The 56,445-nt window shown below is 66.0% G+C and carries 51 protein-coding genes (2 of these 51 running past the window's edge); 14 read left to right on the top strand and 37 right to left on the bottom strand.

All coding sequences use genetic code 11. The features are described 5' to 3' along the window. Both gshA and PSELUDRAFT_RS03965 read right to left on the bottom strand, forming a co-directional pair. Nucleotides 1-217 carry the beginning of a glutamate--cysteine ligase gene (gene gshA / locus PSELUDRAFT_RS03960; RefSeq protein ID WP_088965608.1) on the bottom strand. Its footprint begins 1,064 nt before the window's first position, so only the first 217 of its 1,281 coding nucleotides appear in the window; its start codon is at nt 215-217; its stop codon lies off the left edge, out of view. Between the two features lie 377 nt (nt 218-594). Next, on the bottom strand, nt 595-1,539 hold the full coding sequence (locus PSELUDRAFT_RS03965) for a carbohydrate kinase family protein (protein ID WP_088965609.1): 945 nt from the start codon (nt 1,537-1,539) through the stop codon (nt 595-597). A gap of 124 nt (nt 1,540-1,663) precedes the next feature. Between PSELUDRAFT_RS03965 and PSELUDRAFT_RS03970 the strand changes: the two genes are divergently transcribed. Beyond that, nucleotides 1,664-2,143, top strand: a complete 480-nt coding sequence (locus PSELUDRAFT_RS03970) for a TlpA disulfide reductase family protein (protein WP_088965610.1) — start codon at nt 1,664-1,666, stop codon at nt 2,141-2,143. 6 nt (nt 2,144-2,149) lie between these two features. Here the strand turns inward: PSELUDRAFT_RS03970 and PSELUDRAFT_RS03975 are convergent, their stop codons facing one another. The 25 genes from PSELUDRAFT_RS03975 to PSELUDRAFT_RS04095 all read right to left on the bottom strand — a co-directional run bounded on the left by PSELUDRAFT_RS03975 (nt 2,150) and on the right by PSELUDRAFT_RS04095 (nt 30,852). Further along, nucleotides 2,150-4,936 carry an EAL domain-containing protein gene (locus PSELUDRAFT_RS03975; RefSeq protein WP_088965611.1) on the bottom strand — a complete coding sequence of 929 codons (2,787 nt, stop codon included), beginning with the start codon at nt 4,934-4,936 and terminating at the stop codon, nt 2,150-2,152. A 446-nt stretch (nt 4,937-5,382) separates the two neighbouring features. Then, nucleotides 5,383-7,404, bottom strand: coding sequence for an NADPH-dependent 2,4-dienoyl-CoA reductase (locus PSELUDRAFT_RS03980; RefSeq protein ID WP_088968374.1), 2,022 nt, complete (start codon nt 7,402-7,404; stop codon nt 5,383-5,385). 182 nt (nt 7,405-7,586) lie between these two features. Continuing rightward, nucleotides 7,587-8,501, bottom strand: coding sequence for an alpha/beta fold hydrolase (locus PSELUDRAFT_RS03985; protein ID WP_088965612.1), 915 nt, complete (start codon nt 8,499-8,501; stop codon nt 7,587-7,589). 247 nt (nt 8,502-8,748) lie between these two features. Further along, a complete protein-coding gene (locus PSELUDRAFT_RS03990) occupies nt 8,749-9,330 on the bottom strand; it encodes a GNAT family N-acetyltransferase (RefSeq protein WP_088965613.1) in 582 nt (193 codons plus the stop codon). Nucleotides 9,331-9,476: 146 nt separating this feature from the next. Continuing rightward, nucleotides 9,477-10,343: a phosphoribosylaminoimidazolesuccinocarboxamide synthase gene (locus tag PSELUDRAFT_RS03995; protein ID WP_088965614.1), complete on the bottom strand. Its 867-nt coding sequence runs from the start codon at nt 10,341-10,343 to the stop codon at nt 9,477-9,479. A 54-nt stretch (nt 10,344-10,397) separates the two neighbouring features. Next, on the bottom strand, nt 10,398-11,528 hold the full coding sequence (locus PSELUDRAFT_RS04000) for a 5-(carboxyamino)imidazole ribonucleotide synthase (protein ID WP_088965615.1): 1,131 nt from the start codon (nt 11,526-11,528) through the stop codon (nt 10,398-10,400). Further along, nucleotides 11,528-12,016: a 5-(carboxyamino)imidazole ribonucleotide mutase gene (gene purE, locus PSELUDRAFT_RS04005; RefSeq protein ID WP_088965616.1), complete on the bottom strand. Its 489-nt coding sequence runs from the start codon at nt 12,014-12,016 to the stop codon at nt 11,528-11,530. Before purE ends, PSELUDRAFT_RS04000 begins: the two co-directional genes overlap by 1 nt. Before the next feature lie 127 nt (nt 12,017-12,143). Next, nucleotides 12,144-12,872: a YbgF trimerization domain-containing protein gene (locus PSELUDRAFT_RS04010; RefSeq protein ID WP_231895299.1), complete on the bottom strand. Its 729-nt coding sequence runs from the start codon at nt 12,870-12,872 to the stop codon at nt 12,144-12,146. Nucleotides 12,873-13,028: 156 nt separating this feature from the next. Then, entirely contained in the window at nt 13,029-13,559 is a 531-nt protein-coding gene (locus PSELUDRAFT_RS04015; RefSeq protein WP_088965618.1) for an OmpA family protein, read from the bottom strand. A gap of 113 nt (nt 13,560-13,672) precedes the next feature. Further along, nucleotides 13,673-14,944 carry a Tol-Pal system beta propeller repeat protein TolB gene (gene tolB / locus PSELUDRAFT_RS04020; RefSeq protein WP_197693932.1) on the bottom strand — a complete coding sequence of 424 codons (1,272 nt, stop codon included), beginning with the start codon at nt 14,942-14,944 and terminating at the stop codon, nt 13,673-13,675. A gap of 3 nt (nt 14,945-14,947) precedes the next feature. Then, nucleotides 14,948-15,814, bottom strand: a complete 867-nt coding sequence (locus tag PSELUDRAFT_RS04025; protein ID WP_088965619.1) for an energy transducer TonB — start codon at nt 15,812-15,814, stop codon at nt 14,948-14,950. A gap of 2 nt (nt 15,815-15,816) precedes the next feature. Beyond that, on the bottom strand, nt 15,817-16,224 hold the full coding sequence (locus PSELUDRAFT_RS04030; RefSeq protein ID WP_088965620.1) for an ExbD/TolR family protein: 408 nt from the start codon (nt 16,222-16,224) through the stop codon (nt 15,817-15,819). A 110-nt stretch (nt 16,225-16,334) separates the two neighbouring features. Next, a complete protein-coding gene (locus PSELUDRAFT_RS04035) occupies nt 16,335-17,000 on the bottom strand; it encodes a class I SAM-dependent methyltransferase (RefSeq protein WP_088968376.1) in 666 nt (221 codons plus the stop codon). A gap of 57 nt (nt 17,001-17,057) precedes the next feature. Beyond that, nucleotides 17,058-17,237 (bottom strand): DUF3460 family protein, encoded by a 180-nt coding sequence (locus tag PSELUDRAFT_RS04040; RefSeq protein WP_088965621.1) that lies wholly within the window; start codon nt 17,235-17,237, stop codon nt 17,058-17,060. Between the two features lie 75 nt (nt 17,238-17,312). Continuing rightward, nucleotides 17,313-18,197, bottom strand: a complete 885-nt coding sequence (locus PSELUDRAFT_RS04045; RefSeq protein WP_157725011.1) for a hypothetical protein — start codon at nt 18,195-18,197, stop codon at nt 17,313-17,315. Beyond that, nucleotides 18,194-19,894, bottom strand: a complete 1,701-nt coding sequence (locus PSELUDRAFT_RS04050; protein ID WP_088965623.1) for a tetratricopeptide repeat protein — start codon at nt 19,892-19,894, stop codon at nt 18,194-18,196. The genes PSELUDRAFT_RS04045 and PSELUDRAFT_RS04050 overlap by 4 nt, the downstream gene beginning before the upstream one ends. A 31-nt stretch (nt 19,895-19,925) precedes the next feature. Further along, complete coding sequence (locus PSELUDRAFT_RS04055) at nt 19,926-22,079, bottom strand: UvrD-helicase domain-containing protein (RefSeq protein ID WP_088965624.1); 2,154 nt, start codon at nt 22,077-22,079, stop codon at nt 19,926-19,928. Between the two features lie 77 nt (nt 22,080-22,156). After that, nucleotides 22,157-24,244: an acyltransferase family protein gene (locus PSELUDRAFT_RS04060; protein WP_088965625.1), complete on the bottom strand. Its 2,088-nt coding sequence runs from the start codon at nt 24,242-24,244 to the stop codon at nt 22,157-22,159. 102 nt (nt 24,245-24,346) lie between these two features. Further along, nucleotides 24,347-24,916: a cysteine hydrolase family protein gene (locus PSELUDRAFT_RS04065; protein ID WP_088965626.1), complete on the bottom strand. Its 570-nt coding sequence runs from the start codon at nt 24,914-24,916 to the stop codon at nt 24,347-24,349. A gap of 189 nt (nt 24,917-25,105) precedes the next feature. Continuing rightward, nucleotides 25,106-25,948: an isopenicillin N synthase family oxygenase gene (locus PSELUDRAFT_RS04070; RefSeq protein WP_088965627.1), complete on the bottom strand. Its 843-nt coding sequence runs from the start codon at nt 25,946-25,948 to the stop codon at nt 25,106-25,108. 335 nt (nt 25,949-26,283) lie between these two features. Beyond that, nucleotides 26,284-27,066 carry a serine O-acetyltransferase gene (cysE, locus tag PSELUDRAFT_RS04075; protein WP_088965628.1) on the bottom strand — a complete coding sequence of 261 codons (783 nt, stop codon included), beginning with the start codon at nt 27,064-27,066 and terminating at the stop codon, nt 26,284-26,286. 36 nt (nt 27,067-27,102) lie between these two features. Further along, nucleotides 27,103-27,807 carry a TIGR02117 family protein gene (locus PSELUDRAFT_RS04080; RefSeq protein WP_088965629.1) on the bottom strand — a complete coding sequence of 235 codons (705 nt, stop codon included), beginning with the start codon at nt 27,805-27,807 and terminating at the stop codon, nt 27,103-27,105. 8 nt (nt 27,808-27,815) lie between these two features. Continuing rightward, a complete protein-coding gene (rng, locus tag PSELUDRAFT_RS04085) occupies nt 27,816-29,312 on the bottom strand; it encodes a ribonuclease G (protein WP_088965630.1) in 1,497 nt (498 codons plus the stop codon). 23 nt (nt 29,313-29,335) lie between these two features. Continuing rightward, the gene (locus PSELUDRAFT_RS04090; RefSeq protein WP_088965631.1) at nt 29,336-29,932 is read right to left on the bottom strand and encodes a nucleoside triphosphate pyrophosphatase; all 597 of its coding nucleotides are present in this window, start codon (nt 29,930-29,932) and stop codon (nt 29,336-29,338) included. Nucleotides 29,933-30,069: 137 nt separating this feature from the next. Next, nucleotides 30,070-30,852 (bottom strand): 3-hydroxybutyrate dehydrogenase, encoded by a 783-nt coding sequence (locus tag PSELUDRAFT_RS04095; protein ID WP_088965632.1) that lies wholly within the window; start codon nt 30,850-30,852, stop codon nt 30,070-30,072. Nucleotides 30,853-31,016: 164 nt separating this feature from the next. On the opposite strand from PSELUDRAFT_RS04095, the gene PSELUDRAFT_RS04100 reads away from it, so the two are divergent. Together PSELUDRAFT_RS04100 and PSELUDRAFT_RS04105 are read left to right on the top strand one after the other, a co-directional pair. Beyond that, on the top strand, nt 31,017-32,651 hold the full coding sequence (locus tag PSELUDRAFT_RS04100; RefSeq protein WP_162291239.1) for a methyl-accepting chemotaxis protein: 1,635 nt from the start codon (nt 31,017-31,019) through the stop codon (nt 32,649-32,651). Nucleotides 32,652-32,690: 39 nt separating this feature from the next. Next, nucleotides 32,691-33,428 carry an ABC transporter substrate-binding protein gene (locus tag PSELUDRAFT_RS04105; RefSeq protein WP_088965634.1) on the top strand — a complete coding sequence of 246 codons (738 nt, stop codon included), beginning with the start codon at nt 32,691-32,693 and terminating at the stop codon, nt 33,426-33,428. A 154-nt stretch (nt 33,429-33,582) separates the two neighbouring features. Here the strand turns inward: PSELUDRAFT_RS04105 and tcdA are convergent, their stop codons facing one another. Beyond that, nucleotides 33,583-34,365 carry a tRNA cyclic N6-threonylcarbamoyladenosine(37) synthase TcdA gene (gene tcdA, locus PSELUDRAFT_RS04110; RefSeq protein WP_088968377.1) on the bottom strand — a complete coding sequence of 261 codons (783 nt, stop codon included), beginning with the start codon at nt 34,363-34,365 and terminating at the stop codon, nt 33,583-33,585. A gap of 187 nt (nt 34,366-34,552) precedes the next feature. Between tcdA and PSELUDRAFT_RS04115 the strand changes: the two genes are divergently transcribed. From PSELUDRAFT_RS04115 to PSELUDRAFT_RS04135, 5 genes are all read left to right on the top strand, one after another. Continuing rightward, entirely contained in the window at nt 34,553-35,161 is a 609-nt protein-coding gene (locus PSELUDRAFT_RS04115) for a hypothetical protein (RefSeq protein WP_088965635.1), read from the top strand. After that, complete coding sequence (locus PSELUDRAFT_RS04120; RefSeq protein WP_088965636.1) at nt 35,158-35,916, top strand: MBL fold metallo-hydrolase; 759 nt, start codon at nt 35,158-35,160, stop codon at nt 35,914-35,916. The genes PSELUDRAFT_RS04115 and PSELUDRAFT_RS04120 overlap by 4 nt, the downstream gene beginning before the upstream one ends. Before the next feature lie 96 nt (nt 35,917-36,012). After that, entirely contained in the window at nt 36,013-36,237 is a 225-nt protein-coding gene (locus PSELUDRAFT_RS04125) for a hypothetical protein (RefSeq protein ID WP_088965637.1), read from the top strand. Nucleotides 36,238-36,522: 285 nt separating this feature from the next. Then, nucleotides 36,523-37,551, top strand: coding sequence for a low-specificity L-threonine aldolase (gene ltaE / locus PSELUDRAFT_RS04130; protein ID WP_088965638.1), 1,029 nt, complete (start codon nt 36,523-36,525; stop codon nt 37,549-37,551). After that, a complete protein-coding gene (locus PSELUDRAFT_RS04135; RefSeq protein WP_088965639.1) occupies nt 37,548-38,306 on the top strand; it encodes a sulfite exporter TauE/SafE family protein in 759 nt (252 codons plus the stop codon). Before ltaE ends, PSELUDRAFT_RS04135 begins: the two co-directional genes overlap by 4 nt. Nucleotides 38,307-38,333: 27 nt before the next feature. On the opposite strand, the gene PSELUDRAFT_RS04140 is transcribed toward PSELUDRAFT_RS04135, so the two are convergent. Further along, on the bottom strand, nt 38,334-38,828 hold the full coding sequence (locus PSELUDRAFT_RS04140) for an Ivy family c-type lysozyme inhibitor (RefSeq protein WP_088965640.1): 495 nt from the start codon (nt 38,826-38,828) through the stop codon (nt 38,334-38,336). A gap of 149 nt (nt 38,829-38,977) precedes the next feature. Between PSELUDRAFT_RS04140 and PSELUDRAFT_RS04145 the strand changes: the two genes are divergently transcribed. The 3 genes from PSELUDRAFT_RS04145 (at nt 38,978) to PSELUDRAFT_RS04155 (ending at nt 43,660) form a co-directional block, all read left to right on the top strand. After that, on the top strand, nt 38,978-41,032 hold the full coding sequence (locus PSELUDRAFT_RS04145) for a prolyl oligopeptidase family protein (protein WP_088965641.1): 2,055 nt from the start codon (nt 38,978-38,980) through the stop codon (nt 41,030-41,032). Nucleotides 41,033-41,275: 243 nt separating this feature from the next. Further along, on the top strand, nt 41,276-43,156 hold the full coding sequence (locus PSELUDRAFT_RS04150; protein ID WP_088968378.1) for an MFS transporter: 1,881 nt from the start codon (nt 41,276-41,278) through the stop codon (nt 43,154-43,156). Nucleotides 43,157-43,279: 123 nt separating this feature from the next. Further along, complete coding sequence (locus PSELUDRAFT_RS04155; protein ID WP_088968379.1) at nt 43,280-43,660, top strand: cupin domain-containing protein; 381 nt, start codon at nt 43,280-43,282, stop codon at nt 43,658-43,660. A 207-nt stretch (nt 43,661-43,867) separates the two neighbouring features. On the opposite strand, the gene PSELUDRAFT_RS04160 is transcribed toward PSELUDRAFT_RS04155, so the two are convergent. Together PSELUDRAFT_RS04160 and PSELUDRAFT_RS04165 are read right to left on the bottom strand one after the other, a co-directional pair. Next, nucleotides 43,868-44,581 carry an RNA pseudouridine synthase gene (locus PSELUDRAFT_RS04160; RefSeq protein ID WP_088965642.1) on the bottom strand — a complete coding sequence of 238 codons (714 nt, stop codon included), beginning with the start codon at nt 44,579-44,581 and terminating at the stop codon, nt 43,868-43,870. Continuing rightward, a complete protein-coding gene (locus PSELUDRAFT_RS04165) occupies nt 44,578-45,213 on the bottom strand; it encodes a YceH family protein (RefSeq protein WP_088965643.1) in 636 nt (211 codons plus the stop codon). The genes PSELUDRAFT_RS04160 and PSELUDRAFT_RS04165 overlap by 4 nt, the downstream gene beginning before the upstream one ends. A gap of 110 nt (nt 45,214-45,323) precedes the next feature. On the opposite strand from PSELUDRAFT_RS04165, the gene PSELUDRAFT_RS04170 reads away from it, so the two are divergent. After that, nucleotides 45,324-46,073 (top strand): TlyA family RNA methyltransferase, encoded by a 750-nt coding sequence (locus PSELUDRAFT_RS04170; protein ID WP_088965644.1) that lies wholly within the window; start codon nt 45,324-45,326, stop codon nt 46,071-46,073. A 66-nt stretch (nt 46,074-46,139) separates the two neighbouring features. Here PSELUDRAFT_RS04170 and PSELUDRAFT_RS04175 read toward each other — a convergent pair whose 3' ends face one another. The 4 genes from PSELUDRAFT_RS04175 to PSELUDRAFT_RS04190 form a co-directional block, all read right to left on the bottom strand. Beyond that, complete coding sequence (locus PSELUDRAFT_RS04175; RefSeq protein WP_088965645.1) at nt 46,140-46,628, bottom strand: universal stress protein; 489 nt, start codon at nt 46,626-46,628, stop codon at nt 46,140-46,142. Between the two features lie 422 nt (nt 46,629-47,050). Beyond that, nucleotides 47,051-48,406, bottom strand: coding sequence for a glutamine synthetase family protein (locus PSELUDRAFT_RS04180; protein ID WP_088965646.1), 1,356 nt, complete (start codon nt 48,404-48,406; stop codon nt 47,051-47,053). Nucleotides 48,407-48,575: 169 nt separating this feature from the next. Further along, on the bottom strand, nt 48,576-49,775 hold the full coding sequence (locus PSELUDRAFT_RS04185) for a GGDEF domain-containing protein (RefSeq protein ID WP_157725012.1): 1,200 nt from the start codon (nt 49,773-49,775) through the stop codon (nt 48,576-48,578). Nucleotides 49,776-49,869: 94 nt separating this feature from the next. After that, a complete protein-coding gene (locus PSELUDRAFT_RS04190) occupies nt 49,870-51,129 on the bottom strand; it encodes a glutamate-5-semialdehyde dehydrogenase (RefSeq protein WP_088968380.1) in 1,260 nt (419 codons plus the stop codon). Between the two features lie 232 nt (nt 51,130-51,361). On the opposite strand from PSELUDRAFT_RS04190, the gene PSELUDRAFT_RS04195 reads away from it, so the two are divergent. Next, entirely contained in the window at nt 51,362-53,311 is a 1,950-nt protein-coding gene (locus PSELUDRAFT_RS04195) for a propionate--CoA ligase (protein WP_255374072.1), read from the top strand. Between the two features lie 224 nt (nt 53,312-53,535). Here the strand turns inward: PSELUDRAFT_RS04195 and PSELUDRAFT_RS04200 are convergent, their stop codons facing one another. Then, complete coding sequence (locus PSELUDRAFT_RS04200) at nt 53,536-54,819, bottom strand: DUF3422 family protein (protein ID WP_088965648.1); 1,284 nt, start codon at nt 54,817-54,819, stop codon at nt 53,536-53,538. Nucleotides 54,820-54,998: 179 nt separating this feature from the next. Beyond that, on the bottom strand, nt 54,999-55,424 hold the full coding sequence (locus tag PSELUDRAFT_RS04205) for a DciA family protein (RefSeq protein WP_157725013.1): 426 nt from the start codon (nt 55,422-55,424) through the stop codon (nt 54,999-55,001). Nucleotides 55,425-55,631: 207 nt separating this feature from the next. On the opposite strand from PSELUDRAFT_RS04205, the gene secA reads away from it, so the two are divergent. Next, nucleotides 55,632-56,445 carry the beginning of a preprotein translocase subunit SecA gene (secA, locus tag PSELUDRAFT_RS04210; protein ID WP_088965650.1) on the top strand. It continues 1,895 nt past the right edge of the window, so only the first 814 of its 2,709 coding nucleotides appear in the window; the start codon lies at nt 55,632-55,634; its stop codon lies off the right edge, out of view.

The raw sequence follows: 56,445 nt of genomic DNA on the forward strand, positions 1-56,445 counted from the left end.
GGTTCAGGTTGTTATGCCCGCCCGGAAACAGGTTCATGTCCACCGGTGCCAGCTTGAAGCCGCTGTTGCGCAGGTCCACCGAGCCGTAGAACGGCACGGCATGGTTGTGCCACTGGCTGCGGAACCAGTGTTCGATATGCGGCTGCGCAGCCAGGATGCGGCTTTCCAGCTCGCGTAGCGGGCCGGTCAGTGCGGTGGTGAGATGCGGTACGGTCATGTTGCCCTTTCTGCCGAGGGAATTCGCAATCCATGCATGGTGGGGACGCTCCCGGCCAGATTCAAGCCTGCGGCCAACATGGAAATAGAACAGCGTGTTTCTTGCAAGATTAGCAAACCACGCCTTGCCTGGCTGCAACAGTAATCAGACGACGACAAGCAGCATACGTTCGACCTTTGACCGTGCAGGCAGCCACAAAAAAACCCGGCCGGTGCCGGGTTTTTTCATGCAGTGGTTCAGCGCGTGCTCACGATCTAGCGAGCTAGGGCGAGACAAGGCGAAAACGGCTAAGGAAGCGGAATTGACATGAAGTCAATGAGCATTCCGAAGACGTTTTCAACGCCGTATCGCCGACGCGCAGCAGATCGTGAAAGCGCTTACAGCGGCCACGGCTCGCCATAGGCTTCCTGATACAGCTGGCGCAGCCGCGTCCAGTCGAAAAAGTGGTTCTGGCAGCCGTGGGTGGCTACCTTGATGGCACCGATCACATTGGCCAGGCGGCCGGTGACTTTCCAGTCCAGGCCGTACTTGATGCCGTACAGCAAGCCGGCGCGGAAGGCATCGCCACAGCCCATCGGGTCCACCGGCTTCACCGGCATCTGCACGCGCGGAATCAGGTGGATGCTGTCGCCGACGTAGATCTCGGCGCCCTTGGAGCCACGGGTCACCACCAGCGCCTTTACCTGGCTGCGCAGATCGTCGATGGTCAGCCCGGCGCGCTCGCGCATCAGCTCGCTTTCGTAGTCGTTGATCGCCACGTAGTCGGCCAGTGCCACGATTTCGTGGATTTCCTCGCGCGACAGCAGCGGCAACTCCTGGCCCGGGTCGAAAATGAAGGGGATGCCGGCAGCGTGCAGTTCGCGCGAGTGCTGCAGAAAGGCCTGATGGCCGCCCGGCGACAGAATCGCCAGCTCGATGGCGTCCGGGATATCGGCAATGTGGTTTTCGGTGGCAAAATCCATCGCCCCCGGGTGGAAGGCCATCAGCTGGTTGCCGTCCTTGTCCGAGATGCCGAAGCACTGCGAGGTGTACTGGCCGGGAACGGTGCGGATGAAGCGGTCATCCACGTTGTTGCGCTTCAGGTGCTGGCGGTAGGGCTCGAAATCCTCGCCCACCACGCCCATCACCATCGGACGCTCGCCCAGCAGGCTCAGGCTGTAGGCAATATTGCCGGCCATGCCGCCGAATTCGCGGCGCATGGAGGGCGCGAGGAAGGTAGTGGAAATCTTGTGCAGCTGATCCGGCAGGATCTGGCTGTCAAAACGGCCCTTGAAGCCAAACAGGGTATCGTAGGCTAGCGCCCCGCAAACCAGAATCGACATGACTCGCACGAAAACTAAAAGGCAATCGGCTAGTCTATCATGAAGCTTGCGTGACAGTCAGCCGCGAACTGCGGCCAACATGCAGATATCTAACGGCTTTTTGTATATTACTACGGAATAAATCATGACCTTGCACCGCCAGGCCGCCACTGCGCTGCTCGCCCTGCTGCTCCCCGTGCTGGCCCACGCCGACACCACGCTGGGCACCATCCCGCTGAACACACCGGAAGGCAAACCGGCGCAGTTTTCGCGGCTGCAGGGCAAGCTGACGGTGGTGAATTTCTGGGCCACCTGGTGCGCGCCGTGCCGCGTCGAAATGCCGATGCTGTCGGCGGAGGCGAAAAGGTTGGCCGCACGCGGCGTACGCTTCGTCGGCATTGCACTGGACCAGCCGCAGCAGGTGCAGGGCTTCCTGAAGCAGACGCCGGTGAGCTACCCCATCGTGCTGGCCGACGGCGACGGCATCGAACTGATGCGCAACCTGGGCAACAAGGCTGGCGGCCTGCCGTTCACCGTGATCCTGAACGAGCACGGCCAGCCGGTGAAACAGGTTCTGGGCGTGCTGGACCAGAAGTCGCTGATGCAGGCGCTGCCGCTACACTGAGTGACCTTACAGGTCGAAGTGTTCATTGCGCAGGGTGCTGACGTTGTGTCCCGGCAGCAGGCTGCGCACGGTGTCGGTGAGCGTATCGCGCATGCGCAGCAACTCCGGCACCTTGGCGGCCACCTCGGCTGCATCCTGCTGCTGCAGCGCCTGCCACAGGTGGAAGCTGTCGCTGCCGATGCCCTGCAGTAACTCCCCCAGTTCGCGGTAGCTCGGGTGCTGGCCGTAGCCGCGCTGCCCCTCTTCCAGGTACCAGCCGGCGAACTCGGCATAGCTGGCGGCATCCCAGTCACCTGGCTTGCCGTCGCCGGCGGCCAGTTCCAGCAGCCGGCTCAGCGTGGCACGGTAGGCCAGCTCCAGGCGGAACAAGGCGATATCCGGCTGCGTCCAGCGCTGTCGTGCCGCGAACTCCCACTGCGGGTTGCCCTGCCAGCGGCGCACCCAGTCGAAGAAATTCTCCGCCGGCATCGGCCGCGCAATGCCGTAGCCCTGCGCCACCTCGCAGCCCAGGTACAGCAGCAGCTTGCCGTGCTCCTCGGTTTCCACGCCTTCCGCCACCAGGTGGCGGTTGAAGGCGCCGGACAGGCCGATAATACCCTGCACAATGGCCAGGTCGTCGGTGTCCTCATGCATATTGCGGATGAAGGACTGGTCGATTTTCAGCTTGTCCGCCGGCAGGCGCTTGAGATACAGCAGCGAGGAATAGCCGGTGCCGAAGTCGTCCAGCGCGAAGCGCACGCCCAGCGCCTGGCAGTCGCGCATCAGGCTGATCACCCGCTCCAGGTCCGACAGCGCGGTGCTTTCCAGCACTTCGATCTCCAGCATGTCGCGCGGCACTTCCGGGTATTCCTGCAGCAGCACCGCCATGCGCTGCGCGAAGTCCGGCTGCTGCAGGTGGAAGGCGGAGATATTGACGCTGATGCCCAGCAGCAGGCCGCGCGCGCGCCATTCCTGCATCTGCGCCAGCGCGGTGCGAATCACCCACTCGCCCAGCGGGATGTCCAGCTCGCTGTCCTCGATGTCGGCCAGGAAGGCGCCCGGCGCCAGCACGCCGTGCTGCGGGTGGTGCCAGCGCAGCAGCGCCTCGGCGCCCACCACCTTGCCATTGCGCATGTTCACCTTGGGCTGGTAGTACAGCCGCAGCTCGCCCTGCTGCAGGGCCTGTTGCAGCCTGGCCAGGCTTTCCTTGCGGCTGCGGCGGCGCTTGTCGTGCTCGGCATCGAACAGGCGGTAGCCGTTGCGGCCCTGTTCCTTGACCTGGTACATGGCCTGGTCGGCATGGCGCAGCAGGGTATCCGGGTCGTGCTCGTCCTGCGGGTACAGTGCCACGCCGATGCTGGCGGTGAGCTGCAGCGGTATGCCGGACAGCTCGTACGGCTGGGCGATGATATCCAACAGGCGCTGCAGGCTGCTGTGGCAGGCTTCCAGGTCCGGCAGGTCGGTCAGCACCAGCGCGAACTCGTCGCCGCCGAGACGCGCCACGGTATCGCTGCCGCGCAGCGCATCGCGCAGCCGGCCCGCTACCTGGATCAGCAGCTGGTCGCCGTACTGGTGGCCGTAGCGGTCGTTGATGCGCTTGAAGCCGTCCAGGTCCAGCACGCACACCGCCAGGAACAGGCCGTTGGCATTGGCGCGGGCAATGCTCTGCTGCATGCGTGCGGCCAACTGTCCGCGGTTGGGCAGCTGCGTCAGCGCGTCGTGGTGCGCCATGCGGTCCAGCCGCTGCTCCTGCTCCTTGAGTATGCTGATGTCGGTGAAGATGGCGATGTAGTTGCGCAGCGTGCCGGCGTCATCCAGCACGCTGGTGATCGACAGCAGCACCGGGTAGTGGCTGCCGTCCTGGCGCCGGGTCCACACTTCGCCCTGCCAGTAGCCCTCCGCCACCAGCTGCTGCAGCAGCTGCTCGTAGAACCCGGCATCGTGCCGTGCCGAGCAGAACTCCTTCAGCCGTGTTGCCTGCAGCTGCTCGCGCTCGTAGCCGCTCATCTGGCACAGCGCGCGGTTGGCATCCAGGAAGCGGCCGCGCGCATCGGTGACGGCGATGCCTTCGCGCGAGTGCTTGAACACTCCGGCCAGCAGCCGCAGCTGGTTCTCGGCGCTGCGCAGCTCGCTGATATCGTTCCAGGCACCGATGATGCCGGCCACCTTGCCGTCGTCGCCGTAAAACACGTTCTTGGAAAAGCTCACCTGCCGCCGCTGGCCGTACTGGTCGCGCAGCTCGCCGTAGTAGTCCTGGCGCACCGCACCCTGCAGCAGCGCGTCATCGTGCTGTTGATGCACCTTTGCCAGCTGCCGCCCCCACAACTCTTCCGCGCTCTTGCCGCGAATGGCGTGCCGCGACTGGCCGATGATGTGGGCGAAGGCTTCGTTGCAGCCCAGGTAGCGCCCTTGCAGATCCTTGTAGAACACCGGCATCGGCATGGCTTGCAGCAGCATGTCGGCAAAGTGGCGGCCGTGATTCTCCCCCTGGCGCGCCATCTGCAGCTGCGCGGTCAGCGCATTGCAGGCCTGCGCCAGCTGGCCCAGCGCATCGTTGCCGCCCACTGCCAGGCGCTCGGCCAGGCTGCCTTCCGCCTGCGCGCCCGCGCGGCGCGACAGCTGCCGCAAGCGCCAGTCGTGGCTGTGGAACAGTATGGCCAGCCAGGCGGTGACCAGCAGCAGCAAGGCAAACGGCAGCAGCTGGCCATGCGGCCAACCCTGCCATGGCAGCCATAGCAGTGCCGCCAGCTGCAGCCAAAGCAGCAGCGGCGCCAGCCGCCACGACAACAGGTAAGCGCTCAGGGTGCGAATCATGATTTCGTGTTTCCAGCAGGCGTGCCATGGCCAGCGCCAGTGCGCGGCCACGCCCGGTGTGTACCCTTTTCTGATGTTGACCGGCGCGCGCCGCTGCGCCGTGGTCGATGATGGTCATGCAGCAGGCATGAATATTCGGTGTTGTTGCGCATGCCGCCGCGCGCAGCAAGGCTGCCATCAACTTGCCTGCCCTGCCAGCCACTAAACGATAAACTGCAGCCCACTGTATCGTTTCGATAAACGTGGTTTATGACAAAACGCAAACAAACGCCGAGTAATGACGGCTTTTCCCTGCGCTGTAGCAAGTGGGCTACAAGCAAATGATATGTCATCTCCCGTTATTTTTTTCGATAATTGTTACCTGTAGAAGCAGCACAAACCACGGGCTGCCAGCAAACAAAAACGGCCGGGGGAACCCGGCCGTTTTTGCTGCATCGCGTACTGGCCTAGATGCCAGCAGCCAGTCGCGCGCCCTGATCGATGGCGCGCTTGGCATCCAGCTCCGCCGCCACGTCGGCACCGCCGATCAGGTGCACCGGCTTGCCGGCCGCCAGCAAGGGCTGCTGCAGTTCGCGCAGCGGCTCCTGCCCGGCGCAGAGGATGATGTTGTCCACCGCCAGTACCTGCGGCTCGCCCTTGATCACCACATGCAGCCCGGCATCGTCGATGCGCTCGTAGCTCACGCCCGGAATCATCTTCACCTGCTTCATCAGCAGGCTGCTGCGGTGGATCCAGCCGGTAGTCTTGCCCAGGCCCTCGCCCACCTTGCTGCTCTTGCGCTGCAGCAGGTAGACCTCGCGCGGGCTGGGGTGCGGCTGCGGGCCGCTGGCGGCCAGGCCGCCTGCGGTGGCGACATCCATGTCCACGCCCCACTCGCGCATGAAGGCTGCCACGTCCAGCGACGGCGACTTGCCTTCGTGGGTGAGGAACTCCGCGGTATCGAAGCCGATGCCGCCGGCACCGATGATGGCCACCTTGCGGCCAACCTGCTTGCCGTGTTTCAGCACATCCAGGTAGTTCAGCACCTTGGGGTGGTCCACGCCCGGAATGTCCGGTGTGCGCGGCGCGATGCCGGTAGCCAGTACCACCTCGTCAAAGCCCGCCAGCTCGGCCGCCGTCACGCGGGTGTTCAGCCGCAGCGCTACGCCGGTAGTCTCGATGCGGCGCGCGAAGTAGCGCAGCGTCTCGTGGAATTCCTCCTTGCCCGGAATGCGCTTGGCCACGTTGAACTGGCCGCCTACTTCGGCGGCGGCGTCGAACAGGGTGACATCGTGGCCGCGTTCGGCGGCAATGGTGGCGAACGCCATGCCGGCCGGGCCGGCGCCGACTACCGCCAGTTTCTTGCGCGTGGCAGCCGGGGGGTAATTGAGTTCGGTCTCGCGGCAGGCACGCGGGTTCACCAGGCAGCTGGTGAGCTTGCCCTGGAAGATGTGATCCAGACAGGCCTGGTTGCAGCCGATGCAGGTGTTGATCTCGTCGCCGCGGCCGGCGGCGGCCTTGTTCACGAACTCGGCGTCGGCCAGGAAGGGACGCGCCATCGACACCATGTCGGCACAGCCGTCGGCCAGGATCTGCTCACCCACTTCCGGGGTGTTGATGCGGTTGGTGGTGATCAGCGGAATGCTCACCTTGCCCATCAGCTTTTTGGTCACCCAGGCAAAGCCGCCGCGCGGCACGCTGGTGGCGATGGTGGGCACCCGCGCCTCGTGCCAGCCGATGCCGGTGTTGATGATGGTGGCGCCGGCCAGCTCCACTTCCTTCGCCAGGGCCACCACTTCGTCGAAATTGCTGCCGTCCTGCACCAGGTCCAGCATCGACAGCCGGTAGATGATGATGAACTCGCGGCCCACCGCGGCACGCACCGCGCGCAGCACTTCCAGCGCGAAGCGGATGCGGTTCTCGAAGCTGCCACCCCAGCGGTCGCTGCGCTTGTTGGTGTGGCGGGCAATGAACTGGTTGATCAGGTAGCCTTCCGAGCCCATCACTTCCACTCCGTCGTAGCCGGCCTGCTGCGCCAGTTTCGCGCAACGGGCGAAATCGGCGATGGTGCGCTGGATATCGTCTTCCGACATTTCGCGCGGGCGGTAGAAGTTGATCGGCGCGCAGATCGGCGATGCCGACACCAGCTGCTCCTGGAAGCTGTAGCGGCCAGTGTGCAGGATCTGCATGGCGATCTTGCCGCCGGCGGCGTGTACCGCGTCGGTAACGATGCGGTGCTGCGGCACCTCGTGCTCGTCCGCCAGCATGGAGGCGCCCTCGGCCACGCGGCCTTCCTCGTTCGGGCCCACGCCGCCGGTGACGATCAGCCCCACCCCGCCGCGCGCGCGCTCGGCGTAGAAGGCGGCCATTTTCTCGAAGCCGCCCGGTGCTTCTTCCAGCCCGGTGTGCATCGAGCCCATCAGCACGCGGTTCTTCAGGGTGGTGAAGCCCAGGTCCAGTGGCGCCAGCAGGTGCGGGTAAGCCGTCATGATGTTCATCCTCGTGTCGGGTTGCTCGTGCAAGCCCTTGATTATCGGTATGGCACAGCCTGCCGGCGACGATACTTACTGGTTAGTAAGTTGTCAAACAGTCGTTTTAAAAATAGGGCGGCGCACGCCAAAACGACAACGCCCGCCAGAATGGCGGGCGTTGCATGGCGGCGAAGGTGCGCTCAGCGGCTGGTGACGCGATTCAGCCAGGCCAGCAGGTCGGCCTCGAACTCGCCGCGGTTGGTTTCGTTATGCATCTCGTGGCGGCCGCCGCGGTACACCGTTACCGTCACATCGCGCAGGCCGGCGCGACGATAGCGTGCGGCCAACTGTCCCAGCCCCAGCTTGCCCAGGCTCACCGGGTCGCGGCTGCCGGCCTGCAGCCACACCGGGCAAGCCGCCGGCAGCGACTTGCCGTCGGCCTCGCCCGCCTCCATGACGATGATGCCGCCGAACAGGTCCTGCCACAGTTGCGGCGTGGGGTGATGCCCGCACAGCGGGTCGGCGATATAGGCATCCACCGCCGCCGCATCGCGGCTGAGCCAGTCAAGCCGGGTGCGCGCCGGCACGAAGCCCAGGTTGAAGCTGCCGAACACCAGCGAGGTCATGAACGGGCTGGGGCTGGTGGCGCCGCCCAGCCGGCCGGCCAGCCGGGCCACCTGGCGCATCAGGCGCGCCAGCCAGTGCTGGCGGTAGCCGGTGGCGGACAGCACCAGGCCATCCAGCCGCTGGCCGTAGCGCAGCAGGAAGCTGCGGGCGATGAAGCTGCCCATGCTGTGGCCATACAGCACCAGCGGGCAGTCGTGCTGGCTGCGGGCGTAATCCACCACGCAGCGCACATCGTCCACCACCAGCTCCCAGCCGCCACGGGCGGCGAACCAGCCTGGCACTGGCGCGTAGCGGCCATGGCCACGATGATCGTGCGCGTAGACGGCATAGCCGGCGGCGGCCAGGCTTGCTGCCAGCGGCGCATAGCGCTCGGCGTACTCGCTCATGCCGTGGCTGATCACCACCACGCCGCGCGGCGCGCCCTCCGGCAACCAGCGCAGGCCATGGATGGTGCTATCGTCCCCGGCTTCCAGCGTGAATGTCTGCATGCATTCTTCCCCATGGCAAAAAAAGACAGCCATTGATGACCAATGGCTGCATGATGACTACAGTTTGGCAGATTATGCCAATAGATAGAAGGGTGCCTCGAAAAACCCCGATTTTCAAGCGAGACAAGGCGCGAACGAAAAATCCCGACGCCGCATAGGGTTGCCATGCAAGGCGGGACAATCGTGAGCAACGCCGTATCGCAACGAAAGCAGGAGGTTTTCGAAGTGCCCGGAAGCGCCGCGCGGCTCAGGCCTGCAGCGGCTTGCTGTCGTAATTGGGGTTGGTGCGTGCGGTCAGCACGTGATCGCGCCAGGCGCCGTTGAGGAACAGGTAGTCCTTGGCATGCCCTTCGATCTGGAAGCCCAGCCGCTTGAGCAGCGCCGCGCTGCGGATATTGTGCGGCTGGTAGTTGGCCTGCACCCGGTGCAGGCGCAGGTTGATGAAGGCGAACTGCACCACCGCCTCCAGCGCCTCGCTCATCAGGCCCTGGCCTTCGCAATCCTTGTCCAGGCCGTAGCCGACATGGCAGGCCTGCAGCACGCCACGCACGATATTGCTGATGGTGATCATGCCGATCACCCGCCCCGGCTCCTTGTCGCGCATCAGCAGGAAGGTGGCGCCGCGGCCCTCGCGCCAGTCTTCCTCGCGCTGGCGCATGCGCATCGACCAGAAGAATTCGGAGAAGAACATGCCGCCCGGAGTAGGCTCCCACTGCGCGAAATGCTCGCGGTTGCGTTGCTGGTAATCGAGCACGGCGCGCGCCCAGGCGGACTCGGCCGGCAGCAGTTGCAGACGATCGGTAGACAGGGGGGGCTGCGATGTCGCCATCGGGGAACTCCGGTGTACAGCGGAAAGGCGCAAGTATGCCATCAAGCGACTGTTCGCGGTTTGATTCCGGCCAGGGCGGCGGCCGGCGAGCATGAAAAAACCCGCGCCGGCGGCACGGGTTCAGGCGATGCGGCTTGCGGCCAACCTTAGTTGCCGGTCAGGCGCTCCAGCGCTTCGCGGTACTTGGCGGCGGTCTTCTCGCGCACGTCCAGCGGCACGGCCGGGGCCGGCGGCTGCTTGTTCCAGCCGGAAGCTTCCAGCCAGTCGCGCACGAACTGCTTGTCGAAGGACGGCGGGGTAGTGCCTTCGGCATAGCTGTCCGCCGGCCAGAAGCGGCTGGAGTCCGGGGTCAGCGCCTCGTCCATCAGCACCAGGGTGCCGTCTTCGTCCAGGCCGAACTCGAACTTGGTGTCGCAGATGATGATGCCGCGCTTGGCGGCGAACTCGGCAGCGGTCTTGTACAGCAGGATGGCGGTGTCGCGCACCTTGGCGGCCAGCTCGGCGCCAACGATGGCCTCGCACTGCGCGTAGGTGATGTTCTCGTCGTGATCACCCACCGCCGCCTTGGTGGACGGGGTGAAGATCGGCTGCGGCAGCTTGCTGGACTCCTGCAGGCCGGCCGGCAGCTGGATGCCGCACACGGTGCCGGAGTGCTTGTATTCCTTCCAGCCGGAGCCGGCCAGGTAGCCACGCACCACGGCCTCGATCATTACCGGCTTCAGGCGCTTGGCCACCACGCCGCGGCCGGCCACCAGCGGCAGGTCCGCCGCCGATACCACGTCTTCCGGCTTGTCGCCGGTGAGGTGGTTGGGCACCACGTCCTTCAGGGTGTCGAACCAGAAGTTGGAGATGGCGGTCAGGATCTGGCCCTTGCCCGGAATCGGGTCGTCCAGGATCACGTCGAAAGCGGACAGGCGATCGCTGGCGATCATCAGCATGCGCTTGTCGTCGATCTCGTACAGGTCACGCACCTTGCCGGAGTAGATTTTCTTCAGGCTGGTCAGTTGGCTCATGAAACTTCCTTCACAAAAGCAAAAGGCGATGCCTTGTGGGCACCGCCTGAATCCTTACAGGGTATCCTTCAGCGCGCGCGCCTGTTCCAGCGCGGCGTCGACGTTGGCCGCAAGCACGCAGTAGTGGCCCATCTTGCGGCCCGGGCGCGCCTCTTTCTTGCCGTACAGGTGCAGATGGGCGTTCGGCGCTTCCATCAGTACCGCCCAGTTCGGCTCGCCGCCGTCCTCGGCCCAGACATCGCCCAGCAGGTTCACCATCACGATGGGCGACAACAGCTCGGTCTTGCCCGGCAGCAGGCCGCACATGGCGCGCACCTGTTGCTGGTACTGGTCGGTGACGCAGGCGTCGATGGTGTAGTGGCCGGAGTTGTGCGGCCGCGGTGCGATCTCGTTCACCACCAGGCTGTCGTCGCCCAGCACGAAGAATTCCACCGCCAGCACGCCAACGTAATCCAGCGCCTCGGCCAGCTGTAGCGCGTACTGCTGCACACGGGCGGCCAGTTCCGGGGCGATGCGCGCCGGCACGATGGATTCGTCGAGGATGCCATCCTTGTGGATGTTCTCGGCCACCGGGAACACCGCCACCTGGGCAGTGCTGACGCGGGTGACGATGGCGGACACTTCCAGCTTCAGGTCCAGCATCTTTTCCAGCACGCAGGCCTCGCCGCCCTGCTGGGCGAAGGCGGCGCGCGCCTCGTCGGCGGTTTTCACCCGCTGCTGGCCCTTGCCGTCGTACCCCAGACGCGCGGTCTTGAGGATGCCCGGCAGGTAGTCGGTCAGATCGCCGGCCAGATCGCCGGCCTGTTCCACCGCCAGGTAGGGCGCGGTAGGCAGCCCGGCCTTGTGCACCCAGCTCTTCTCGGCAATGCGGTTCTGGGCGATGGCCACGCAGTCGCCGGACGGCGACACGCGCGTGCTGGCGGCCAGCTGGCGCATGGCGTCGGCGTTGACGTTCTCGAATTCGGTGGTCACCGCGGCACAGCTGGCGGCCAGGGTTTTCAGCGCTTCTGCATCGTCGAACGGCGCGCACAGGTGCACGTCGGCAAAATCGGCGGCCGGTGCATTGGCATCCGGGTCCAGCACGGTAACGCGGTAGCCCATGCGCTTGGCGGCGGTAACGAACATGCGGCCCAGCTGGCCGCCGCCGAGGATGCCCAGCATCGCGGGCGGCAGGATGGCGCGCATCATTCCACCTCCGGCAGCGTCATCGCCAGCACGGTTTCTTCCTGCTTCTTGCGGAAGGCCTTGAGCTTGTCGGCCAGCTGCGGGTTGCCGTTTGCCAGCATGGCCACGGCGAACAGGGCGGCATTGGCGGCACCGGCTTCGCCAATGGCGAAGGTAGCCACCGGAATGCCCTTGGGCATCTGCACGATGGACAGCAGCGAATCCTCGCCACGCAGGTATTTGGACGGTACCGGCACGCCCAGCACCGGGATGTGGGTCTTGGCAGCCAGCATGCCCGGCAGGTGGGCAGCACCGCCGGCGCCGGCGATGATGGCCTTCAGGCCACGCGCTTCGGCTTGTTCGGCGTACTGGAACAGCAGGTCTGGGGTGCGGTGGGCGGAAACGACGCGGGTTTCGAACGCGATGCCGAAGTCTTTCAGTACGCGCGCGGCGTTCTGCATGACTTCCCAGTCGCTATTGCTACCCATCACGATGCCAACTTCGATCATGGAGGCGAGTCCCGTCAAGGAGAGAAAAAACGGGATTTTACCTGATTCGGCAAGGGCTTGCCCGCCGGATGTGGCGGAGTAGGGATAAAGGTTGGCCGCAAGGCATGCGGCCAACCTTGCACGGCGATTACAGCGTGCTCAGACGCTGCTTGGCCTTCTGTGCCGCCGGCGTGCCCGGGTAGAGCTTGATCAGCTGGCGCAGGGTAATGCGTGCCTGATCCTTCTGCTGCAGCGCGATCTGGTTGTCGGCCACCAGGCGCAGCGCATCGGCGGAGTGGGCATTCTTCGGGTACTGGCCGGCAAAACGGCGCAGGATGTCGATGGCGGCATCGTTCTGCTGCAGCATGGTGTGCGCCACGCCCAGCCAGTAGTTGGCCTCGATGCTTTGGCTGCTACCCGGATAGCTGTCCATCACGCCCTTGAGCTGACCCACGGCATTGCTGAAGTCGCGCTTGCGCAGGGTATCCAGCGCATGCGACAGCGCGGCATCCACCGGCGCCACTGCCGCCGCCGGGGCATCGCCCTGCGGTGCGCTGGCCGCTGCCTGCGGGTGCTCCAGCTTGCCCAGCCGCAGGTCCAGGTCGGCGTACAGGTCGTTCTGCCGCTTCTGGGTTTCCGCCAGTTGATGCTGCAGTACCTCATTCTGCCCGCGCAGGCTGGCCATCTCGGTCTGCATCTGGCCAACCTGGTTCACCAGATCCAGCAGACGCTGGTTGGCCAGCTTGGCTTCCACGTCGGACAGCCGCGCACTGGCCTGCTGCGCATTGCTGCTCATCTGGGTCTGCAGCTGCTGGCGGGTGGCTTCCAGATCGCTGGAAGTGGCACAGGCGCCCAGCAGCACGGGCAACAACAGCATCAACAATCGGTTTTGCATGGTGTGATCGCCAATCGCATCAAATAAAAATCCGGGACAGCGTGCCGCGATCCCGGATGGTGGTCAAGCTGGGCACGGACAAAACCTTGCTGGGCAGCAGGCCGGGCCACGCCGGCCCAGCGGTTTTGTGCGTGGCACTTACGGATAGACAAAGTCCGCGCGGCGGTTCTCGGCGTAATCCTGCTCGGTAGTACCCGTGGCGCGCGGTTTCTCCTTGCCCAGGCTCACGGCCTCGATCTGGTCGGACTTCACGCCCAGCACTTCCAGCGCCTGCTTCACGCTTTCGGAGCGGCGCTGGCCCAGCGCCAGGTTGTACTCGCGGCTGCCACGGGCATCGGTATTGCCCTGGATCAGCACATGAGTCTTGTACTTGCTCAGGTAGCCGGCATGCGCTTCCACGCTGGCGCGGTCGCCGTCGCGAATGCTGGACTGGTCGAAGTCGAAGTACACGCTCTTGCCCTTCACACCGGCAAAGGCGGCGGCCTCGGCGGCACGCGCATCCACTTCCGGCAGTTGCTGTGCCGGCTTGAGGTCCGCACTGTTGCCGGTGCTGCTGCCCGCCGTTACCGGTGCGCTGCTGGGGGCGGCGGCGCTGGCGGCTTTCGGCGTGCTGGCGCAGGCACTCAGCAACACCACACTGGCAGCGGCGACAAACGGAATAATCTTCATGCGCTTCTCCTTCTGTTTCGGTTCGGGTTGGACAGCGACGCTGGCGCAAAATATTTTGTGCAAAAATAAGACTGACGCCGCCTGATTAAGTTCTGATTACATTATTGACCGTTTTACGGATTGAACGGCCCCCAGGCGGCATTCTGCACTTCGCCCTGGATCACCCCCAGCCGCACCCGACCCGGATTTTGCAACGCGGCGGCAAACAGTACGCTGCGGCCGCCTTCGTCGCTGGCGTACAGCACCATCTTGCCGTTGGGGGCAAAACTCGGCGATTCGTCATAGGCGCTGCTGCTGAGCTGGCGGCTGTCGCCACTGGCCAGGTCATGCAGCATCACCTTGAAGCGCCCGCCTTCGCGCTGCACGTACACCAGCTGGCGGCCGTCCGGCGAGAACGACGGCGATACGTTGTAGCTGCCCTGGTAGGTCACGCGGCGCGCATTGCGGCTGCCATCCAGCTGCTGGATGTACAGCTGCGGGCCGCCGCTGCGGTCGGAGACGAAGGCGATGCTGCGGCCATCCGGGCTCCAGACCGGCTCGGTATCGATGGCATTGCTGTAGGAGAAGCGCTGCAGGCCGCTGCCGTCGGCATTGATCAGGTAGATCTGCGAGTTGCCGGATAGCGTCAGCACCACCGCCAGGCGGCGGCCATCCGGGCTCCAGGACGGCGCGGAATTGCTGCCCTTGAAGTTGGCCAGCAGGTGGCGCTGGCCGGTGGACAGGTCCTGGATGTAGACCACCGGTTTCTTGTTCTCGAACGACACATAGGCCAGTCGCGTGCCGTCCTTGCTCCAGGCCGGCGAGATGATGGGCTCGTTGGAGCGCAGCACGGTCTGCGCGCGGCGACCATCCACGTCGGCCACCTGCAGCCGCCATTCCTTGCCGGCTTTCAGCACGAAGGCGATGCGGCTGGCGAACAGGCTTTTCTCGCCCATCAGCGCCTCGTACACCATATCGGCCATGCGGTGCGCCACATCGCGCAGCTGCGATGGATGCACGTCGAACTCCATGGCCAGCTTCTGCTCGCGCGGGGCCAGCGCATCCACCCAGAAGGTCACCCGCATCATTTCGCCATCCAGCTTGCTTACCCGGCCATACACCATGGCGCGCGCGCCCTGCTGCTGCCAGTAGGACGGCTCCAGCGAGGCGCCGGCCGGCGCCGCCAGCAGGTTGAACATGCCGGTCATCGCCAGATCGCTCTTCACGGTGCCGGTTACCTGGTCCGGCAGCCATTCTTCGTTGGCCAGCGGCAGCACCGCCAGCGGGTAGCGGTTGGCACCGCCGCCGACGATATCCACCGTCAGGTCGGCACGGGCCAGCGGTGCGGCCAACAGCAGGCAGCACAGCAGCAACAGGCGGCGAACAACAACAAAGAAGTTATGCAAGGCTTACTCCTTGGGACGGAATTTCAGGGTGATGCGGCGGAAATCGGTGAATTCGGCCCCCTTGGGCAAGGGCGGGAAGCGGTGCGCCTCGCGCAGCGCCGCCAGCACCGCCTGATCGTAGGCGCCGTTGCCGCTGCTGTGCAGCAGATGCAGGCTATCGGGGCGAATCTCCATGGTAGGCAGTATCTCCACCACCACCACCGCTTGCGGGTTACCGACGATGCCGTCCGGCACCATCACGTAAGGACGGACGCGATTGCGCACCTCCTCGATGTATTGCGCACGCAGATCGGCCACACCGTTGGCACTGCCGCCCTGCACGCCCTGTTTGCTGCCGGCCTGCGTCACCTTGCCCTTGCCGGGGCCAGGCGGCAGGTTATCGAGCGCATCCAGCATATCGTCGGCTGCCGATACCGCCGGCTTGGTCTTGGCTGGCTTGGCAGCAGGTTTGGGGGCGGCAGGCCTGGGCTCGGCTGCCTTGACGGGCGGCACTACCGGCTTGATCTCTGCCCTGGGTTTTTCCACGCGGGGTTTTTCCGGCCTGGGTTTCTCCGGCGGCGGTGCCGGCTTGGGCTGCGGCTTGCCGCCCTTAAGGGTGACGTCGGCACTCTTGAGCGCCGGCGCCTGCACCTGCGGCGCGGGAGGCGGCGGAACTGGCGCCGGCTTGGGCACTGCCGCCGGCGGCGGTACAGGCTGTACCTTGGGTGTCGCCTTGAGCGGGCTGCCGCCACCGGCCCACAACTCCACCGCCAGCGGCGGCGGGGTATGCAGCACGGCCGGTGCTGCCGACCACCACAGCACCGCGAGCAACGCGGCGTGCAGCAGCAGCGACAGCAGCCAGGAGGCGACGCCGGGTTGGCGCGAGGTCAAGATCAGCTCCCCTGCTGGCGCACGGTCAGCGCCACGCGCTGGATGCCGGCCTCATGCAGGCGGTCGGCCACTGTGACCACGGCGCTGTATTTCAGGTCGCGGTGGGCGGTAACCACCACCGGCCGGTTGTCTTTCACCCGCGTCTGCACTTCGGCGATCAGCGCGTCCAGGTTCGCCACCTGGCTGCGCTTGCCGCCCTCGCCGACAAAGTAGCGGCCATCCGCCTCAATGCTGATTTCCAGCGGCGTGGCGTCCACCTGCGCGGCGTGGGTAACGCTGGGCACATCGATGACCCCGGGAGTGAACATCGGCGCGGTCACCATGAAGATCACCAGCAGCACCAGCATCACGTCGATGTAGGGCACCACATTCATCTGGTTCATCATGCGGCGGGGGCGGCGTTGCAACATGGAGCGGCTTTCTGGATGGCGAATGCCGGATGGTAGCATCCGGCAACAAAGCCATGGTTTCGGTAATGTTTGGTTTTATTAACGACCAGCCGGCTGCTTCAGGGTTCCCGCTAGCGGCGGCGCAGCAGGGTCATGCCGTCGCCCATCGGCAGGATGCACAGATCCACGCGCGCATCGTGCTTCAGCCCGGCATTGAAGGCGCGCAGTATTTCCACGCTGCGCGGGTCATCCGGCTGCGGATCCACCACGCGGCCGTTGAGCAGGATGTTGTCGATGGCGATCACCCCGCCCGGTCGCACCAGTTGCAGGCAGGCTTCGTAGTAGTCGGGGTAGGCAGGCTTGTCGGCGTCGATGAAGGCGAGGTCGAAACTGCCGGCGGCGCCGTCTTCCAGCAGCTGGTGCAAGGTCAGCAGGCCCGGCTGCAGGTACAGCTGGATGCGTTCGGCCACGCCGGCCCGCCGCCAGTAGTCCGCGGCAATGCTGGTGAACTCCACGCTCATGTCGCACGCCACCGTGCGCCCCTGCTCGCCCATGGCCAGCGCCACGGAGAGCGCGCTGTAGCCGGTAAAGGTGCCGATTTCCAGGTAGCGGCGCACGCCCAGGAGCTGCACCAGCCAGCCGAGGAACTGCCCCTGCTCCGGCGCGATCTGCATCTTGGCCATGCGGTGGCCGGCGGTGAATTCGCGCAACGCGCGCTGCACCGGGTGCTCGCTCACGCCGATGTCGAACAGGTACTCGGCCACCTGCGGGCCGAAAGTCATGGTGTGTCGTGTCATGCCGGGCTCGAAAAACAAAACGCCCTTGCGGGCGTCATGGTTGCGTACTTGGCGGAATTATTCCGGCTGGTACACGTAGGGCTTCTGCGGCACGCTCGATTCCTTCCAGCGCGCCAGGTCGTCCAGGTTCTGCGGACGGTCCCACCAGGTCAGGCGCAGCTCGCGGCGCTCGGTATCGACTTCCGGGTGCTTTTCCAGGTAGGTGTTGATGAACTGGGTGAATTCGGACTGGTACATCTGAGTACTCCCGGTAAAAGATGGCGGCGATTGTACTGTAAAAGCCGCCGTTCGGCAGCCATGTCGCTGCAGCGCTCAGCGCCGCCCGCTGCCCGGACGCAGTCGCTGCAGCCAGGCATCCCGCCCCTGCAGCGACTGCTGGCAGCGCTGGCGCTGCATGTCGGCACGCAGATAGCTCAGCGCGCTGACGGCAACACCCAGCAGCAGCCACAGCGCCAGCAGCCACTGCCGCGGCGAGTGGATATCCTGCCAGCCCAGCTGACGCTGCAGCTCCAGGCGCAACGCAAACGGCCCGCTGCGGATTTCCAGCCGCGCATGCAGCTGGTGGCTGCCGGCACCGTCCGGCGCCATCGCCGCGGCCAGCGGCAGCAGCGCCAGCTGCAGATGCTCGTCCGACGCGGCGGGCAGCAGGCTGTCCAGCGGCAGCCACACCGCCAGCACGCTGCCTTGCAGACCCGGCACCAGCAGCAGTTGCGTACGTTGATCCACCCAGGGCAGCACCAGGGTCTGCCCGGCGTTGAGCGAGGGCTGCAGATTGGCCAGCGTCAGCCTGCTCGCCAGTTCCAGATTGAGGTCGTCCCTAGCACCGGGGGTGGCGGGTACCACCTGCTGCACGCTCAGCAGATGGTTGGCCGCATCGATGTGCAGCCGCGCCACGCGCGGCAACTGCGGGAAATCGCTGCGCAGCTTGTCCAGGTAGTGGCCGGGGTCGTTGCCTACCTCCATCTGCTGCAGCATGTCGGTATCCTGCACCAGCTGCTGGGTGGTTTCCTGCAGCTGCAGCAGGTGAGTGCGCACCAGGCCGGCGGTCTGCTGCGCCTCCTCCTCCAGCTCGCTCTGCGCGCGGGCCTGTTCGTAGGCCAGCAGCCAGTTGCCGCCCAGCCAGGCCATGCCCAGCCAGAACACCAGCAGCGACAGCAGCAGCACCCGCTGCGGCCAACGGCTACGCAATAGCCTCACAACTGGAATTCCTGTTTCTGGTGCTGGGAGATCAGGCCGCGCCAGGCTTGCAGCAGTTTCTGGAACTTGTTGTTGGCCGGCTCCATCTCGCGCACTTTCTGCAGCAGCTGGTGCGCCTGGCGGATATGGGTTTCATTCCAGCCGTGGCGGTGGGTCTGCGCAATCACCGCATTGGCCAGGTTGAGCATCAGCTGCACGTTCTGCGGCATTTCTTCCAGCGCCTGGCGGAACAGCGCGATGGCGCGGTCGTGCTCGCCCATCTGTGCCATGTGCACCGCCTGGTTGTTGAGGTTGACGATGTCCTGCACGCTGCTGGCGATCAGCTGGCGGCCGGCATCGCCCTGCCCCACCTGGTCGAACATCGCCGACAGCTTCTGCAGCAGCGCCTGGTTGTCGTGGTGGTTGCGCACCATGTCGCGGGCGACGCGGTCGCCCAGCTCCTTCTGCCCCTGGGTGTAGCAGACGCGGGCGAATTCCATTTTCTCGTCATCGGACAGTTTTCCCAGCTGGCTCAGCCGTTCCGCCGCCGATTCCAGCAGCCGCGACGCCGCCTGCTTGTTGCCGGCGTTGCTCTGCAGCGTGCTGTCCACCACGTCCGCCATCCACTCGCCTTCGGCGTTGTACTTGTAGTCGCGGCGCAGCGAGGCCAGGGTGCGCGCCGCCTCGGCCTTCTCGCCGCAGGCCAGCTGGGTGCGCACCAGCGCGGCGTAATGCGCGGGGTTGCGGTGCCAGCTGGATTTGGCCAGGTTCAGCACCGTGTTGTAGGCACTGCGCGCCTGCAGCAGGTCGCCGTTTTCCTCCGCCACTTCGGCCAGCACCTGGTGGCGGTGCACCGTGGCTGGCGACAGCTCGGTGGCGCGCTTGAGAATGTCCTGCGCCCGCGTGAGGTCATGGTTGTCCTGGTACAGCCGGGCCAGCCAGTCATAGGCCTCCATCACCCGGTCGTTTTCCACGATCACCTGCTCGAACATGGCCAGCGCCGACTCCACCTGCTTCTGCCCGGCCAGCGCCTTGGCCATGCCCAGCTTGGCCCACACCAGCTCCTTCACCTGCAGCACCTGCTTGTACAGCGCCTGCGCGCTGTCGTAGTCGCCGATCTTCAGCGCCAGGCTGCCCTTGAGCTTCATGAAGTCGAGTGCGAATTCGCCGCGCTCGCCGATTTTCTTGTTGCAGGCCTCGATGGCGCCCAGGTAGTCGTGGCTCATCAGCGCATCGTCCACCACCTTGAACGCTTCGCGGCGGCGCATCGCCACCTCCAGCCGCCGCCCCAGCTCCACGCCGGTGAACGGTTTGAGCAGGTAGCCGTCCGGCGCCAGCTCGGCCGCCGAGATCACCTTGGCGGCGCGGCGCTCGCCGCTGACGATCATGAACACGCAGGACTGCTTGAGCAGATTGCGCGCACGCGCTTCCTCGTACAGGTACAGGCCGTCGTTGCCGGTGCCCAGGTCGTAGTCGCACAGCACTACGTCAAAGTCGTAGCGCATCAGCTTAACCAGCGCATCGCTGGCCTTGCCGGCGTACTCCACCTTCTCGCCACCGAAGGAGTTCAGCGTCATCGCCATGGCGCGCTGCATTTCCGGCACGCTGTCCACTACCAGGTACATCTTCTTGGCAAACGGGTTGCTGTACTCGGTGCGCGCGGTTTCGCGCCCGGCAATGGCGTGGAAGGTGGTGGACTGGCGAGGCTGCTGGCTCATGGCGCGTCTCAGGCTGTAAAGGTTGGCCGCATCAGGCCGGTGTCAGTTTATCGGCGGCATAGCGCAGATCCAGCCACTTGATGCCGTGCTCGGCAAAGTTGATCTGCAGCCGCACATCGTCGCCGCCGCCTTCGGCGCTGATCACCACGCCGGCGCCGAACTTGCTGTGGTTCAGCGCCTGGCCGATGCGCCAGCCGGCGATGCTGCTGCTGCGCACGAAGGCCGGTGCCGGCTCCTGCTGCCAGGCACTGCGTCGCGGCGCAGCTGCTTTTACCGTAGCAGACAAGTGTTGTAACAGTTCTGCTGGTATTTCGTCGACAAATCGTGAACGGATCGGGTAGCGGCTCTGGCCGTGCAGCATGCGGCTCTGTGCCGAGCTGAAGTACAGCCGCTTGCGCGCACGGGTGATCGCCACGTACATCAGCCGGCGCTCCTCCTGCAGGCTCTTGCTGTCGCTGAAGCTGTTCTCGTGCGGGAACAGCCCCTCTTCCAGCCCGGTGATGAATACCGCGTCGAACTCCAGGCCCTTGGCGGCGTGCACCGTCATCAGCTGCAGCGCGTCCTCACTGGCATCGGCCTGATGGTCGCCCGCCTCCAGGCTGGCCTGGGTGAGGAATTCCACCACCGCCAGCTCCGGCTCGTGCGGCATGAAGCCCAGCGCGGCGTTGATCAGTTCGTCCAGGTTGGCCAGCCGCTCCTCGCCTTCCTTGCGGTCGGCCTCGTACATGGCGCGCAGGCCGGAATCATCCACGACCAGGCTGATCTGCTCGGCCAGCGTCAGGTTCTCGCAGCGGGCGCGCAGCTGTTCCACCAGCAGCACGAACTCGGCCACCTTGCCGCCGGTGCGCCCGCCACCGGCGCCGCAGGCGGCCTGCCACATGCTGATGCCGCGCTCGCGGCTGGCGGTGTTCAGGTTCTCCACCGTGCGCGCGCCAATGCCGCGCGCCGGCACGTTGATCACCCGCAGCAGCGCGTTGTCGTCGTCCGGGTTCGTCACCAGCCGCAGGTAGGCCAGCGCGTGCTTGATCTCCTGGCGCTCGAAGAAGCGCAGGCCGCCGTAGATGCGGTAGGACACGCCGGCCTGTACCAGCACGTGTTCCAGAATGCGCGACTGCGCGTTGGAGCGGTACAGCACCGCCATGTCGGACAGGCTCCAGCCGTCGCGCGCCAGCGCCTTCACCTCGTCCACCACGAACTGCGCTTCCTCGCCGTCGCTGAAGCCCTCGAACACGCGAATCGGCTCGCCGGCGCCGGCATCGGTCCACAGCTGCTTGCCCAGGCGGCCGTCGTTGTTCTCGATCAGCGCGTTGGCCGCATCGAGGATGGTGCCGGCCGAGCGGTAGTTCTGCTCCAGGCGGATCGGTGCGCTGATGCCGTAATCGCGCAGCAGCGCATGCATATTGCCCACCTGGGCACCGCGGAAGGCGTAGATGGACTGGTCGTCGTCGCCCACCGCGAACAGCGCGTTGTCGCTGCCGGCCAGCAGCTTGAGCCAGGCGTACTGCAGCTGGTTGGTATCCTGGAATTCGTCCACCAGCACGTGGCGGAAGCGTTCGCGGTAGTGCGCGGCCAGTGCCTCGTTGCGCGACAGCAGCTCGTAGCAGCGCAGCAGCAGCTCGGCAAAATCCACCACGCCTTCACGGTTGCACTGCGCGTCGTAGCCGGCGTACAGCTCCACCAGCTTGGCCTCGTACGGGTTCATCGGCTTGGGAATGGCATGCGCGCGCACGCCGGCTTCCTTGTTGCCGTTGATGAACTGCTGCACGCTCTTGGGCGGGAATTTCTCGTCGGACACTTCCAGCGCCTTCAGCAGGCGCTTGATGGCGGACTGCTGCTCGCCGGCATCCAGAATCTGGAAAGTCTGCGGCAGGCCGGCGTCGCGGTAGTGGATGCGCAGCAGGCGGTTGCACAGGCCGTGGAAGGTGCCGATCCACATGGTCTTGACGTTCACCGGCACCATGGCGGACAGCCGCGTCTGCATCTCGCGCGCCGCCTTGTTGGTGAAGGTCACCGCCAGGATGCCGGACGGGTTGATCTGCCCGGTGGACAGCAGCCAGGCGATGCGGGTGGTGAGCACCCGCGTCTTGCCGCTGCCGGCGCCGGCCAGCACCAGCGCGCTCTTGGCGGGCCAGGTGACGGCGGAGAGTTGTTCGGGGTTGAGGCCGGCGAGCAGCTTGTCGTTCATGGGGCACAGGCGGGTAGAGAAGCAATCGCTGCATTCTACACCAGCGCTGTGCGCCCCCTGCGGCCAACCTTGGCCCGCTACTGGCTGCTGCGCTGGCTGGCCCAGTCGAAGGTGGCGGCGAAATCGCCGGCCAGGCTGCGCGACATGGTGGCCAGCATGTGGTTGCGGTCGCCAAAGCGCGGCACCTTGCCATCCGCCGCATAGCAGGTAGTGGCGTCACAGAAGCGGCCGATATCGTCCCACACCCGCACATTGCTGTGCCGGGCGGCTACCTGCTGCAGAATGGCCACGATATCGCGGCGCTGCGCATCCACCTCGGCCCGGCTGACATTGCAGGCCGCCGCTCCGCGCCGTACCAGGCACTCCGGCACCGGCAGGCGGAATTCCGGCTCCGGCGCCAGCAGCACCAGCTTCAGCTTCATCCGCTCCAGGTCGCCGGCCAGCTTGTCCAGCGCCGTCTGCATGACCTGCAGCGAATGCTGGCGATCCAGCGTGCCGCTGCCGGCCAGCATCGCGCCGGCGGCATCCACCCGGCCATCCGCGCTGACCGCCGCCAGCCCGGTAATCGCCAGGCTGCCCGGCACCGGCAGCGCGGTGTAGCCGTTCCAGCGCACATTCATCAGCACGCCGCTCAGGCCCTGGCCCGCCAGTTGCCCGGCTTCCTGCAGCACCGCGCGCGAGTGGTTCAGACACCAGCTGCGCACCTTGCCCTCGCCCACCGGCACCGCATCCGGCAGCGGCGGGCAGCCATGGTAGACACGGCGCAGCATGGCCACGCCACGAGCCTCGGCCAGCGCCTGGTACATCGGCCACGAGTGATCGCTGTGCGAATCGCCCCAGGCCAGCAGGCGCAGCGGCACGTTGGCCGCACCGCCGCGGCAACTGGCGGCAGGCGCCAGCGGCACGCCGTTCTTGGCCATGCCGCAGTTCGGCGGCAGCGACGGGCCATCGGCCTTCATGCGCATCAGTTCCTGCTGCCCCGGCCACGGGTGGCGCGCCGGCAGATACATGTCCACGGTGCCGCCCACCCAGACGGTAAGCGACATCGCCAGCCCGGCCCACAGCGTGGATTTGTCGGCCACGAACACGGCCAGCCGGCGCTGGCGCACCGGTTGCTCCAGCAGGCAGTAGGTCAGCCAGGCCAGCAGCAGCGACAAGCCGCCACCCAGCAGCAGGTCGCGCGTCAGATCGCGCTCGCCCACGCCATAGCTGCGGCCCAGCGCCAGCAGCGGCTGGTGCCACAGGTACCAGCTGTAGGACAGCAGCCCCAGCGCGGTCATCAGCCGCGCCGACAGCAAGCGGCTCACCAGGTTGTGCGGCGACAGCTCGCCGGCGGCGATCAGCAGCAGCGAGCCGGCCACCGGCAGCATGGCAGCCCAGCCGGGGAACACCATTCGGTGCTCGTCGAACAGCAGGATGGAGCCGAATGTGAGCACCGCCCCGGCCAGGCCCAGCAGCAGCGCCATGGCGCCTTCGCTGCGCCAGCGGGTGGCCGGCGCCAGCGCCAGCAGGCCACCGGCAGCGAACTCCCAGGCGCGGGTAGGCATCAGGTAGAACGCCATCGGCATGTTGTGCCACGACAGGTACAGGCACAGCAGGAAGGAAGACAGCAACACCAGCGCCAGCACGGCGCGCACCACGCGCAGGCTGCCGCGCCCCCAGCGCCAGGCCGCCAGCATCAGCAGCGGCCATACCAGGTAGTACTGCTCCTCCACTGCCAGCGACCAGGTGTGCAGCAGCGGCTTCAGGTCGGTGGCGGCATTGAAATAGTCGAAGGCGTGGTCGAGGAAGTGATGGTTGGCATACAGCGTCACCACCGCGCGCGCTTCGCGCCCCAGCGAATTGGCATCGTCCGGCAGCAACAGCACATAACCCGCCAGCAGCGTGCACAGTGTCACCAGCGCCAGCGCCGGCCCCAGCCGGCGGATGCGGCGGGAGAAGAAGGCAGCGAAGCGTACCTTGCCATGCTGCAACAGCTCCTGCTGCAGCAGGCCGCTGATCAGGTAGCCGGAAATCACGAAGAAAATGTCCACGCCGACGAAGCCACCGGCCAGGCCGGGCACGCCGATGTGGTAGGCGATCACCGCCAGTACGGCGATGGCGCGCAGGCCGTCGATGTCGGCGCGGTAAGCGGGAGAAGCGGATGGGCGGGGAAAAGCCAGCATGGTTTACCGGTTCGCAAGCACGCACGGCGACCATCGCCGCGCGCAAAGAGCCGGATTTTACACGTATTGCCGGGGCCTCGCGTCAGCCCGGCAATGGCGGCCTCACGCCAATAGCGCCAGCGCCGCTTCGCTGCCGATTACCTGCGCGTACTCGCCCTGCAGGTTCGCCAGCGCCATGGCATGCACTTGCTGCGCACTGCGCGGTACGCCGTCGAAATCGGTGCTGGCGTAAGCGTAGCAAGCGTCCGCCACCACCAGGGTATCGAAGCCAAGGTTGCCGGCGGTACGGGCGCTGGCCTCCACCGAGTTATTGGTGCTGACCCCGGTGATGACGATGCGCTGGATGCCACGCACGCGCAGCCAGCGTTCCAGCTGGCTGTGGATGAAAACGTCCGGCACGTTTTTTTCCTGTACATGCTCGCCAGGCAGCGGCTGCAATTCCGGCTGGAACTCGGCACCGTCCTGCCCCGGCCAGAATGGCGAACCGGGTGTCAGCGACATGTGCCGCACATGCACTACCGGCTGCCCGGCCGCGCGCCATGCGCCCAACAGGCGCAGGATGGTGGCCTCGGCATGCGGGTTGTTGCGCGACTCGGCCGGCATGCGGCTCATGCCTTGCTGCATGTCGATGATGATGAGGGCGACCGGTGGCGGGGAAACGGGGGCGATCATGGCGTGCTCCATGCTGGACAGGCGCCCATGCTAGCACCCGGCCATCCATCCGGCATGCTCGACGCAGCAAGGCCCGGTCCATGGACCGGGCCTTGCACTTCCCTATTGCTTGCAGCCAACCCTTACAGGCAGCTCGAAAAACCCCGATTTCCAAGCGAGACAAGGCGCGAACGAAAGCGGGCGTTTTTCTTACATCTTCACACCCAGTTCGCGCAGCCGCTCGTCCAGGTAGGCGCCGGCGGTGTAGCGCTCGGACAGCACCACCTCGTCGCGCGGGTGCAGGAACAGCGGCAGCGACACGCGGCTCTTGCTGGCGCCTTCGCCACTGGGGTTCACCACGCGGTGCTGGGTGGACGGGTAGTAGCCGCGCGAGGCTTCGCACAGCATGTCGCCGATGTTGATGATCAGCATGCCGAAATCGCACGGCACGTCCACCCAGTTGCCGTTCATGTCCTGCACCTGCAGGCCCGGCTCGTTGGCCGCCGGCAGGATGGTGAGCAGGTTGATGTCTCCATGGGCGGCAGCGCGCAGCGAGCCGGCCGGCTCCTTGCCGGTCAGCGGCGGGTAGCGCAGCACGCGCAGCAGGGTCTTGTTGCTGCCCTTGATCATGCCGGACAGCGGCTCGCTGTAGTGTTGGGCGATGTCGGCTGGGGTGTACTGCTCCACCCAGGCCAACAGCTCCTGCGCCAGGGTATTGGCGGTGTCGTAGTAGCGCATGGCGTCGGCCTGCAGCTGCGCCGGAATGCGCCCCCATGGGTAGATGTGGAAGTATTCCTTGATGTCCTTCTGGGTGTGGCCCTTCGCCGTTTCGGAGATCTCCGGCGAGAAGTAGCCGTCCTGCTTTTCCACCGAGAAGGCGAAGTCGTGCTTCTGTTCGGTGCCGAAGAAGGCCAGCCAGTCGCGGTAGATGTTCTCCACCAGTTCCTGCGGAATGGGGTGGTTCACCAGCACGCCAAAGCCGGTTTCGTGCAGCGAGCGGGTGAACTGTTCGGCCGCGTCGGCGGCGCGGTAATCGACTACGCGTACGTTCATGGTGTGGTTCCTGTGTCAGGCGGCATGCGGCCAACCCTGCTAGACCACATGCAAAGGCGGCGGATTCTACGCGCTGTCATTGCGCAAGAAAAGCACCCGATATGACTTTCCATTGGCATTTTAATTGTGTCATACCACGGGCAAAGGCACTTTTCAGCAATATGGCATAGCCGGCTGTTTTTGCTTGGCTTTCCGCCGCACATGCCGGCGCCGCCCGGCCCGGCATGGCTGGCATGCCATACCAGCAACAACACCGTTGGCATTTTATTGCCGGCCGCAGGCAAGAAAAAAGCCGTGCAGCGTTGGCCGCACGGCTGGTCGCCCACTGCGTCAGCTTAGACGCGCTGGTCCATGTCTAGTGCCGGGGTGCCCGGACAAAGCTGCGCCACCACCTTGGCCGGTACGCCCGCCACCGTGGTATGCGCCGGCACATCGTCCAGCACCACGCTGCCGGCCCCCACCTTGGCACATTCGCCAACGCGGATATTGCCCAGCACCGAGGCGCCGGCGCCCAGCATCACGCCATCGCCGATCTTGGGGTGGCGGTCGCCGCGCTCCTTGCCGGAGCCGCCCAGGGTGACGCCGTGCAGCATCGACACGTTGTTGCCGATCACCGCGGTCTCGCCCACCACCACGCCGGTGCCATGGTCGAGCATGACACCGTGGCCGATTCTGGCCGCCGGGTGGATATCGGCGCCCAATACCTCGGAAATGCGGTTCTGCAAGAAATACGCCAGTGTCTTTCTGCCTTCCTGCCACAGCCAGTGGGTGATGCGCTGGCTCTGGATGGCGTGAAAGCCCTTGAAGTACAGCAGCGGGGTGGAATAGCTGTCGCAGGCCGGGTCACGCTCGAAACAGGCGGTGATGTCGGCGCGCGCCGCCTCGATGATGCCGTGGTCGGCGGCGTAGGCCTCGCGGAACAGTTCCAGCAGCGCGCGGGCGTCCATCACCGGGCTGGCCAGCTTGCTGGACAGGTGAAACGCCAGCACGTCTTCCAGCGTGCCGTGACGAAGCACCGTCATGTGCAGGAAGCTGGCCAGCAGCGGCTCGTCACGCGCCGCCAGCTCGGCCTCCTCGCGAATGGAGGACCACAGCGGGTCGCGGTTTACTTCGTTCATCTTGCAAAACTCCCTTGAGCTGCGGCGATGCATGCCTCAGCGGTCCTTCAATTGCCAGAACAACGCGCGGTCGAACGGCGACCACCAGGCAGTGCGCACGCCGCTGGCGGCCAGCGCGTCGCGCACCCACTGGTTGCAGGTAGTGAACGGGCTGTAGTGCCCGTTGGCCAGATAAAAGGCATCCTGCTCATGATAATGATAGCCCCGCATCCAGACAGCCTGTCCCGCGGCATCGCGGGCGATGGCGGCGCGGATGAAAGCAGTCAGCCGCTGGTACTGCTCTGGCGTGAGCAGCAGGCGCCGGGTAGCGGCGCCGTCGCGCGGCGGCGGTGGCTGGTATTCCACGTGCAGCACGGTACCGTCCAGGCCGGACAGCGCGTAGAGCGCCCTGCCTGGGGTGAGGTCGGACCAGTTCTGCGTTTCCAGGAAGAAACTGCGGCTGCCCCAGCCGATGCCGACATAGGGCTGCTTATCCAGAGCTGGTCTGCTCTGCAGGTGCAGCGGCGAAAACTCGGCATCCCAGTCCATGCCCGCGGCGCGGCGCGGCAGCAACAGGCCGGCGTGGACGCCGTTGCTGTCGAGGTAGACCGGAATGCCGCTGACCGCCTGGCGCCAATCGCGGTTGGCGGGCAGCAGGCCGAAGCCGAGCGCGGCCAGCAGGTAGAGGAGCGGCAGCGCCAGCAGGCAGAGCAGCACGCGCCGGCACAGGCGCCACCACCGCGAGGGCAAGGCTGTGGTCATGAATGCGCTTACAGCAACACCACGTCGAACTGTTCCTGGCTGTAGCTGGTTTCCACCGACAGCGAAATCGGCTTGCCGATGAAGTCGATCAGCATGGCCAGGCTCTGCGATTCCTCGTCCAGCAGCATGTCGATCACGTTCTGCGAACCGAGGATGCGGAAGCCCTTGGCGTCGAAGCGGCGCGATTCGCGCACGATCTCGCGCTGGATCTCGTAACACACCGTCTGCGCGGTCTTGATCTCGCCGCGGCCCTGGCAGGTGGAGCACGGCTCGCACAGCACGTGCGCCAGGCTTTCGCGGGTGCGCTTGCGGGTGATTTCCACCAGCCCCAGGCTGGTGAAGCCGTTCAGCGTCACGCGGGTGCGGTCGCGCGCCAGCGCCTTGGCCAGCTCGGCCAGCACCGCGCTGCGGTGTTCCTCGCTGTCCATGTCGATGAAATCGACGATGATGATGCCGCCCAGATTGCGCAGGCGCAGCTGGCGCGCCAGCGACAGCGTGGCTTCCAGGTTGGTCTTGAAGATGGTTTCGTCGAAGTTGCGGTTGCCGACGAAACCGCCGGTGTTCACGTCAATGGTGGTCATCGCCTCGGTCTGATCGATGATCAGGTAGCCGCCGAACTTCAGGTTGACGCGGCGCGACAGCGCCTTGTCGATCTCGGTCTCGATGCCGTGCAGCTCGAACAGCGGGCGCTCGCCGCTGTAGCGCTCGATCTTGGCCACCGCCGACTGCACATAGCTCTCGGCGAATTCCACCATCTTGCCGTAGTTCTCGGTGGAGTCGACGATCACCTTCTCGGTGTAGTCGCTCACCATGTCGCGCAGCACGCGCACCGCCAGCGGCAGGTCTTCGTACAACAGGCTCTGCGCCGGCAGGTGCTGCGATTTGTGGCGGATGTCGGCCCACAGTTTGGACAGGTAATCGATGTCGGCGGTCAGCTCGTCGTCAGTGGCGGTCTCGGCACTGGTGCGGATGATGTAGCCGCGCGGCGCGCCGTCCGGCAGCAGTTTTTCCAGCCGCGTTTTCAGGCTCAGACGGTCGGCTTCCTGCTCGATCTTCTGCGAGATGCCGATGTGCTCTTCCTGCGGCAGGTGCACCAGGAAGCGACCGGCCAGGCTGATCTGCGTCGACAGCCGCGCACCCTTGGTGCCGATCGGGTCCTTGATCACCTGCACCAGCACAGTCTGGCCTTCGAACAGCATCTTCTCGATGCGCTGCGGCTCGGACGGGTGCTGGCGCTGCTCCAGCACGTCGGCAATGTGCAGGAAGGCGGCGCGCTCCAGGCCGATCTCGATGAAGGCGCTCTGCATGCCCGGCAGCACGCGCTTGACCTGGCCCAGGTAGATGTTGCCGACGATGCCGCGGCTGGCGGAGCGCTCGATGTGCAGCTCCTGCACGATGGCGTCTTCCAGCACCGCCACCCGCGTTTCCTGCGGTGTGATATTGACGAGAATCTGCTCTTTTGGCCGCGGCAGATCGCGCGGCAAAGGAATCGGTTGTTGCAGCATGGCAAGCTCCGGTGAACTGTGTATCAGGGCAGTTGGAAACCGAACTTGCCGAGAAGTTGTGCTGTTTCGTAAACCGGCAACCCCACCACTGCGGTGTAGCTGCCTTCGATGCGGGCGACGAACACCGCGGCCTTGCCCTGGATGCCGTAGGCACCCGCCTTGTCGAACGGCTCGCGGCTGTCGATATAGCGCTGGATCTCGTCCTCGCCCAGCGGCTTGAACGTCACTTCTGTGATGCTGGTGGCCAGTTGCAGCTCGTCGCCCAGCCGCACCGCCACGCTGGTCACCACCTGGTGGCTGCGGCCGGAAAACGCGCGCAGCATGCGGCGCGCATCGTCGGCATCGGCCGGCTTGCCGAAGATCTCGCCATCCTGCACCACGGTGGTATCTGCAGCCAGCAGCGGGAACGGCGGCAGGCCGCAATCGCTCACCACCTTCCAGCCGGCGGCGGCCTTCTCGCGCGCCAGGCGCTCGGTGTAGGCCACGGCGGCTTCGCCGGGCAGTACCGACTCATCGATGTCGGCGTGGATGCGTTCCAGGTGCAGGCCGAGGCCTTCGAGAATCTCGCGGCGGCGCGGGCTGCCGGAGGCCAGGTACAGACGGGACGGTGAGTCGCTCATGGTTGGACAATCTGCAAACTTGAATATCGATCGCCGGCAAGATTACCAGAGCATGGCAGCGGCGGATATGCCGCCACTTGAGGCAGGGCAAGGTTGGCCGCAAGCATGGCAAGCATGCGGCCAACCTTCACGGTGACTTATTGCGACGTCCAGCCGCCATCCACCGGCAAGGCCACCCCGGTCAGGTTGTGCGCCCACTGGCCGCACAGCATCAGCACCGCCTCGGCAATGTCCTCCGGCTGGCTCATCTGGCCGGAAGGCTGCTTCTCCAGCACCAGGTCGCGCAGGCCGGCGGAGCGGTCGCCGCCGAACTGTGCGGCGCGCGCCATGATCTGCGGCTCGATCAGCGCGGTTTCCACCCAGCCCGGGCAGATGGCATTGACGGTGACGCCGCTGCCGGCGGTTTCCAGCGCCGCCGCCTTGGTCAGGCCGACGATGCCGAACTTGCTGGCCACGTAGGGCAGCTTGTTCTTGGAGGCCACCAGGCCATGCACCGAGGCGATGTTGATCACCCGCCCCCAGCCAGCGTCCAGCATGCCAGGCAGGCACAGCTGCAGCAGGTGGAAGGCGGCGGAGAGGTTCACCCCGATGATGTCGTCCCACTTCTGCGCCGGCATCTCGGTAAGCGGTGCCGCGAACTGCATGCCGGCGTTGTTCACCAGCACGTCCACGCGGCCGAAATGCGCCAGCACCGCCGCGGCCAGCGCCCGGGTGGCCTCGCCATCACGCAGGTCGGCGCTGAAGTAGGCGGCATCGGCGGCGCCGGCGGCCTTCACCGCGGCCAGCACCTCGGCCTGGCCGGCGGCGTCCGCCAGCCCGTGCACGGCCAGCTGCCAGCCTTCGCGCGCCAGGCGGCAGGCAATCGCCAGGCCGATGCCGCGGTCGGCGCCGGTCACCAGAGCAGTACGAATTGTTGTCATCCACGTTCTCCTTTGCGTTGCCGCCACACCGGCACCGGCGCAGAGCCGGCCATTACCGATTTGGTTTTGTAAAAACAAATTTTAAATGCATTATGCAAATCCTAAAAAAATGCTGCTGGCACACCAGCGGCACACCCCCCGCTTGCCTTGAAGGATTTGCACTCATGTCCTGGCTGTCCCGCCTTAGCATCCGCACCAAACTCGTCTGCCTGTTCCTGGCCCTGAACCTGCTGACCGTAGCCGCCTTTACCGCCCACAGCTACCTGCGCAGCAGCGAGCAGGCGGTGGCCATCATCGACACCCGGCTGAACGCCGCGGCGCGCGCCATTCCCGCACTGCTGGACGACCATTTCCTGGCCCGCATGTTCACCCCCGGCAGCGTCAGCCGCGAACAGATGCTGGACAACGCCCGCCGCCTGGACGGCTACGCCCGCCAGTTCGGCGTGAAATACCTGTACCTGCTGACGCAGCAGAACGGCAAGGTGGTCTACCTGGCCGACGGCGCCGGCGAGGACGAACTGAAGGCCGACAAGTTCGGCCATCACCTGCAAGCATACGATGCCAGCGCCGGACTGTTGGCCGCATTCGCCGACCGCCAGGTGCATTATGACGAGTACACCGACGAGTACGGCACCTTCCGTTCCATTTTCCTGCCCACCACCGTCAATGGCCAGAACGTGATGCTGGCGGCCGACGTGCCGCTGCTGGAGGCGCGCGACAGCAAGCTGGCCGCGCTGCGCGAATCGCTGCTGATCGGCGGCATCCTGCTGGTGGCCGGCACCGCGGTATCCTGGCTGCTGGCCAGCTGGCTGGCCAACTCCATCGCCCGCATCGCCAGCCACATCGAGCACCAGGCGCGTGCGCACGACATGACCGCCCGCCTGCAGCCGCACGGCGACGACGAGATCGCCACCATGGCGCGCAGCTTCAACGCGCTGTGCAGCACGGTGAACGGCACGCTGCTGGAAGTGGCCGACAATGCGCGCCACACCTTCCACAGTGCCGAAAACGTACGCCAGAGCGCGCTGCAGCTGCAGGAGGCCGCAGGCCAGGGCAGCCGTCTGCTGGCGGGCAGCCGCGAACGCGCCGGCCACATCCAGCAACTGAGCCGGCACAGCGGCGAGCTGCTGGGTGAGGTGGCCAGCCAGCTGAATTCGGTGGAGTCCGAGCTTGGCCAGTCGCGCGAGGCCGTCACCGGCATGGCGCAGGGCATGGCCGGCCACGTGGCGGCCAACCGCGAGCTGGCGCAGCGCTTCCAGGCGCTGTCGCAGGATGTGCAGAACATCACCGGCATCCTGCAGCGCATTTCCGGCATCTCCGAACAGACCAACCTGCTGGCGCTGAACGCCGCCATCGAGGCGGCACGCGCCGGCGAGGCCGGCCGCGGCTTTGCCGTGGTAGCGGACGAAGTGCGCAAGCTGGCCGGCCAGACGCAGAACACGCTGGCGGAAACCGACAGCTTCGTGGAAAAGCTGCTGGCCACCATCCGCGACACCGCCGGCATCATCGAGCACCACGCCGACGAGGCGGAGCAGCTGTCCGGTGCCTCCAACGGCGCCCGCACCGCGCTGGATGCGCTGCGCCAGCTGCTGGACAGCCTGCAGCAGCACTTTGGCCAGGTGCTGGATGCCGGCCGCACCATCAATAGCGATATTGCGGCCATGCATGAGGACATCGGTGCCATCGACAACCAGGTGCAGCGCCAGCATGAAGAAGCCGACCGCCTGACGGCGGAAGCCATTGGCCTGGAAGACACTTCGCGACTGCTGAATCAGAGCCTCACCCGCTTCAAGCTATAATCGCAGCAGGCGCCTTGCCGCACTTACCAGGTGCTTGCCATGCTGCTTCGCTTGCTACTTGTCTGCTGCCTGCTGCTGCCCGTGTGGGGGGCTGCGGCCAACCTGCGCCTGGCGGTGGGGCTGGCCAAACCGCCGTACGTGGAAATCGGCGGCAAGACCGGCATGGAAGTGGAGCTGGCAGTAGCCACCCTGCAACAGGCCGGGCACCAGGTGGAAGTGGTGCAAGTGCCCCAGGCACGCGGGCTGGCCATGCTGCAGGAGGGTACGGTGGATGCCATGATCACGCTGATACCCGGCGCCAGCGAAGGCATCTTCTACTCGCAGCCGCTGCTGTACTACCGCAACCGCGCCATCGTGCTGCAGAACAGCGGCATCGTGCTGCACCAGCTGGCCGATCTGGCGCACTACCACGTGGCCAGCTTCCAGAACGCCCGACTGCTGTTCGGCAGCGATTACACCCGCGCGGTGATGGCCGCGCCCAGCTACAGCGAGCATGCCGACCAGGACATCCTCAACCGCCTGCTGCTGAATCATCGCGTGGAGGTGGTGGTGGGTGACGAGCTGATCTTCCACGCCGCGCTGACGCAGCAGGATCGCCAGGGGCGCCGCCCGCCGATCGCCAGCTTTGCACTGTTCGGCAACACGCCGCGCCACGTGGGCTTTCGCAGCGACCAGCGCCGCCGCGAATTCGACACCGCGCTGCTGCAGCTGAAAGCCGTGGGCGACTACCAGCGCATCGTGCAGCACTACCGCGACAAGTACCAGCTGCCGGAATAAGCCCGCCATACGGCCAACGTTGGCCGCAAGCCGCACGAAATCGTAGGGCGGATGCCCCGCAGGGGCGATCCGCCATCAGCCACGCCCCCTGATGGGACACACTTCGGCGGAACGCCCGGTAGTACCGGGCTTCCGCCCTACCAATGTGAGTGCCTCAGCCCTTCTTGCGCCGCTTGCCGGCCAGGTCTTCCAGCACCCGCCCGGCGGCGAACAGGCCGAAGCTGGCAGTCACCACCATGCTGGCGCCAAAGCCGGCACAGGACAGCCCCTGCGGGCCGCGCGCCTCGCCCACCTCGCAGGCGTCCGCCTGTGGGTACACCAGCTGCTCGGTGGAATACACGCAGCTCACCCCCATCTTGCGCCCGGGCTCGCGCGCAAAGCCGTGGTGGCGACGCAGGTTGTAGCGCAGCTTGGACAGCAGCGGGTCGTCGGTCACCGCGCTCAAATCGGCAATGGCAATGCGCGACGGGTCCATCTGCCCGCCGGCGCCGCCGGAGACAATCAGCTTCTGGCGACGGCGCACGCACCAGGCGGCAATCGCCGTCTTCACCCGCAGGCTGTCGATGCAGTCCACGATGTAGTCAAAGCCCTGCCCCAGCATGGCGGCCATGTTTTCTTCGGTAACGAAGTCTTCCACCTCGGTCACCACGCAGGCCGGGTTGATGGCGCGCACGCGCTCGGCCAGCGCAGTGACCTTGGCCATGCCGAAGTTCGGGTCCAGCGCCGGCAGCTGGCGGTTGGTGTTGGATTCGGCGATGTTGTCCAGGTCGATCAGCGTCAGCCGGCCGATGCCGCTGCGCGCCAGCGCCTCCACCGCCCAGCTGCCCACCCCGCCCACGCCGATGATGCACACGTTGGCCGCAGCAAAACGCTGCAGCGCTTCATCGCCGTACAGGCGGGCAATACCACCGAAACGGCGCTGCAAATCGGCTTCCATCACGAACTCCCACGGCAAAAACGGCCAAGCATAACCAAGCGGCGCCACAATCTCCAGCCACTCCCGCCAGCCAGCACAAGCGCATGCCGGCTTGACGCAGCTCATGCCAGCGGCGCAAGAAGGCAGGCAAGCGCGATGGCGCTTTGCTAGACTGCCGAGCACGGCCCCTCGCCAACAGGAGAACCCAGTGAGCACCCAGGCCCTGCAACATTCATCGTCGCAACAGCTGGCCAGCTTCGTGCGCCTGAACGAGGGCATCAAGGGCGTGGTACTGATCGCCTTCCATATCAACATCATGGCGCTGAACGCCATTCTGCTGGCGCACCGCGCCGGCGAAGTGGCGCTGGGTTTCGGCGTGATTTCCAAAGAGCTGCGCACGCTGTCGGTGGAACTCACCGGCCTGATGCAGGAGCTGTCCAGCGATGCCTACCAGGCAGTAAACCTGATTTCCGACCTGCTGCGCCGCGAGCGCCGCCAGCATCTGCTGCAGGCCACCCGCGCGCAGCTGCCCGAGCCGCTGCCGGCACTGGATGCCATCCTCGCCGAACGCCGCGCGCTGTTCCAGGAACGGGCGCAGCAGGTGCGCGACGTGCGCCTGCGCCTGCTGGACCGGCTGGAAGAGGCCCGCAAGTTGTGCCAGTTCGGCACCGCCATTTCCCGTTCCGCCAAGATCGAGGCCGCCTACGGCCGCGAATACGGCCGCGCCCTGGCGGAGGTAAGCCAGGAGTTCGACCAGAAAATCCAGACCATCCTGCCCTCCATCGAAACGCTGTGCGCCGGAATGCAAAGAATATGAAGACAGCCACCACCATCTACCAGCAGGGCGACCATCGTTGGGTAGTGATTGCCCGTGACGCCGCCAAGCCCGGCTACGTGATCGACACCAACGAATACCTGGTGAGCCGCGACGGCGACAACCTGCTCACCGACCCCGGCGGCAGCGAGATCTTCCCGGCGGTATTCGCCGCGCTGTCCACCGTGGTGGACCCGATGAGCATCAACTGCCTGTTCGCCTCGCACCAGGACCCGGACATCATCTCCTCGCTGGGGCTGTGGCTGGACTGCAACCCGAAGATACGCTGCCACGTCAGCCGGCTGTGGAGCAGCTTCATCCCGCACTTCGGCGGCGACGACAACTCGCTGCAATCCATCCCGGACGAAGGCCAGCACATTCCGCTGGGCCAGGGGCAGCTGGAGGCGGTGCCGGCGCACTTCCTGCATTCCTCCGGCAACTTCCACCTGTACGACCCGGAGGCCCGCCTCCTGTTCTCCGGCGACGTGGGCGCCGCGCTGCTGCCGGAGGACGCAAGCGAGCTGTTCGTACGCAACTTCGACCAGCACATCCGCCACGCCGAAGGCTTCCACCGCCGCTGGATGGGCTCCACCGAAGCCAAGCTGGACTGGTGCGAGCGCGCCGCGCGCATGAAGATCGACATGCTGTGCCCGCAGCACGGCGCCATCTACCAGGGCGACGACGTGATGCGCTTCATCAACTGGTTCGCCGAACTGCCGGTGGGGCTGTCCACCTTCCGCCACCGTGCGCTGCGCTAGAAGCAGGCGTGTATTACTTGCAATAAATCGCTCATCTTCTACGCTGAAAACACCTCCCCAAGCGGAGGTGTTTGTTTCTTTACGGGAGATGTTCCGATGATAAAGTCACCGCGTTTCGATATCGACCTGGACAAGCACTACAACGCCACCGTGGTCATCGCCTGCGACTGCGGGCATGAAACCCGCCACCACCTGGCCAGCCTGCACCCCGACAACAAGCTGAGTTGCGCCTGCGGCGCCGACATCAGCATGCCAGCCGCCGCGCTGGATATGGCGCACCGCCAGACAGACGCCCTGAAAGCTTCCTATCGCGTGCACTGAGGCACAACGACAATCGGCAGGAACTGACTGTTCTGCCGCACAACTAGGCACCCGTCGTCACGACGGGCAAAATCGGGCGAACCCGATTACATGACAGCCATCACGGCGACCCGCGGGTCGCCGTTTTTATTGGGCAGATTCACGATCTGCCGCGCGTCGTGAGACGTTACGCGGCGAGTACGGCTTCGGAATGCGCATTTGCTCTTCCCCAGCCGTTTTCGCCCTGTCTCACCCCGGCTCGCAAGATCGTGAGCACGCTCCTGACGAGCACACAGAGGACACCCCATGCAGCACATCGACGTACGCAGCGACACCGTAACCCAGCCCACCCTGGCTATGCGCCAGGCCATGTTCGACGCCGTGGTCGGCGACGACGTCTACGGCGACGACCCCACCGTGCGCGAGCTGGAAACGTTGGCCGCAAGCATCCTCGGCAAGGAAGCCGCGCTGTTCGTGCCCAGCGGCAACTTCGGCAACCAGCTGGCGCTGTACACCCACTGCCAGCGCGGCGACGAGGTGATCCTGGGCGACGACTGCCACATCGTGTGGCACGAAACCGGGGGCGCGGCGGTAATTGCCGGCGTGCAGCTGCGCACCATCGCCAGCACCGACGGCGTGCTGCGCGCCGACGAAGTGAAAAAGCGCATCCGCGACGGCGAAGACATCCACTGGCCGCGCACCGGCCTGATCTGCGTGGAAAACGCCCACAGCAACGGCCGCGTGATCCCGCTGGACGCCATGCAGGCAGTGTGGGAAGTGGCGCAGCAGCACGGCGTGCCGGTGCACCTGGACGGCGCCCGCGTCTTCAACGCCGCCGTGCACCTGGGCTGCGACGTGCGCGACATCACCCGCTACAGCGACACCGTGATGTGCTGCCTGTCCAAAGGCCTGGCCGCACCGGTGGGCTCCATCCTGGCCGGCCCGGCCGCCTTCATCGCCCGCGCCCGCAAGCACCGCAAGCTGCTGGGCGGCGGCCTGCGCCAGGCCGGCGTACTGGCCGCACCCGGCATCCTGGCGCTGACCGACATGGTTGCTCGCCTGCCGGAAGACCACGCCAACGCACGCTATATGGCCGAGCAACTGGCTGCCCTGCCCGGCGTCACGGTGAATCTGGACGACGTACACATCAACATGGTGTGGTTCCGCCTGCCGGCCAGCCTCGACAGCAGCAAGCTGATGGCGGCGCTGAGCGCGGCCGGCATCAAGGCCAACGGGCCGGAAGGCGGCCTGATGCGCCTGGTGACCCACTGGCAGATCGGCCGCGCCGACATCGACCGCATCATCGCCGTGTTCGCCGCCCAGTTGGCCGCATGAGCGCAGCCATCGCGCTGGCGCTGTTCGCCGCCGCCTTTGCTGCCGGCGCGCTCAACGCCATGGCAGGCGGTGGCACGCTGATCACCTTTCCCGCACTGGTGGCCGCCGGGCTGCCGCCCATCGTCGCCAACGCCACCAGCTCGGTATCGCAGTGGCCGGGCTACGTGGCCAGCAGCCTGGCCTTTCGCCGCGAACTGGCCGGCCAGCGCGCGCTGCCGTCACTGAGCGGCGTCAGCCTGCTGGGCGGCCTCATCGGCGGCTGGCTGGTTACCGTGGTGTCTCCGCGGCTGTTCGACGCGCTGGTGCCGTGGCTGATCCTGCTGGCCACCGTCATGTTCGCCGCCAGCAGCCAGCTCACCCGCTGGCTGGGCCGCCACGCCAGCGCCGTGCACGGCAGCCGCGCCGGCCTGCTTGCCGGCCAGCTGCTGGTGGCCATCTACGGCGGCTTCTTCGGCGGCGGCATGGGCATCATGATGCTGGCGCTGTTCAGCCTGTTCGCCGTGGACAACCTCACGCGTATGAACGCGCTGAAAACCTGGCTATCGGTGCTGATCTCCGGCGTGGCGGTGCTGACCTTCATCGCCGCCGGCATCGTGAACTGGCCGGCAGCGCTGGTGATGCTGGCCGGCACCATCAGCGGCGGCGTGGCCGGCGCCCGCCTGGCGCGCCGCCTGCCGGCCAGCTTGCTCAAGCGCGTGGTGGTGACGCTGGGCGCAGTGCTGACGCTGGCGTTTTTCTGGAAGGTGTATGGCTGAGGATGCGGCCAAGGTTGGCCGCAAGCCTCACGGCAACACCAGCGGCAGCGGCGTGCTGTCGCCGAGCTTGCCGTTCAGCGGCGAGGCTGCATCGGTTTCATCCTGCAGCAGCGCCTTCTGCCGTGGGTTGGGCCGGCCCAGCCAGACGAGCTTGCCGTCCGGCCGCATATAGCGCGCCACCAGTTGCTGGCGCTTGGGTGCGTACAGCACCAGCAGCTGGTGCGGGCAGTTGTGCGGCTCGCATACCCAGCCGCGCAGGTAATCCTCGCGGCCGGCCTTCAGCGGGATCAACGGCGTGCTGACGCCATTGCTCACCCAGGCCGGCGCCTTGCCGCCACTGCCGCGGAACGCCGATTGCACCGCGCTGCGAAAGCCGCGGTCCGCGGTGTAGACATCGGTGAAGTAGGCGCACTGCGCCTGCTGCTTGCACTGCAGCGCCTGCATGGCACCGTGTTTTTCCGCCGCCTGCGCGCCGGCTGCCAGCAGGGCCAGCAGCAGGCCGGCCATCCATGATTTGTACATAGTCAATGCTCATTCGATGCTGTCTGCATCATGCTAGGCTGCTGCCGTGCGCACCGCAACGGCCATGACGGAGCGGCATGCTTTGCAGCCGGGCGCCGGCTGCCGCACAATCCGCCCATTCCGCCTTACGGCCAACCGTTGCCTATCCGATGACCGATCACTCCCACGACCCGTTCCAGTGGCTGGAAAGCCTGGACGATGCCGCCGCCCTGGACTGGGTGGCCGAGCAGAACGCCGCCACCCGTGCCCGCCTGGACAGCGACCCGCGCTTTGCCGCTCTGAAGCAGTCCATCCTCGCCAATCTGCGCGATACGCGGCAGATTCCGTTCTTTGCCGAGCACGCCGGCTGGCTGTACAACTTCCACCAGGACGAGGCCCATCCGCGCGGCATCTACCGCCGCTGCACGCTGGACGCCTACCGCGCCAATGCGCAGGACTGGCAGACGGTGCTGGACATCGACGCGCTGGCCGATGCCGAGGAGGTGGACTGGTACCTGGACGGTGTGTCGCACTACACCGAGCAGCCGCAACACGTATTGCTCAGCCTCACTCCCGGCGGCTCCGACGCCACCGTCAGCCGCGAGTACGATCTGGAGGCGCAGGCTTTCGTCGCCGGCGGCTTCAGCTTTCCCTACGGCAAGAACCACATCGCCTGGCGCGATCTGGACAGCGTGTTCGTGTGCCCGGCCTGGGACGAGGCGCAGCTGACCCGCGCCGGCTACCCGCGCGAAGTGTGGCTGCTGCAGCGCGGCCAGCGCTGGGACCAGGCGCAGCCGCTGCTGCAGCTGGACGAAGACGCGATGATGGTGGCGGCGTGGCGCTTCCTGGATGCGGCCAACCCTGTAGCGCCGGACGCCATCACCGCCTTCGACATCATCGAGGCATCCGACAGCTTTTACAGCAAAACCTATTACCACCTTGCCGGCGATAGCCTGATCGCGCTACCACTGCCTGAGCGCGCCGAGATCGAGGCCTACAGCCACGGCGACCTGATCGTTAAACTGGCCGAGGACTGGCACTTTGCCGGCCAGCACTACACAGCCGGCAGCCTGCTGGCGGTGGCCTGCGCCGCAGGCAGCGGCAAGGTTGGCCGCATCACCGAACTGTTCGTGCCGGGCGCGCAGCAGTCGGTGGAAATGGTGGAGGCCACGCTGAACCTGCTGGCCATCATCGTCATCGATAACGTGAAGAGCCGCCTCGTCACCCTGCGCTGGGCGGATGGCAACTGGCAGCCGCACGCCAACCCGCTGCCCACCGGCGGGGTGATCGAGTTTGCCGACCAGCCCTGGCACAGCGACCTGCTGTACTACAGCTACAGCGACTTCCTCACCCCGGCCGGGCTGTACCGGCTGGATCTGCTCACCGGCGGCGAGCCGGAAGTGCTGCGCCAGCAACCGGCCGCCTTCGACGCTGCCGGGTTTGTCGCCGAGCAGCTGCAGGCGCGCGCGCCGGACGGCACCGCGATTCCCTACTTCGTGGTGCATCGTCGCGGGCTGGCGCTGGATGGCTCCGCCCCCACGCTGCTGTACGGCTACGGCGGTTTCGAAGTGCCGATGATGCCCTACTACATGGACAACTTCGGCCCGCAGTGGCTGGAAAAGGGCGGCGTGTTCGTGGTGGCCAATATCCGCGGCGGCGGCGAGTTCGGCCCGGCCTGGCACCAGGCGGCACAGGGCCCGCACCGGCAGGTGAGCTTCGACGATTTCATCGCGGTGGCCGAAGACCTGATCGCGCGCGGCTACAGCAGCGCGCGCCGGCTGGGCATCGAAGGCGGCAGCAACGGCGGCCTGCTGGTAGGCGCCTGCCTGCTGCAGCGCCCGGAGCTGTTCAACGCCGTGGTGTGCGAGGTGCCGCTGCTGGACATGCTGCGCTACACCGAGCTGCTGGCCGGCGCCAGCTGGATAGACGAATACGGCGACCCGTCCAACCCGGCGGAACGCGCCGCGCTGGCCGCCTACTCGCCCTACCACCAGCCGGTAAGCGCCGAGCGCTACCCGCTGGCGCTGTTCACCACCAGCAGCAAGGACGACCGGGTGCACCCGGCGCACGCGCGCAAGATGGTGGCCAGGCTGCAACAGCACGGCCACGATGCACTGTTCCTGGAAACCGACGGCGGCGGCCACGGCGGCAATACCGGCCAGGAACAAACCGCCGAGGAGCTGGCGCGGGTGCTGGTTTATCTGTATCGCCAGCTGATGGACTGAACCCACGGCCTTGCGGCCAACCTCTAGACGCCTCGAAAGCCCCGGTTTTTAAGCAAGACAAGGCGCGAACGAAAAATCCCGCCGCTGCATAGGTGTTGATATGCAAGGCGGGATTTTTCGTGAGCAACGCCGTATTGCGACGAAAGCGGGCGCTTTTCGAAATGGCCAACGGTGCAAGGTTGGCCGCAAGGCGCGTCCTGACATACCATGCCGGCATTGTCCGACTTCCCCACGGCGGCCTGCATGTCCCACCACCCCAACCAGTTCGACCTGTTCAAGACGCGGCGCTTCATGCCGCTGTTCATCACCCAGTTCTTTGGCGCCTTCAACGACAACCTGCTGAAGAACGCAGTGGTGGTGCTGATCAACTTCCACGGCATGCGGCTGCTGGGGCTGGCGCCGGAGCTGATGATCCAGCTGGCCGCCGCGCTGTTCATCCTGCCCTTCTTCCTGTTTTCCGCCACCGCCGGCCAGGTGTGCGAGAAGTACGACAAGGCGGCGGTGGCGCGTTTCGTCAAACGCATGGAGATCGCCATCATGCTGGTGGCGGCAGTGGGCTTCTGGCTGCACAACGGCGCCATCCTGATGTCCACCATCTTCATGATGGGGGTGCATTCCACGCTGTTCGGGCCGCTGAAATTCAGCGTGCTGCCGCAATACCTGCGCCCGCGCGAACTGGTGGGCGGCAACGGCCTGATCGAGATGGGCACTTTCGTGTCCATCATCATCGGCCAGGTGGCCGGCACCGTGCTGGTGAACGCCGACCCGCAGCGCATCAGCATCATCGTGGCGCTGCTGGCCTGCGCGCTGGCCGGTCTGGCTGCCGCGCGGCGCATGCCGCCGGCGCCGCCTTCCGCCGCCGATCTGCCGGTGGACTGGAATATGGCGCGCCAGACCTGGGCCATCATCAAGCAGGCCAAGGCAAGCCGCCCGGTGTGGCTGTCGCTGCTGGGCATCTCCTGGTTCTGGTTCCTGGGCGCGCTGTACCTGTCCAAGCTGCCGACCTTTGCTTCCGATGTGCTGGGCGGCGACGCCAGCGTCTACACCCTGCTGATGACGCTGTTCTCGCTGGGTGTGGGGCTGGGTTCGATGCTGTGCGAGAAGCTGTCCGGCCGCAAAGTGGAGCTGGGGCTGGTGCCGTTCGGCTCGCTGGGGCTGTGCCTGTTCGGTATCGACCTGTTCTTTGCCACCCCGGCGCACGCCGGCGGCACGCTGACCTGGCTCGCCGTGCTGGGTAACCACGCCTACTGGCGCCTGGTGGCCGATTTCACCCTCATCGGCGTGTTCGGCGGCTTCTACATCGTGCCGCTGTACGCGCTGGTGCAGTCGCGCGCCGCACCGGCGTTCCGCTCGCGTGCCATTGCCGCCAACAACATCCTCAACTCGCTGTTCATGGTGGTGTCCGCCGCCTTTGCCGCGGTGCTGGCAGCCAATGGCGTAAGCATCCCGCACGTGCTGCTGATCGCCGCACTGCTCAATATGGTGGTGGCGCTGTACATCTACAGCCTGCTGCCGGAATTCCTGATGCGCTTCCTGGTGTGGATCGCCACCCACACCCTGTACCGCATCCGCCACGAAGGGCTGGAGCACATTCCGGAGGAAGGCCCCTGCGTGCTGGTCTGCAACCACGTGAGCTTCATGGATGCGCTGATCCTGGCCGGCAGCGTGCGCCGCCCGATCCGCTTCGTGATGGATCACAGCATCTTCAAGGTGCCGCTGCTCAACTTCATCTTCCGCACCGCGCGGGCGATTCCCATTGCCCCGGCCAAGGAAGACCCGCATGCCAAGCAGCGCGCCTTCGACGCGGTGGCGGCGGCGCTGGCCGACGGTGAAGTGGTGTGCATTTTCCCGGAGGGAAAGATCACCTACGATGGAAACATCAGCGCGTTCAAACCGGGCATTGAAGAGATTGTGGCGCGTACGCCGGTGCCGGTAGTGCCGATGGCGCTGTGCGGCATGTGGGGCAGCTTCTTCTCGCGCCGCTACGGGCCGGCCATGCTGTGCTGGCCGCGCCGCGCCTGGTCGAAGATCGCCCTCAAGGCTGCCGCGCCGCTGCCGGCAGCGGTGGCCAGCGCCGGCAGCCTGCAGCAGGAAGTGGTGCAGTTACGCGGCGACTGGCGCTGAGGCGCGTGGCGGCCCGGCAAGCGATTTGTGTGCCGTGGCTTGCCGCCGCTGCCCGCTTGTGCCAGAGTGGCGAACACGGATTTGATCAAGTTGCAACAAAGCAGCACTACAAAGGAGCGTTTCGTGTCTAGCGCAAACGATATCGTTCTGTTCCATCAACAGGACATCACCCCCGATACCTTCGTCGCCCCTGCCGAGCGTCAGCTCAGTGGCACCTGCCAGCAGGCGGTGGAAATGCATTACAGCGATCCGACCGGCCAGTTCCATGCCGGGCTGTGGTCTGGAGGTGTCGGCGCCTGGCGGGTGAAGTACACCGAGTGCGAATTCTGCACTCTGCTGGAAGGTCATGTGCGCATGCATGGTGACGACGGTTCCGTCGTCGAGATCGTTGCAGGCCAGCATTTTGTGATTCCCGCCGGCTTCGAAGGCGTGTGGGAAGTGATCGAACCGGCCAAGAAAACCTTCGCCGTGTTCGAGGAAGACCGCCTGGCGCGCAAGGACTGAGCCAGCCAGCGACAGAAAGCAAGCAGGCCACCGAGATCCGGTGGCCTGTTTTTCTTTCATCGTAGGGCGCCTCGAAAAACCCCGATTTCTAAGCGAGACAAGGCGCGAATGAAAAATCCCGACGCCGCATATGGTTGATATGTAAGGAGGGATTTTTCGTGAGCAACGCAGTATCGCAACGAAAGCGGGAGGTTTGCGAGGTGCCCGCTAGAATTTTTCCAGCGCGGTGAGGTAACGCCACTGCCCTGCCGGCAGTTTGCCCAGACGCACGCGGCCGATGCGGATGCAGCGGCATTCCACCGCGCGCAGCCCGCTTGCGGCCAACATGGCGGCAATCATGCCCGGCGCCGGCTTCTTCAGCACCACGCACAGCTGGCGCTCGCTCTGGCGGCTGACCCGGCCGGCGCGCAGCTGTTTGCCATCCAGCTCCACCCCGCCCTGCAGCGCCTTCAGCACCGCATCGGATACCGGCATCGCCAGGTTCACCAGCCATTCCTGCTCGAAGTCGCCAGCCTGCAGCTGGCGCGCCAGCTTGCCGTCCTGCGTTGCCACCGTGAGGCCGCTTTCGCCGCCCCGTACCGCACCAAACCACTGCAAGCGGTGCTGGTGCTTGCGCATGTACACCAGCTGGCTGGCGTCCTCGGCGGCTCGCTGCGCCGGCACCAGCTGCGGCAGCAGCCCGGTTTCGTCCATGCCGGCCGGCTTGTGCAGCAGCATGCTCACCCGCTCCGGCTGCTCGCGCGGCCCGCCGGCGATGAGTTCGATCTGCTGCTGCGGCAGCACGCGGCTGCCCAGCACGTCCACTACCTTGCCATCCACCAGCACCAGGCCCTGGGCGATGTAATCGTCCGCCTCGCCGCGCGAGCACAGCCCCAGTTCGGCCATGCGCTTGGACAGGCGAATGCTTTGCTGCTCGCTCATGCCTGCCAGTCCTGTTCCAGCTGTGCCACCCGCTGCATGAGCTGCGCCAGTTGCGCCTCCAGCTCGGCCACCCGTGCCTCCAGCCCGGCGCTGCCGCCCGTGGTCACAGGGTTGGCCGCAAGCGTGGCGTCGTAAGGCAGCAGGGTGTGCACCCAGCGCGCCTCGCGCTCGCCCGGCTGGCGCGGCAGTTTTTCCACCAGCGGCGGGTATTTGTCGGCCAGCGCGTTCAGCGCGGTTTCCACTTCTTCCAGGCCGCTGAAGCTGTACATGCGCCCGGCACGGCTGCGCAGCTCGGCGCTGGTCTGCGCACCGCGCAGCAGCAACAGGCCCAGCACCGCCAGGCGGGCGCCGTCGATGTTCCAGGCGTAATTGAGGCGATGTTCGTACTTGGCCACGCGGCTGCCGGCCGGCAGGCGTTCGGCCACCAGTTTCTGCGCCAGCAGGCTGTCCAACGCGGCGGCGAGGTCGCTCTCGGACAGGTTCAGCACCGGCTCGCGGCTGGTGAGCTGGTTGCAGGCCGACTGCAGCGCGTTCAGCGTCAGCGGGTAGTTGTCCGGCGTCAGCGCCTGTTTTTCGATCAGCGCGCCCAGCACGCGCGCGGCGTGCGGTTCCAGTATCAGTCTGTCGTCCATGCTCGTTACCTCCTCGTTGCGGCCGCCATCATCGCACTGCCACCGGCTTGCGGCCAGCCTTGTCTGCGTCTACCCTTGCGCGGGTTTTCGCACGCTGATGGATGCAGGATATGAAACGGGTGGATGTTTTGCTGGTGGAACAAGGGCTTGCCGCGTCGCGCACCGCGGCGCAGGCGTTGATCGAGGCCGGGCGCGTCAGCGTGGCCGGCCGGCCGCTGGCCAAGCCCAGCCAGAAGCTGACGGACGACACCGTGTTCGACATCGTGCCGGACGAGGCCGACCGCTACGTGTCGCGCGGCGGGCTGAAGATGGCCGGCGCGCTGGCGGCAGCCGGGCTGGATGATATCCGCGGCTGGCGCGCGCTGGACGTGGGGCAATCCACCGGCGGCTTCAGCGACTGCCTGCTGCAGCATGGCGCCGTGCGCGTGGTGGGAGTGGACGTGGGCCACGACCAGTTGGCGCCGCGCATCGCCGCCGACCCGCGGGTGCGCTACTTCGAAGGCGTGAACGCGCGGGCACTGGACCACGCCACGCTGCTGGCGGCCAACGACGACCAGCCCTTCGACCTGATGGTGTGCGACGTGTCGTTCATTTCGGTGACGCTGATCTACCCGTCGGCGCTGCCGCTGATCCGCCCCGGCGGCTACCTGCTGAGCCTGGTGAAGCCGCAGTTCGAGGTGGGCCGCGACGGCCTGGGCCACGGCGGCATTGTGCGCGACGAGTCGCTGTACCGTGGCGTGGAGGACAAGATCAGCCAGGCTATCGCCGAGCAGGGCTTCGAACGCCTGGCCTGGTTCGACAGCCCGATCAAGGGCGGCGACGGCAACCGCGAGTTCTTCGTGTTCGCGCGCCGGCGCTGAACGCCGGTCAGCACGCAAAACGGGGCGCGATAAGCGCCCCGTTTGCTATTGCGGCGTTACCCGCGTTCAGGCTGCCGTGCCGGCGGACGGGTTATCGTCGTCTTCCGGATTGCGCACCACCAGCAGCGGCAGCGTGGTGCGGCGCAGCACCGCTTCGGCAAAGCTGCCCAGCAGCAGGTGCTTCCAGCCGCGGTGGCCGTGGGTGCCGAGAATCAGCAGGTCGGAGGCGGCACCGGCGGCAAAATCCACCAGCACGGTGGCGGCATCAGCACCGCCCTGCGGCGCTTCCAGCAGATGGGCGCTGACATCGCCTACCCCGTGCTGCTGCGCATACTCGCGCCCTTCGTCCAGGATGAACTGCCCCTGCTTGCGCGCTTCTTCCTGCAGTGCCTGCACGTCCAGCAGCCCGACACTGTCGATGGCGAAATCATGCACGCTGATGACGTGCACCAGCGACAGGCGCGCCTTGGCGGCTGCGGCCAGGCGCACGGCTTCGATCAAGGCCGGACGGGCATTGTGGCTGCCATCCAGCGCCACGGTCAGATGACGGTACATGGTGGATTCCTCGGGTGGGTTAGCAAGCTGTCATTATGGTCCGCCGGGCCGGACATGCTAAGCGGCGATGCGGCCTTGTTTGATCTGCTTCAAGACTGGCTTTTACTGTAGCAAGCGCAGCGCCGGCCTGCTGATGCCATGCGGATGCTGAGCTGTGCGCGCGCCGCTGTGCTGGAAGGTTGGCCGCAAGTTCATGCGGCCAACCTTACCGGCTACGCGGCGGACAAGCGGGTAGACCAGATAAGCGCAGCGCATCCGGGGAGGTTCATTGTTCCCGGATGCGCCTGCGGCTTATCCGGGCGATGGGGTGACAGGCAAGCCGCGCACCCCATGAAAAATGCGGCCAACCTTTCAAAGGTTGGCCGCATCGTGGCGGAATGCCCCGAAGGGGCTCCCGCCCTACTGCTATTCGCTAGCCCCGCTTACGCCAGCATGGCGAGGAAGCGGCGTTCCCAGGCGGTGATCTCGCCGTGGAAGCTGGCCAGCTCCACCTCCTTCACTGCCGCGTAGGCGGCGGCGAATTCGGCGCCGAACAAGCGGCTGCAGGCAGTACCTGCGCGCATGCCGGCCAGTGCCGCATCCAGCGTGGCCGGCAGTTCGCTCACGTCTTCACCGCTGGCGAACACATTGCCCACCGCCGCGGCCGACGGCTGCAGTTCCTCTTCCACGCCCAGCAGGCCGGCGCCCAGGCTGGCGGCCAGCGCCAGGTAGGGGTTGGCGTCGCAGCCGGGCAGGCGGTTTTCCACGCGGCGGGCTTCCGGGCCGCCCACTGGCACGCGCAGGCCTACCGAGCGGTTGTCCACACCCCAGCTCAGGTTCACCGGCGCCGCCAGGTTCTTCACGAAGCGGCGGTAGGAGTTGGCGCTGGGGCAGTACAACGGCATCAGCTCGGCCAGGTAGCGCTGCAGGCCGGCGATGAAGTGGTGGAAGGCATGGCTGGCTTCGCCGTTGGCCTGGCTGAATACATTGCGGCCGGCATCGTCCACCACGCTCTGGTGCAGGTGCATGGAGCTGCCCGGCTCGCCGGCCAGCGGCTTGGCCATGCACACCGCGCGCAGGCCGTGGCGCAGTGCGGTTTCCTTCAGCAGGGTCTTGAACAGGAAGGTCTGGTCGGCCAGCGCCAGCGCATCACCGTGCTTGAGGTTGATCTCGAACTGGCTGGGGCCCATCTCGTGCACCCAGGTATCGGTGTCGATGCCCAGCTGTTCGCAACCGCGGTAGATGTCGTCGAAGAAGGCTTCGTGGTCGTTGAGGGTGCTGAAGCTGAAGGCGTCGAAACCGCGTTCGCTGCGGCCGCCGCGCAGCGCCGGGCTGCGGAAGGCGGCATCGGCGTCGGCATCCGGTGCGAACAGGTAGAACTCCAGCTCCGGCGCCACCACCGGGTGCCAGCCGCGGGCGGCGTAGCGCGCCAGCACCGCCTTGAGCGCGCTGCGCGGCGCCAGCGGGCTGAGGCTGCCGTCGTGATCCACGTTGTCGCACAGCACCAGGGCGCGCGGGGTATCGGCCCACGGCACCGGGCGCAGGGTGTTCATGTCCGGCAGCAGGGTGACGTCCGGATCGTTCTCGCCGTAGAAGCGGTAGTCGGGAAACTCGCCGACACAAGACTGGATGGCCACGGCGCGCGCAATGCGCAGCTGTTGCCCCTTGATGAAGGCCTTGCTCGGCAGGGTCTTGCCGCGGGCAAAGCCGGTGACATCGGCAAACGCCAGCTCGACGTCACGCACGCCACTGGCAGTAAGCCACTGGGCCTGTTCGGCGCTGGGTACGGGATGCTGCATCAGACGGTTCTCCTGGTCAGGTTCATGGCGCGACAGCCGCGCTGTTGTCCGGATTATGCGCGATACAGTTTCGCAGACAAGTACATAGTTCCGACCAGCGGAACAAAGTCGTTAAATATTTTAATCACGAGGCAAATGACTGCCATCACTGTGGCCTGCGGCCAACACATCACGGCAGCAGGGCAACGCGGTTGCGGCCGGCGTGTTTGGCCTGGTACATCGCCTCGTCGGCGCGCGCCAGCCAGCCGTGCAGCGCCTCGCCCGGGTGATGCGGCGTAACACCGAACGAGGCGGTAACAGGCAGGCGGGCACCCTCTACCGGCAAGGCTTGCGCGGCCAGTGTGTCGCACAGCCGCTGCGCCAGGGTGTGCGCGTCGGCCAGCTCGGTATCCGGCAGGATCAGCACGAATTCCTCTCCGCCAAAGCGTGCCAGCAGGTCGTCCTGGCGCAGGCAGGCCAGCATCCGCTCGGCCACGCCGCGCAGTACGGCATCGCCGGCATGGTGGCCATGATTGTCGTTTACCTGCTTGAAGTGATCGACATCCAGTAACACCAGCGCTGCCGTGGCATCGGCCTCCACCAGCCGCTTGAGTTCGGCCATGGCCGCGCGGCGGTTGGGCAACTGGGTCAGCTCGTCCACGTGCGCCATGCGCTCGATGGTCTGCAGCGCCTGCTGCAGCTGCTTGTGCTCGCGCTTGAGCGCTTCCAGCGCGCTGGCGGCGCGCACATTGGCCGCCATCAGGTCTTCGTTGAGCAGGCTGGCCTGCACGCTGGCACGCACGCCGTGGCGCAGCTGGCGGTGCACCACCCAGCCGTACAGGCACAGCAGGCAGAAGTAGAGAAAGCTGGCCACACCGACGTACTGCGCCATGCGGCCAACCCCCAGCACGCCGTGCAGCATGCCTGGCAGCAGCAGCGCCAGCTCCACCGCCACCACACTGAGCATGAAGGCGGACTGCACGATCATCACCAGCGCACCCACCCCGGCCAGTACCAGGTACAGCATCATGGTGAACAGCGGCGATGGCGACTGCAGCCACCAGCCGGCGCTACCCCAGGCCAGCCCCACCAGCACCAGGGTGGCGGCGTTGATGCGCGGCCAGCGTTGCAGCATGCGCGCGTCCGGCTTGTGCACCAGCACCCAGGCATCCACCAGCAGCTGGATGAACAGCGCCAGGCACAGGCAGGCAAACCACGACCAGAACGGCACCGTGGGCAGCATGCCCTCCTCGTCCAGCACGAAGTACAGCAGCACGGCGGCACTGGGCGCCGACAAGCCGGCCACCAGGCCGCGGCGCGCCACCAGCTTGATACAGACGGCCTGTACCTCCTGCTGCAGGCTGGAGCGGGTATCGGGCACGCTGGGCATTACCATCTGCGGTCCTTTCACATGCTTCTGGCGGGAGATGCGAAAACCCCGCCAGCTGGCGGGGTGGATCACGAACTGGCTGGCTGGCGGGTGATCAGCTGCGGATCTGGCCGTCGCCCAGCACCACCCACTTCTGGCTGGTGAGGCCATGCAGGCCCACCGGGCCGCGGGCGTGGATCTTGTCGGTGGAGATGCCGATCTCCGCGCCCAGCCCGTATTCGAAGCCGTCGGCGAAGCGGGTGCTGGCGTTCACCATCACGCTGGCGGAATCCACCTCGCGCAGGAAGCGGCGCGCGCGGCTGTAGTCCTCGGTGACGATGGCGTCGGTGTGGTGGCTGCCGTAGTGGTTGATGTGCTCGATGGCGTCATCGAGGCCACCCACCACCTTGATGGCCAGGATCGGCGCCAGGTATTCGGTTTCCCAGTCGGCCTCGGTGGCGGCCAGCACCTTGTCGCCGAGGATGCCGCGCGTGCGCTCGCAACCGCGCAGCTCCACGCCCTTCTGCCAGTAGGCATCGGCCAGGCGCGGCAGGATGAACTCGGCAAAGGCGGTGTGCACCAGCAGGGTTTCCATGGTGTTGCAGGTGCCGTAGCGGTGGGTCTTGGCGTTCAGCGCGATGTTGAAGGCCTTTTCCGGGTTGGCGGTGTCGTCGATGTAGACATGGCAGTTGCCGTCCAGGTGCTTGATCACCGGCACCCGCGCATCGCGGCTGATGCGCTCGATCAAGCCCTTGCCGCCGCGCGGCACGATCACGTCCACGTATTCGGTCATGGTGATCAGCTCGCCCACCGCGGCGCGGTCGGTGGTTTCCAGCACCTGCACCGCGTGCGGCGGCAGGTCGGCCACGCGCAGGCCCTCGTGCACGCAGGCGGCAATCGCCTGGTTGCTGTGGAAGGCCTCGGAACCGCCACGCAGGATCACCGCATTGCCGGATTTCAGGCACAGGCCGGCGGCATCGGCGGTCACGTTGGGGCGCGCCTCGTAGATGATGCCCACCACGCCCAGCGGCACGCGCATCTTGCCCAGCTGGATGCCGGACGGGCGATAGGTGAAGTCGTCCATCTCGCCCACCGGGTCCGGCAGCGCGGCAATCTGGCGCAGGCCCTCGGCCATGCCGCGCGCGGTTTTCTCCGACAGCGTCAGGCGGTCCAGCAGCGCCTCTTCCAGCCCGTTCTGCCGGGCGGCGTCCAGGTCCTGCATGTTGGCCGCAATCAGCCGCTCCAGGTCGCGTTCGATGGCGTCGGCAATCGCCAGCAGCGCCTTGTTCTTCTGGTTGCCGTCGGCCCGCGCCAACGCGCGGCTGGCCTTGCGCGCGGCCTGGCCAACAACGTTCATGTAGTGCTTGATGTCCATGGTCTTGTCCTGCAATGCAACAGTTCGTTATGCACAGCAGGGTACTGCAAAGCAGGCGGATTCGGCCAGTGTTTATCGATAGCCACTACACGTGGCCGCGGCCGGCGCATGCTGGCCAAGTGCCTGCTTTATCGGGGTTTGTGCAACGCTTTGCGCTGCTGGAATCCCCCTGATTGCAGCCCGGGATTGACCTTGGTTGACACTCGCCATACTTTGTCTGACAAGCAACCGCTTGATAAAAACAGCGCACCGCGCGAAGCACAACAGGAGAGCCCCCCAGATGGCGAATTACCAGGCATTTCACCAACGCTCCATCAACAACCCCGAAGCCTTCTGGCAACAGGAAGCCGAACGCATCCACTGGCACAAACCGTGTGAACAGGTGCTCAGCTATGAGCAGCCGCCATTCCGGCAGTGGTTCGCCGGCGGCCTGACCAACCTGTGCTACAACGCGGTGGACCGCCACCTGGCCGAGCGCCCGGACCAGGCCGCGCTGGCCTATGTGTCCACCGAAACCGGCATCGAAACCAGCTACAGCTACCGCGAGCTACATGCCGAGGTGGCGCGCTTCGCCGCCATCCTGCAGGCGCAGGGCGTGCAAAAAGGCGACCGCGTGCTGATCTACATGCCGATGATCCCGGAAGCCATCTTCGCCATGCTGGCCACCGTGCGCCTGGGCGCCATCCACTCGGTGGTGTTCGGCGGCTTCGCCTCCGCCAGCCTGGCCACCCGCATCGAGGATGCCGCACCCAAGGTAATGGTGACCGCCGATGCCGGCCTGCGCGGCGGCAAGCTGATTCCCTACAAGCCGCTGGTGGACGAGGCACTGGCGCTGGCCGGGGCCGCCGCACCGCAGAAGGTGATCCTGGTGAACCGCGGTCTTGCCGAAGCACCAATGATGAAGCCCGGGCGCGACCTGGACTACGACACCCTGCGCGATGAACACCTGAACGCGCGCGCCGCCGTGGAATGGGTGGAATCCAGCCACCCCAGCTACATCCTGTACACCTCCGGCACCACCGGCAAACCCAAAGGCGTGCAGCGCGATACCGGCGGCTACGCGGTGGCGCTGGCCGCCAGCATGGACTACATCTACGGCGGCAAGCCGGGCGAGTGCTTCTTCTGCACCTCCGACATCGGCTGGGTGGTGGGGCACTCCTACATCGTGTACGCGCCGCTATTGTCCGGCATGACCACGCTGATCTACGAAGGCCTGCCGATCAACCCCGACCCGGGCATCTGGTGGCAGCTGGTGGAAAAGTACCGCGTCAGCGTGATGTTCTCCGCACCCACCGCGATCCGCGTGCTGAAGAAGCAGGACCCGGCCTGGCTGCACAAATACGACCTGTCCAGCCTGCGCCGGCTGTTCCTGGCCGGCGAGCCGCTGGACGAACCCACCGCGCGCTGGATCGCCGGCGAGCTGAACATCCCGGTGCTGGACAACTACTGGCAGACCGAAACCGGCTGGCCGATGCTGACGCTGTGCAATGGCGTGGAGCAGAAGCAGGTGAAATACGGCAGCCCCGGCCTGCCGGTATACGGCTACGACATCCGCCTGTTCAACGAGCAGACCGGCGAGGAAGTCGGCCCCGGCGAGAAAGGCGTGATCGGCGTGCTGCCGCCGCTGCCGCCGGGCTGCATGAGCACCATCTGGCAGCAGGACCAGCGCTTCGTCGATACCTATTTCAGCCTGTTCCCGGACAAGCTGGTCTATTCCAGCTTCGACTGGGGCATCAAGGATGCGGACGGCTACTTCACCATCCTGGGCCGCACCGATGACGTGATCAACGTAGCCGGCCACCGCCTGGGCACCCGCGAGATCGAGGAAGCGGTAAGCGGCCACAGCGCCATTGCCGAGGTGGCGGTAGTGGGGGTGGAAGACAGCCTGAAAGGCCAGGTGCCCAAGGCGTTTGCCGTGGTGAAGAACCCGGCGCTGCTGGATGACCCGGCTAGCCGTGCCCGGCTGGAGAAAGAGGTGATCGCCCAGGTGGCGGCGCAACTGGGGGCGATTGCCAACCCGGCGCGGGTGTACTTCGTCAACCAGCTGCCCAAGACCCGCTCCGGCAAGGTACTGCGCCGCTCCATCCAGGCGCTGGCCGAAGGCCGCGACCCGGGCGACCTGACCACCCTGGACGACCCGGCCGGCATCGAGCAGATCCGCCAGGCGGTGAAACCAGCATAACAGCAAGGCGGCCAGCGGCCGCCGGCTCCCTTGGACCGCCATCATCGAGGGATGGCGGTCTTTTTTTATGCGGCCAACCTTGGCGGCTATGCTTCATACGACCCTGGGTCAGCGGATCTGCTTGCCGCTGCCAGCGGCTGGCGATATGCGCTGGCTATCCCGCAAAAAAACAGCCGGCATGTCGATGCCGGCCGTTGCGCCTCATGAAAAACAGCGCCTGTGCTTCAATGCTGCAGCGATTGCTTCACCCGCCGCATGCCCAGCCATACGGCAAAGGCCACCAGCGGGATGGCAAGGCCGGTCAGCAGCTCCACGTCCAGGTGCAGCCCTGCCGCCTTGCAGGCCTTGAACATATAGCCAAGCAGCCCCACCGCGTAGTAGGTAAGCACCCCCACCGACAGGCCTTCCACCGTTTCCTGCAGCCGCAGTTGCAGCGCGGCGCGGCGGTCCATGCTGGCCAGCAGCGCACGGTTCTGCTCCTCGTGCACCACTTCCACCCGCGTGCGCAGCAGCGCAGTGCTGCGCTGCAGGCGGGTCATCAGCCGCTCCTGGCGCCGCACTGCGGTGGCGCAGGTTTCCATCGCCGGCCCCAGCCGCCGCTCCATGAATTCGTGGAACGGCTGCAGGCCGGACAGGCGGCGCTCGCGCAGCTCGTCGATACGGCGGCCCACCAGCTGGTAGTAGGCGCGTGCGGCAGCGAAGCGGTACTGGCTCTGCGCAATCAGCTGCTCGCCCTGCGCCGACAGGTCGGTGAGTTCATCCAGCATGCTGGCATCGTGGCCCTGCTGCTGCGCCATGCGCAGGGTGACCCGGCGCAGCTGGGTGCCCAGCCGATCCAGCTCGCGCATCTGGCGCTTGGCCTCCGGCAGCGCCAGCAAGGCCAGCAGGCGGTAGGTTTCCATTTCGAACAGGCGCTGCACCATGCGGCCGGACTGCGACGGCCCCATGTCGCGGTCGATCAGCACCAGGCGGCTGAAGCCTTCCGCCAGCCGCGGGTCGGGGTGCAGGCGCAGGTCGGTATAGGCCACGCCATTGCCGTCGCCGATTTCGGCGCCGATCAGGTCATGGCCGCCGAACCAGCGCTGCGAGATCTCGGCGGCCGGCGCTTCCTGATCGGCCGGCAGCAACACGGCGTGAGTGGCCACCATCACCTGCCCGGGCAGGCTGCCCAGCCAGTCGGCCGGCAGCCGGTCCAGCGGGCAGCGTTCGAACGGCTCCACGAAATCGCCGCCGAGCACGAAGCTGTAGCGGGCGAACTCGGTGTGCAGCGCCCAGCGTACGGTGAGGTCGCCGGCCACGCCGGTGTAATGCACTTGCCTGGGCTCCGGCTGCGGCAGCCCCAGGCGGCTGGCCAGCTCGCTCATGGCGGCGCGCTGCTCGGCTTCCGCGTCGTCGAAAAACAGCGTCAAGGTGGTAATGCGCGCCGGTGACGATATCGCCACCGGCGGTCGCGCGTGCGCCTCGTCGTTGAGGCTGCGACGCAGCGGATGGGTGTTCAAGGTGATCATTTCTTCCGGTATCCCTGGTGGCTGAGCCAGTTGACTATTGCTCGCATTTAGGCTCGATGCGGCTCTGCGGCCGCTGGCGGGCAGCTTACCTGTGCCGGCGGTCTTGCAACAAGCGTACCGGCCGGTGAATTGTGCCACCGGGGGATGACAGGGTAATGGCAGGCGTCGGCGACGGGCTTTCAGCCCTTGTGGTGGCGCAACAACTTTTGCAGCGCGCCGCGCACCACCGGGTTGCGCACCTCGCTGGCGGCGCGGGCGAAGGCGTCGATGCCGGCTTCGGACAGGGAAAAGGATTTCTGCTTGGGCTGCCGCGGCGGCGTGGGCAGCACCTTCACCCGCAGCGTGCTCAGCGGATAGCCCTGGCGCGCCAGCGGCGCCACCACGCTGTTGCCCAGCAGGCGCAGCCGTGCCGCCACGGTGCTGTTGTGCGCAAACACCACCAGCTCGCCACCGCGCACGCAGGCCACCTGGCATTGCTCGGCCAGGCGGCCGGGCAGCAGGCGCTTGAAGGCGCGGTCCAGCGTCAGGATGGCCTGCGCGGCGGCAGTCAGGTCGGCCAGTTGCTGGTCCTTCTTGCCGAAGTGGCTGAAGAGTTGGCTGCTCATGTGCATACAAGACGTAACAATCGGCCTGCAGTGTAGCCCAAATGCCCGCCCGCCGTGCCTGTCACCACGTTCGGGATACGGTTTCTGCCCTGCCTGTTGGCACAGCACTTGATTAGGTACAAAGTCGCCCCCATTAAATGGGGATTCGCCTGTGTTAAACTTTGGCCCATTTTTCGATTCGGCCGTTGGCCGCTGGATGTCCACAAGATGATTCCGTCGCTTCTCAAGAAAGTATTCGGCAGCCGCAACGATCGACTGCTCAAGCAATACCGCCAGACTGTCGCCCAAATCAATGGCATGGAAGACGCGATGAAAGCGTTGTCCGACGAGCAGTTGGCCGCCAAGACCGCCGAGTTCCGCGAGCGCAACGGCAAGGGCGAAAGCCTGGATGCCCTGCTGCCGGAAGCCTTCGCCGTGTGTCGCGAAGCCTCGCGCCGCGTGCTGGGCATGCGCCACTTCGACGTGCAGCTGATCGGCGGCATGGTGCTGCACCAGGGCAAGATCGCCGAAATGCGTACCGGCGAGGGCAAGACCCTGGTGGGTACCCTGCCGGTGTACCTGAACGCGCTGAGCGGCAAGGGTGTGCACGTCATCACCGTCAACGACTACCTGGCCAGCCGCGACGCCGGCATCATGGCCAAGCTGTACAACTTCCTCGGCCTGTCCGTGGGCGTGAACCTGTCGCAGATGGAGCACGACCAGAAGCAGGAAGCCTACGGTTGCGACATCACCTACGGCACCAACAACGAATTCGGCTTCGACTACCTGCGCGACAACATGGTGTTCTCGATGGACGAGAAGGTACAGCGCGAGCTGGCCTACGCCGTGGTGGACGAGGTGGACTCCATCCTGATCGACGAGGCACGTACCCCGCTGATCATCTCCGGCCCGGCCGAAGACAACGTGGACACCTACCGCACCATGAACGCGGTGCCGCCGCTGCTGAGCAAGCAGGAAACCGAGGAAGGCGAAGGCGACTACTGGGTGGACGAGAAGGCGCACAGCGTGCTGCTGTCCGAAG

It is taken from the genome of Vogesella sp. LIG4, from assembly GCF_900090205.1.
Taxonomy (GTDB): domain Bacteria; phylum Pseudomonadota; class Gammaproteobacteria; order Burkholderiales; family Chromobacteriaceae; genus Vogesella.

Coding starts and splice junctions, on each gene's coding strand:
- PSELUDRAFT_RS03970 (WP_088965610.1), top strand. CDS start 1,664: ATGACCTTGCACCGCCAGGCCGCCACTGCGCTGCTCGCCCTGCTGCTC.
- PSELUDRAFT_RS04050 (WP_088965623.1), bottom strand. CDS start 19,894: ATGAGCCAGCAGCCTCGCCAGTCCACCACCTTCCACGCCATTGCCGGG.
- PSELUDRAFT_RS04035 (WP_088968376.1), bottom strand. CDS start 17,000: ATGACACGACACACCATGACTTTCGGCCCGCAGGTGGCCGAGTACCTG.
- PSELUDRAFT_RS03995 (WP_088965614.1), bottom strand. CDS start 10,343: ATGAGCCAACTGACCAGCCTGAAGAAAATCTACTCCGGCAAGGTGCGT.
- ltaE (WP_088965638.1), top strand. CDS start 36,523: ATGCAGCACATCGACGTACGCAGCGACACCGTAACCCAGCCCACCCTG.
- PSELUDRAFT_RS04040 (WP_088965621.1), bottom strand. CDS start 17,237: ATGTACCAGTCCGAATTCACCCAGTTCATCAACACCTACCTGGAAAAG.
- PSELUDRAFT_RS03975 (WP_088965611.1), bottom strand. CDS start 4,936: ATGATTCGCACCCTGAGCGCTTACCTGTTGTCGTGGCGGCTGGCGCCG.
- PSELUDRAFT_RS04010 (WP_231895299.1), bottom strand. CDS start 12,872: ATGCTGTTGTTGCCCGTGCTGCTGGGCGCCTGTGCCACTTCCAGCGAT.
- PSELUDRAFT_RS04100 (WP_162291239.1), top strand. CDS start 31,017: ATGTCCTGGCTGTCCCGCCTTAGCATCCGCACCAAACTCGTCTGCCTG.
- PSELUDRAFT_RS04000 (WP_088965615.1), bottom strand. CDS start 11,528: ATGCGCGCCATCCTGCCGCCCGCGATGCTGGGCATCCTCGGCGGCGGC.
- PSELUDRAFT_RS03980 (WP_088968374.1), bottom strand. CDS start 7,404: ATGACGGCTTACCCGCACCTGCTGGCGCCACTGGACCTGGGCTTCACC.
- rng (WP_088965630.1), bottom strand. CDS start 29,312: ATGCTGCAACAACCGATTCCTTTGCCGCGCGATCTGCCGCGGCCAAAA.
- PSELUDRAFT_RS04135 (WP_088965639.1), top strand. CDS start 37,548: ATGAGCGCAGCCATCGCGCTGGCGCTGTTCGCCGCCGCCTTTGCTGCC.
- PSELUDRAFT_RS04015 (WP_088965618.1), bottom strand. CDS start 13,559: ATGAAGATTATTCCGTTTGTCGCCGCTGCCAGTGTGGTGTTGCTGAGT.
- PSELUDRAFT_RS04140 (WP_088965640.1), bottom strand. CDS start 38,828: ATGTACAAATCATGGATGGCCGGCCTGCTGCTGGCCCTGCTGGCAGCC.
- PSELUDRAFT_RS04165 (WP_088965643.1), bottom strand. CDS start 45,213: ATGGACGACAGACTGATACTGGAACCGCACGCCGCGCGCGTGCTGGGC.
- PSELUDRAFT_RS04180 (WP_088965646.1), bottom strand. CDS start 48,406: ATGCAGCATCCCGTACCCAGCGCCGAACAGGCCCAGTGGCTTACTGCC.
- PSELUDRAFT_RS04095 (WP_088965632.1), bottom strand. CDS start 30,852: ATGACAACAATTCGTACTGCTCTGGTGACCGGCGCCGACCGCGGCATC.
- PSELUDRAFT_RS03965 (WP_088965609.1), bottom strand. CDS start 1,539: ATGTCGATTCTGGTTTGCGGGGCGCTAGCCTACGATACCCTGTTTGGC.
- purE (WP_088965616.1), bottom strand. CDS start 12,016: ATGATCGAAGTTGGCATCGTGATGGGTAGCAATAGCGACTGGGAAGTC.
- PSELUDRAFT_RS04065 (WP_088965626.1), bottom strand. CDS start 24,916: ATGATCGCCCCCGTTTCCCCGCCACCGGTCGCCCTCATCATCATCGAC.
- PSELUDRAFT_RS04170 (WP_088965644.1), top strand. CDS start 45,324: ATGAAACGGGTGGATGTTTTGCTGGTGGAACAAGGGCTTGCCGCGTCG.
- PSELUDRAFT_RS04160 (WP_088965642.1), bottom strand. CDS start 44,581: ATGAGCGAGCAGCAAAGCATTCGCCTGTCCAAGCGCATGGCCGAACTG.
- PSELUDRAFT_RS04185 (WP_157725012.1), bottom strand. CDS start 49,775: ATGCCCAGCGTGCCCGATACCCGCTCCAGCCTGCAGCAGGAGGTACAG.
- PSELUDRAFT_RS03985 (WP_088965612.1), bottom strand. CDS start 8,501: ATGCAGACATTCACGCTGGAAGCCGGGGACGATAGCACCATCCATGGC.
- PSELUDRAFT_RS03990 (WP_088965613.1), bottom strand. CDS start 9,330: ATGGCGACATCGCAGCCCCCCCTGTCTACCGATCGTCTGCAACTGCTG.
- cysE (WP_088965628.1), bottom strand. CDS start 27,066: ATGAACGAAGTAAACCGCGACCCGCTGTGGTCCTCCATTCGCGAGGAG.
- PSELUDRAFT_RS04205 (WP_157725013.1), bottom strand. CDS start 55,424: ATGAGCAGCCAACTCTTCAGCCACTTCGGCAAGAAGGACCAGCAACTG.
- PSELUDRAFT_RS04175 (WP_088965645.1), bottom strand. CDS start 46,628: ATGTACCGTCATCTGACCGTGGCGCTGGATGGCAGCCACAATGCCCGT.
- PSELUDRAFT_RS04190 (WP_088968380.1), bottom strand. CDS start 51,129: ATGGACATCAAGCACTACATGAACGTTGTTGGCCAGGCCGCGCGCAAG.
- PSELUDRAFT_RS04070 (WP_088965627.1), bottom strand. CDS start 25,948: ATGAACGTACGCGTAGTCGATTACCGCGCCGCCGACGCGGCCGAACAG.
- PSELUDRAFT_RS04145 (WP_088965641.1), top strand. CDS start 38,978: ATGACCGATCACTCCCACGACCCGTTCCAGTGGCTGGAAAGCCTGGAC.
- PSELUDRAFT_RS04080 (WP_088965629.1), bottom strand. CDS start 27,807: ATGACCACAGCCTTGCCCTCGCGGTGGTGGCGCCTGTGCCGGCGCGTG.
- PSELUDRAFT_RS04105 (WP_088965634.1), top strand. CDS start 32,691: ATGCTGCTTCGCTTGCTACTTGTCTGCTGCCTGCTGCTGCCCGTGTGG.
- PSELUDRAFT_RS04125 (WP_088965637.1), top strand. CDS start 36,013: ATGATAAAGTCACCGCGTTTCGATATCGACCTGGACAAGCACTACAAC.
- PSELUDRAFT_RS04055 (WP_088965624.1), bottom strand. CDS start 22,079: ATGAACGACAAGCTGCTCGCCGGCCTCAACCCCGAACAACTCTCCGCC.
- PSELUDRAFT_RS04090 (WP_088965631.1), bottom strand. CDS start 29,932: ATGAGCGACTCACCGTCCCGTCTGTACCTGGCCTCCGGCAGCCCGCGC.
- PSELUDRAFT_RS04120 (WP_088965636.1), top strand. CDS start 35,158: ATGAAGACAGCCACCACCATCTACCAGCAGGGCGACCATCGTTGGGTA.
- tcdA (WP_088968377.1), bottom strand. CDS start 34,365: ATGGAAGCCGATTTGCAGCGCCGTTTCGGTGGTATTGCCCGCCTGTAC.
- PSELUDRAFT_RS04030 (WP_088965620.1), bottom strand. CDS start 16,224: ATGTTGCAACGCCGCCCCCGCCGCATGATGAACCAGATGAATGTGGTG.
- PSELUDRAFT_RS04200 (WP_088965648.1), bottom strand. CDS start 54,819: ATGATCACCTTGAACACCCATCCGCTGCGTCGCAGCCTCAACGACGAG.
- PSELUDRAFT_RS04150 (WP_088968378.1), top strand. CDS start 41,276: ATGTCCCACCACCCCAACCAGTTCGACCTGTTCAAGACGCGGCGCTTC.
- PSELUDRAFT_RS04060 (WP_088965625.1), bottom strand. CDS start 24,244: ATGCTGGCTTTTCCCCGCCCATCCGCTTCTCCCGCTTACCGCGCCGAC.